A 55,961-nucleotide genomic window follows, 5' to 3' on the forward strand; every position below is an offset into this window, starting at 1 on the left:
CTGAGTGACGAACACGCCGAGTTGGTTCGAGAAGTCGAGATAGGCCTGGGCGCCCACAGTATCGACGAATGAGAAGACGAGCACGGCGACCGCAGACAGCGTCCACACGACCGAGGAGTATTCGGCAATCTGAATGGCCTTCGTCCACAGCGGGTCGAGAGGCACGTCATCGTCCGTGGCCTTGTGCCGGCGGGCGCGACCGCCAGCCGTGCGCGGGAGGATGAGGACGGCGAACATGAGGGCGCCGACGGTCAGCGACATCGCAATATTGAAGACGAACTTCGCTGCGGGAAGACCGAAACGAACGACAGAGCCGGGGTCGTTGAGCAGAGTCGGGTTGGCTGCTCCGGTGAAGAAGAGTGCGGCCAGACCGGCGATCACCCCGAGGAAGACGACGATGGGCACCGTGGCACGTTGCACGAACCGTGTGATCGGCTCGAAACCTGTAGAACTCACTGCGTGCGGACCGCCCCTTCTGACATGACCCAAGGATATCGTTCGGCGTCGCCGCACTGCCAACCGGGAGATCTCTTCGTGGTCGAGATCTCGGGGAGCCGCCTCGGCGAGGATGTATTCAGTCGTACGGGACGACGATCGTCCCTGTTCGAAGGCGGTCTGAGACGCTTGAAGACGCTCAGAGACAGCAAACGGCCCGGATCATACGATCCGGGCCATTCGACGCTGCTGCGTTGATCAGTTCGGGCTGCCAGCGGCACCCTTCAGCTTCGAACCAGCGGACAGCTTCACGGAGTAGCCGGCCTTGATCTGGATCTCTTCACCGGTCTGCGGGTTGCGACCCTTGCGAGCGGCACGCTCGGTGCGCTCAACGGAGAGCCAGCCGGGGATGGTGAGCTTTTCGCCCTTGGCCACGACGTCGGAGAAGACATCGAAGACACCATCGAGCACGTCCGAGACCTGCTTCTGGGTCAGGCCGGACTTCTCGGCAACTTCTGCAACGAGCTCACTGCGGTTCTTAGCCATAAAAGTGTCCTCCTTAGGACAAGTCGGTAGGTCACCGGTCCGTTTTTCCGATGACGAACTTCCTCGAGATTACCAGCTCGACTTGGTAACGCCGGGCAACTCGCCGTTGTGTGCCATTTCGCGGAAGCGAACTCGCGAGAGTCCGAACTTCCGGAGGTAGCCACGCGGACGACCATCCACCTGGTCGCGGTTGCGAACGCGAACCGGCGAAGCATCGCGGGGAAGCTTCTGCAGTGCGAGGCGTGCTTCCTCGCGCTGCTCATCGGTGGAATCGGGGTGGGTCAGCTGACGCTTGAGAGTCGCGCGGCGCTCTGCATAGCGTTCAACGATGACGCGACGCTGCTTGTCTTTTGCGATCTTTGACTTCTTAGCCATGTGCGCTCAGCGCTCCTCTCGGAAATCGACGTGCTTGCGGACTACGGGATCGTACTTCTTGAGCACGATGCGGTCCGGGGTGTTGCGGCGGTTCTTGCGGGTCACGTAGGTGAACCCGGTGCCGGCCGTCGACTTGAGCTTGATGATGGGACGAACATCCTGTGCCTTAGCCATCAGAGCTTCACTCCCTTGGCGATGAGTTCGTTGACCACAGCGTCGATTCCGCGAGCGTCAATGACCTTGATGCCCTTAGCGGACAGGGTCAGCGTGACGTTGCGGCGCAGCGACGGAACGTAGTAGCGCTTTTTCTGAATGTTCGGGTTGAAGCGGCGCTTCGTGCGGCGCTTCGAGTGGGACACGTTGTGTCCGAAACCGGGGACTGCCCCGGTTACCTGGCAGGTTGCTGCCATGTCTCTCCTCCAGTTCACAAGTTACCGACTCTCGAAACAAGCCCCTGCGGGATTGCACTTGCGTGCCCTCTCCGCTTGCTTGCGCCGATGTCGGAAGACATCAACAAATTTTCTCGACTGTTACCGTGAAAATTGTGTACGCCAAAACAGGTCTGCCCGTTCGGGCGAGATGTCTCACCAGCGCTGAAGCCGTAGCCTGTGAGAGATGGCCGAAGCTGGAGTGCAGCGGTGGGTGAGCACCATGTGTGTCCTAGCAGATCGATCGGTGACCTGCCCGCTACGACACAACAAGAATCAATCTTACTGAGATGCCGGGCCGGAGGGCAAATTCATCCTGGTTTCTGCGGTGGGGCCTTCGTCACTGAAATCGCCCGCGTGGAAGGGCTTGTACGGTCGTCATCGATGCCCGGAGGGACCTTTGTCGACGCCCGGAGGGACTTTCACAGCTGGGGCCAAGCCAACTCGGTGATTTCCGCAGTAGGCTTTCGTCGGCAACGCGTCCTGTCGGCGATCCTGTTGAACGACTGCTCGACTCGTGCCAAGGTAAGTAGATGATTGCCACCACATCTGGCATTCAGGAGGACTGATGAGCGACGTTCCACAGAGGCCGCGCATTCGTCCGGCGACTAGCGACGACTGGCACAAGGGTTCAGGTGAATCTGCTGGTCAGACCCCGTCGTACGGGAATGACGCGGAACGTTCGTCTGCCGATTTCGACAACTCGACCTACTACGAGTACCTCGAACGGCACACGGGGGAACAGTCGATCTCGAAAGCTCGCAGCGGCAATGTCTTCGCCCCTGCCGGACGCTCACCCTTCGATGACGCTCACTCTGCCGGTTCCCACCAGTATGTGAATTCTCAGCAGTCTCAGCAGCCTGCCGGCGGTGGTGCCGGCAATGGCGTCGGCGGCTCGACACAGAATGGAGCCCAGACTCCTCCTTCCCCACAGTTTCCGCCCACCGTCCAAGACGATTCTTCCTCGCGCAATGGTCTGAAGATCGCTGTCGTCATCATCGCCATACTCATGGTTCTGGCCTTGGTGGGATTCTTCGGTATCCGGTGGCTCGCGCCGTCCTCGGGAACCGTCCCTGTGGATGTCGGATCCAGCGAGCCGGCCAGCTCGTCGCCCAGCCCTTCGGATGACCTTGTCCAACCGACGAAGAGCCCGGAAGACCAGCTCGACGCCTATACCGAAGAAGGCACCGAGAAAGCCGCTGACCTCGAAGGTGAGTGGGTGACTCAGGTGAGCGCGAAGAACGTCGGCCTCAAGGCCGACGGCAAGACCTGGTCAGCGCAGGACATCCTCAACGAGTACGAGGCCAACAAGGTCAAGTACCCGGGCGCAATCCTCATCCACAGCGGCGACTGGGCCTCGTACAAGGACGGCAGCTACTGGGTCACGGTCGTCGACACCGGCTACAGCAATCCGGAGCAGGCCCTCGACCAGTGCCGCTCGTGGGGTCTCGACCGCAACCACTGCATCGCCAAGCGACTCGTCAAAGACGGCAGCCCCAAGGACAACAGCGCCTACCTCGACGGGTAGACCGCACCGTCGGACCGGCCCTGGCGTTTGAGAATCGGCTCCGCCCGTGCGCAGGGCGATCGTCACCGTCCTACTAACCGCTCACGGCCCCGTCTGAGTCAGATAGCCCAGATTTGAACATATGCTGTCTGCCTCGGACTGGGCCGCGACCATCCAAGAGAACAGAACGCCCCAGCCTCGCACTATGCGAAGCCGGGGCGCTCAAGTTCCCAGAGTCGGCTAGGAGCCGACGCCAAAACGAGAATCAGGCCAACATCAGAGTCGGGTCCTCCAGACCCCGGCCGACGTCGGCGAGGAACTTCGAGATGATCTCGCCGTCGACGACTCGATGATCGGCGCTGACCGACAGCGTGGTGACCTCACGCGGAACGATCTCGTCGCCCACCACCCACGGCTTCTTCCGGACCTGCCCGAATGCGAGGATCGCGGCCTCACCCGGATTGATGATCGGCGTACCGGCATCGACTCCGAAGACGCCGACATTCGTGATCGTGATCGTGCCCCCGGCCTGATCGGCCGGCGGTGTCTTGCCCGACCGCGCCAGAGCGGTGAGATCCTGTATGCCCTGCGCCAGTTCGCCCAGACCCATGGCCTGCGCGTTCTTGATGTTCGGCACGATCAGCCCGCGCGGAGTGGCGGCCGCGATGCCGAGGTTGACGTACTTCTTCACGACGATCTCGTCGCCGGAGAGGCACGAGTTGATCCGCGGGTTGCGTCCCACGGCCCACGCCACTGCCTTGGCGACGATGAGCAGCGGCGAGACCTTGACGTCCTCGCCCAGGAACTTCGTCGACTTCAGCCGGCGGACCATCGCCATCGTCTCGGTGACGTCGACGTCGAGGAACTCGGTGACGTGCGGCATCGTGAATGCCGAATCGACCATGGCCTTCGCCATCATCTTCGTCACGCCCTTGAACGGGATACGCTCTTCCAGCGCTCCCTGATCACTCGCCGAGGCGGCCGCCGGTGCCGTCGCACCCGACGTGGGAGCGGCGGTCCGGTTGGCGGCGGCGTGCACATCGTCGCGCGTGACGTCCCCGCGGGGCCCGGTCGGTGTCACCTGGGAGAGGTCGACCCCCAGATCCTTCGCGAGCTTCCGCACGGGCGGCTTCGCCAGCGGCTTGCTCGGTGAAGCGGGAGCCGAAGCGGACTGCGACTGCGCTGCCGGAGCAGGTGCCGACGCCGACTGTGCCTGGGCAGCTGAGGCAACCGGGGCAGCTGACGCTGCGGGAGCGGCGCCAGCGGCGGGAGCGGGGACGGAAGCGCCCTTCCGCGGACGCCGCTTCGACGACGTCTCCTTCGCTCCATAACCGACGAGAGTGGCTCCGCCGTCGGCATCACCGGAGGCATCGACCGACTTCTCAGCCGAACCGGAAGCCGGCGCATCAGCGGAGGCGGGGGCCGCCTCGGTGTTGGCATCATCTCCGCCGAACCGGATGATCGGGGTGCCGACCTCGATGGTCTGGCCCTCCTCGACAAGGAGCGCACCGACGGTGCCGGCCTGCGGACTGGGCAGCTCGACGAGCGATTTCGCGGTCTCGATCTCAACGAGAATCTGGTTGACGGTGACAGTGTCGCCGGGGGCGACCTTCCACGCGACGATGTCGGCCTCGGTCAGGCCCTCACCGACGTCGGGAAGAGGAAATTCGAATGACATTCTTGACTCTCCTCGAAATCAGTAGGACAGGGCCCGATCGACACCATCGAAGATGCGATCGAGGTCGGGCAGGTAGTGCTCTTCCATCCGCGAACCGGGGTACGGGGTGTGGTAGCCGCCGACCCGGATGACCGGGGCTTCGAGGTTGAAGAAGCAGCGTTCGGTGATGCGCGCGGCGATCTCCGAACCCAGCCCCAGGAAGGTCGGTGCCTCATGGGCGACGACCAGTCGGCCGGTCTTCGTCACGGACTTCTCGATCGCGGTGAAGTCGATCGGGTTGAGGCTGCGCAGGTCGATGAGTTCGACGCTCTTGCCTTCCTCGGCGGCCGCGGTGACCACGTCCTGCGCGGTCGGCACCAGCGGGCCGTAGGCGACGAGGGTGACGTCGGTGCCTTCGGACACGACGCGGGCGTCATGCATGCCCAGCTCGCCTCGGGCCGACGTGTCGACGTCCCCGCGCATCCAGTAGCGGCGCTTGGGTTCGAAGAACATCACCGGATCCTCGCTCTTGATTGCGTCCTGGATCATCCAGTACGCGTCATGAGCGTTCGACGGGGATATGAGCCGCAGTCCCGCATGGTGGGCGAACACGGTCTCGGGGCTCTCCGAATGGTGCTCGGGTGAGCCGATGCCGCCGCCGTAGGGCACGCGGATGACCAACGGGATGTTCTCTTTGCCCAGGGTGCGGTTGTACAGCTTCGCCACCTGGGTGACGATCTGGTCATAGGCCGGGAAGATGAACGCGTCGAACTGGATCTCGATGACGGGACGGTAGCCGCGGATGGCCATGCCGATCGAGGTGCCGACGATGCCGGATTCGGCCAGCGGGGCATCGATGACACGCTGCGGACCGAAGTCCTTCTGCAGACCCTCGGTGACGCGGAAGACGCCGCCGAGTTTGCCGATGTCCTCGCCGATGAGGACGACCTTCGGGTCGTCCTCCATGGCCTTGCGCATTCCGGCGGTGATCGCCTTCGAGAGGGGAAGTTTCTCCATCAGGCCTCACCCGCATCGGCGAACGAGGCCTGGTATGCCAGGAATTCGGCACGTTCCTCGTCGACGAGGGAGTGGGGTTCCGCGGTGACATGGGCGAACATCTCGACGCCGTCGGGGTTCTCCATGGTCATGCAGTTGTGGCGGATGCGGGCGGCGAGTGTGTCGGCCTCGGCGTCCACCTCGGCGAAGAATTCGTCGCTGGTCTCGGTGTGCTTGTCCAGGTAGGCCTTGAGGCGGGTGATCGGGTCGCGGTCCTCCCAGATCTCCTCTTCGGCCTTGTCGCGGTACTTCGTCGGATCATCGGCCGTGGTGTGGGCGCCGCGACGATAGGTGAAGGCTTCGATGAGCATCGGGCCGTGGCCGGCGCGCACGGAGTCGAGGCTGGCGCGGGCCACGGAGTACATCGCGATGATGTCGTTGCCGTCGACGCGGATGCCGGGGACTCCGAATCCTTCGCCGCGGGTCGACAGCGGGGCTGCGGACTGGACGTGAGTGGGTTCGGAGATGGCCCACTGGTTGTTCTGGCAGAAGAACAGAACTGGGGCGTGGAAGGCTCCGGCGAAGGTCAGTGCTTCGGAGACGTCGCCCTGCGAGGTCGCACCATCGCCGAAGCAGGCGATGGAGACAGTGTCGCGTTCGATGTCGCCGGTGCCGACGTCGCCGTCCATGGAGATGCCCATGGCGTAGCCGGTGGCGTGCAGGGCCTGCGAGCCGATGACGATGGTGTAGGTGTGGAAGCGGTGCTCCTGCGGATCCCAGCCGCCGTGGTTCTGACCGCGGAAGATGCTGAGCAGGGTTTCGGGTTCGACACCGCGGGTGTAGGCGAGGCCGTGTTCGCGGTAGGTGGGGAAGACGAAGTCTTGGGGGCGAGCGGCCCGTCCCATGCCGATCTGGGCTGCTTCCTGTCCGAACAGAGGTGCCCACAGGCCCAACTGTCCCTGACGCTGCAGAGCAGCTCCTTCGGCGTCGATGCGGCGGACCAGGACCATATCCCGGTAGAAGCCGCGCAGATCCTCATCGGTGAGTTCTGCGGCGAAGGCATCGTACTCACCGGATTCGACGCGGTTTCCGTCTTCGGTGAGCATCTGGATCATTCTGGGCTCCGAGGACTGACTGTGGGCAGCGCCGGTTCCCACTGAAATGTTGGAGGTCATTTCAGTTCTCCTTTGTTCGAGGTCCATCTTCACCGGAGGTGACCAGCGGTGGACCGTGTCCGTCGGGCAGGCCCTCGGATGTGAGAACTCGCCCTCGAGTGATCTGATTCACAGGTGATATCACAATACCGAATCCACTCACTGCTTGCCACTCTCCCCATGCGGTTCGAGTATCAAAAGTGCAGGTCAGGAACAGACTATGGCCCGAGCTCGACACATGTGGCCGAGTTCCAAAGCGTTCCGTGGACAATTGTCGATCACGGCAGAGATGCTCCATCGTCCGACCAATGCACATCCGAGCACCGAGGCGGCCCTTCTTCGGGAAGACGTGTGCAGGATTCGCACGATCCCATCGCTCGCCGGGGCGGCCCATCCTCGGGAGATCGAGTGCAGGTCCCATGAGCTCCGTTGGTACACCGGGGTGTCCCATCGTTTCGATGCCGAGTGCCGTTCCGCGAAACCGAGTTCAATGACGTCTGCGCTTGCCCTGGTAGTCGCGCGTCTTCGCAAGGTCTCCGGTGAAGAAGCCTGAGTTCTTCGAGGTGAAGCGGTCGATTGCGGAATTCCCGCCCTTCAGCAGCAGTCCGATCGAGGCCGCGTAGGCGACGGAGGAGTGCGCTGCCCCGGCCGAGGCGAACATCGCATCGAGTTCGGCATCGGTCTTGTCCGCCAGTTCGGGGACCTTGCGCAGTTCGTCGGGGTCGTAGTCGACGGCGATCGTCGACCAGTTCTTCGTCGCCGGGTTCTCATTGCCGTCGAGATCGGGGACGAGGTCCTGTTCGTGCTCGATCGAAAGCACGTCGATTCCCGAATCAATGGCGAAATCGGAGACCGGAGCACCGACCGTCATCAGGGCAGTGACGTTGACATCGTCGAGGAACGCGGGGTCCGCGGCCAGAGAGCCTGCGGTGATTCCTCCCTGCGAATAGCCGACGAGCATGACCTCGGCGCCGCGGCCGATCCCGGCATCGGCGATCGCCTGGCGCACCATTTCGCGCATCACGGTGTCGTTGCCGGCCATGCCCTGCACGTTGGTCGTCAGGTCCGTCGTATTGTCACCCGACTTCGGAGACCAGTCGGTGGTGGCGGGGACGTAGACGATATAGCGGGTCGTCCCATCGGGTCCGACGACCTCCTCGATGCGGACCTGTCCGGAATCGGCTCCGCGGTGGCAGTTCGCTTCGCGGGAGAAGAGGTCTTCGACGTCACGCGGCGGTTCTTTGTGCGGAGCAGTCAGCCCTTTCGCCCTCCATACCTCGACATCCGAAGGCAGCAGCAGTCCGAACGCGTTCGCACCTGCCAGGACCCAGATCGTCATCGACGTCGAGTCGTGCGGCCAGAACGCGTGATCGCCTTCGGAGTCGAGGATGAAGGGAGGCAGCCCGAAGAATCCGACGACGAAGCCCGGCAGCACATGCTCGATGACGGCCCCGGTGACGTCGGACTGTTCGAACGCGAACGTGATCAGCGCCTCCTTCGCTTTCGCCTTCGTCTTGCCCAGGTCGATGCCGAACTGCTTGGTGATGACATCGTCGAGTCCGGTGACGTCGAGGATCTTCGTGACCACGACGACCTGGGCGCCGACGACGAGCGCGACGGGAATGATGACGGGCAGGCTGAGCGCGATGATGCGACCGGTCGCGTACCCGAGAGCGTCGAGCAGTCCGCCGAAGACTTCGCTGATGCCCTTCTCCGCCTGCCGGTAGGCGAAGGCAGCGGCTCGAACGGCGAGCAGTGTGGCCTCGAGTTCGAGCACCGAGGCGGTCAGCTGGGCGTGGAACCGGATCCGGCAGGCATCGAGGTTGAGCGCCGTCGCCGGGGCGGGGACCTGGGTGAGCAGGGTCGCGAGGTCGAAGTCTCCGACAGCGGCGTCGATGGACAGATCGCCGATATCGGCGATGACGCTCTGCAGTGCGTCTCCGCTGCCGTCGGCGCGTTCGTCGACGGTGATCCGCCCGCCTCCGCGGGTCGTCGAGTCGATCATCGCGGGTCTCCTCTCATGCCCCGGTCGCTGCCGCCCTCATGCCCCGGTCTCTGCCGGTCGCTGGTGCCACGAGCCCACGGGGCCGCGAACTCCCGGTCGTCAGCCGCTGCCGCCGTCAGTGCTGACTTCGTCAACTCGGAGCTCCTGCCGTCAGCGTCCGCGTGAGCACGGCGCTCAGCAGCTTTCGCACCGCTGATTCGCCGGCGTCGACGTCATCGTCGACGGTGACGGAGTGGCCGGCGCGCTCGATGACCGGCCGGAACCATGCCCCGCCCTCTCGGCGGAGGAATTCCAGTCCTGTCGCACCCCGTCCGGACGCCCAGCTGAGCGTGAGCACACAGTCCTGGTCGACGAGCTCGGTGAGATCCTCGACGACGTGCCCGATCCGTCCCGGCTCGATCCGGCGCAGCAGCTGGTGCCGCGCGAAGTCTTCGAGTCCCTCCCCCTGCAACGCGAGGATCGCATGCGCGATCCCCGGCCCCAGGCACAGTGCCAGGTGGAGGGTTTCGACTCCCGATGACACGACGACGCTGATGCGCGTGCGCACCCGGTTGAGTTCGGAGGCGAAGCCGCGCAGCCATGCGGTGAGCACATCGAGGTCCCGTTTCGCGCCCCCACTGCCCTCGCCCATTCCCGAGGGCGCGGCGCCAGTCCCCGAACCTGCGGCCGCAGTCCCTGCGGCTGCATTGGATCTTTCCTCCTCCGCCGAGGCGGCTCGGGAGTCCCGGTCGACCCGGCGAGGGAGCAGATCGGGCGGCCAAAGACGACGCAGCCGTTCGGGCAGTCTGCTGATCCGGTCGAGGTCGACGACGATCCAACTGTCGATGTCGGCGCCCTCACGTTCGGTGGGGTGAGTGTTCACAGCTGGATCCGCCCGCCCACCGACACGACCTGCAGGTGGAGGTCATACGCCTCGGCGAGCTTCTCCGCCCTCTCCCCCAACTCGTCGATCGATTCTGCGCACGAGGCCACTCGGTCATCGAGCAGCGCTCCCGCCGGGGAATCCCATCCGTCGATCTGGCGGCAGCTCTGCGCCAGGGAGTGCAGCACCTCCGCTCGCCGCCTCCACTGCTCACGATTGCGCTCCAATTCGTCAGTGATCATGACTCTGCCCTCCCGCCTGCCTGTTCGGCATCCGTGCCCGAATCACTCGACCGTAGGCGGCAGCGGCTCGAGCAGAGAAGCCTCGATTCCAAGGCTGGGGAAGAGCCTTGAGCATCCACAGGGCACAGGCGTCGAAGTCGCCACCGAATCCACAAGGGGCGATGCTCGAGTCTCGTGGTCCCGCCGGCGCCTGGCGATCGGTCGGCGCGGACGGGTGCCGCTCCGATTCGCCGCTCATGAGAAAATGAGGGCATGCCGACTGTTTCCCTTGCCGAAATCTCGCCCGCCATCGCTCTCGGACCGCTTGATGGTCGCTACCGCAAAGACACCGCTGACCTCGTCGATCACCTCTCCGAGGCGGCGCTCAACCGCAACCGCATCATCGTTGAGATCGAATGGTTCATCCACCTCGCACAGAACTCGGTGATCGAGGGCGTTCGCACCCTCACCCCCGATGAGATCGACGGACTGCGTGCCTTCGCCGCCGACTTCGACGCCGACACCATCGCCACGCTGGCCGCTCATGAAGCCGTCACCGTCCATGACGTCAAGGCCGTCGAATACACAATCAAAGAAGCCCTAGTGACGATCGGCGCCGAGGACCTCGGCGAGCTCGTCCACTTCTGCTGCACGTCCGAAGACATCAACAACCTGTCCTGGGCGCTCGGCATCAAGGGTGCCACCGAACAGGTGTGGCTGCCGAGAGCGAAGGCCCTCATCGACGCTCTCGCCGAGTCCGCCGCGGAAGTGGCCGAAGTTCCGATGCTCGCCCACACCCACGGTCAGCCGGCCACTCCGACGACGATGGGCAAGGAGCTCGCGGTCTTCATCCACCGCCTGCGTCGTCAGTACGAACGCATCGCCGCCACAGAGTTCCTCGGCAAGATCAACGGCGCCACGGGCACCTATTCGGCCCATCTGGCCGCTGTGCCGGGAGCGGATTGGCCGCAGATCGCCCGCACCTTCGTCGAAGACCGTCTCGGGCTGACCTTCAACTCGCTGACCACGCAGATCGAGTCCCACGACTGGAACTCCGAGCTGTTCGCCGATATCGCTCGGTTCAACCGGATCGCACACAACCTGGCCACCGATATGTGGACCTACATCTCGATGAACTACTTCAAACAGATCCCCGTCGCCGGTGCGACCGGTTCGTCGACGATGCCGCACAAGGTCAACCCGATCCGCTTCGAGAACGCCGAAGCGAACCTCGAACTCTCCTGCGCCCTGCTCGACTCCCTCGGCTCAACGCTGATCACCTCGCGGATGCAGCGCGACCTCACCGACTCGACCTCGCAGCGCAATATCGGCGTCGCCTACGGCCACTCGGTCCTCGCGCTCAACAACCTGGTCAAGGGCCTCGGTGCGCTCACCATCAACGAGGAGGCTCTGGCCGCCGACCTCGACGGCAACTGGGAGGTCCTCGGTGAAGCCGTCCAGTCGGTCATGCGTGCCGCCGGACTGCAGGGCGTGCCGGGAATGGACAACCCGTACGAAACGCTCAAGGAACTCACTCGCGGCAAGCGCATCAACCAAGCTGATCTGCAGACGTTCGTCGACGGTCTCGGACTGCCCGAGGAGCGTGCCGAACTGCTCAAGGCCCTCACGCCCGCCACCTACACCGGTGTCGCGGCTCAGCTCGCCGAGTCCGAGGTCTCGGACTGGAAGGCCTTCAGCGAAGGCTGATCTCAGGGCCTGACAACGCCTCGAGGCCGGTCTCCGAATTCGGAGACCGGCCTCGATGTGCATTTCCCTGGTCGGCCGACGCCGCCCTGACTCAGGCTTGGCGGGTCGCAGCCACATGACTCACGGTTCGCAGCCGCCCTCGCGAGTCAGCCTCGAGAGTCAGACGGAGGGGATGTCGAAGGTCGTCGTGAACTCCGGGACCTTCTCGTCGGTTCCCAGCACCTTGCCGGGTCCGCGTTCATAGCGGATCGTGTAGGCGTCCTGCTTCTCGTTCGGAACATAGGCGAGCCAGCCCTGGTGGGTTCCGCCGTCTCGGCGTCTGACGTCTTCGAAGGGCTCGTAGCCAGCAGCTCGCATTTCGGCTTCGAGGCCGTCGGTCTGGTCGTATCGGTAGTCCGCCCCGCCGTCTTCGGAGATCTTGAATGCTCCGGACTGGATGAGTCCGCTGTATTTCTGCCCTGGGGTGATTTTGACTTCGAGGAGGACGACTTCGCCCCCGAGTTCGATCGCCGATGCCCTCTTGGACGACTCGAAGTTCCGCACCGCAGAGAGCACCTCGATCTTGTCCTGCATCTCCGGATCCTCGAAGCTTTCGCCGATGCTGACCTGCCCCTGGCTGCCGGACGACGCTCCCGAGTCCGAACCCGTGGACCCGGCAGCCGACGAGGTCGACGACGAGGAGCCCGAGGTCGACTGATCGGAACTCGTGTCCTGACCGCCGGTCTGGTCCTGTCCGGCCTGTTCCTGGCCGTTCTGGTCGGCACTCGACTCCTGACCGTTCTGGTCGCCCTGACCCTGAGCGTTCTGATCCTGGTCGCCCTGATCCTGAGCGTCGGCATTCGACTGCTCTCCGCTCTGGCTCTGTTCGGGCTGGACGGCCTGGCTGATGAGCGAGCAGCCCGAGAAGGCGAGTGTGCAGCTGAGCAGGGCCGCAGCGGTGAAGGTGGCACGCTTCATGCGTTTCATGATGACTCCTTGATCGGTCTCTCGCACCCGGGAGTCGTTCGCCCGAATGCGTGTTCTGAAACCAACCTATGAGTTCATCGAGCGCGAGATGTGCGCAGAGTGTGGCAGAACGGCAACGTCCGTCACCGATCCGCCGCAGCCCCCGAAGAGTCTCACTCCGCGAGGCGTCGGTGTGCCGCTTTGAGCGGGTCGCACGAATTCCCCGGCCACATTCTCAAGCGGGCACGAGATGCTTGTCCGCGTCCACCTCGGCGAGGGTCTTCTTGCCCATGCTGCGGGCGAGGATGAGAGTCGGGACTCCAGCGACGACGATGACGACGGTGGCGTAGATCGCCGGTGCCAGAGTGATGCCGGTCGACGACATGAGTGCCGTGGCGATGAGCGGCGAGAGACCGCCGAAGAGGACGGTGGCGACGTTGTAGCCGATCGCCATGCCGGAGAAACGGCTCGTGCCGGTGAACTGCTCGGGCACCATAGCGGCGGCCACCGCGCTCCACCCGGCGGCGGGAATTGCGAGGAACGCAACACCGAACACCGCCCCACTCGAGGAGCTGCCGCCCAGCAGAGCGTATGCGGGAATGATCGTGAACACGAAGACAGCCATGAGAACGGCCAGGGCGGGTTTGCGCCCGAACTTGTCGGAGGCCAGGCCGAAGAACGGAGTGACGACGATGGCGACGACGGCCGCGACCGTGCCCAGGGCCAGGGAGCCGGAGTTCGGAACCTTCGCCACCTCTTCGATGTACGTGGGCACATAGGTGATGTTGAGGAAGTAGCTGACCGAGCCGATCGAGGAGATGAGGAAGGCCACGAGGATCGCCCGCGGCTGTTCGAGGATCGCAGTGATGAGCGGGGAGCGCTCGAGGGCCGTGTCCTTCGTGCCCTTCTTCTCCTTCTCTGCCTGCTGCAGCCGTTTGAAGGTCTCGGTCTCCTCCATCATCGACCGCAGCGGAACCATGAGGATGGCGAGCACAGCACCGAGGACGAACAGCAGCCGCCAACCCCAGGAGTCCATTGCCTCGGGGCTGAGCGTATTCGCCAGCAGCGCACCGGACCCCACCGCCAAGAGGGCGCCGACCTCGCTGTTGGCCGCAGCCCAGCTGGCCGCCAATCCGCGCTTTCCCGGTCCCGCCGATTCCATGAGGAAGACCATGATTCCCGTGTATTCCGCGCCGACGGAGAATCCGGACAGGCAGCGCAGGGCGACCATGAGCACGCCTGCCCAGATGCCGATCGTGTCGTAGTTCGGGATCACCGCGATCCCGAGCATGGAGATCGCCATGAGGACCGCGGAGATGATGAGCGTCGATCGTCGCCCGATCCGATCACCGAGGTGGCCGAAGACCATCGCGCCCAAGGGCCGGAAGAGGAATCCCGCCGCGCCGACCCCGAGGGTCAGCAGCAGAGAATCCGTCTGATCGCCGAAGAACTCCTTGGTCAGGGTCGTGGCGACATAGAAGAAGATCGAGAAGTCGTACCATTCGACGACGGTGCCGAATGCGGCGACGAACATCGACCTGCGCCGGCCTCTCTCCCGCTCGCGGCTGGTCGCCTGAGTGGGTGATGCGGGATGGTTCCGATCCGACGCGGTCATTCCCCGATCGTACCAGCACGCTCGGACATGGGAACCCGCAAAGGACTTCGGCGAAATCCTGCCGAGGATTACGGCGGGGACGGGCCGGGGGCTGCAGCGGGAGGGCGCCGAACACGCCGGCACGGAGGGCAACGACCAGAATTATATTACCGACTAGTAGCATCCTGGCGTCGTGGTGATTACGCTGAAGCATATGGACTCACTTCTCAAACAGGACGTACGCATCCCGGTGCCGAGCCGGTACGGATCCAACGACCTCGAGGGACATCTCTTCCTCCCCACGGCCGACCCCCGTGCGGTGCTGACGATCCACCCGGCGACCGCGACTCCGGAGCGCTTCTACTTCTCCTTCGCCGAGGCGGCCGCCGCGAGAGGGTTCGCCGTGATCACCTACGGCTTCCGCGGCGTCGGCGATCGAACGGAAGCTCGCGCACATCGGCACATCCGCATGCGCGACTGGATCTCCGAAGATGTGGCGGCAGCGGGTGCCTGGGCGGAGGAGAGATTTACTGATCTGCCGCATACGGCGTTGGGCCACAGCGTCGGCGGGCACGCTCTGCTCCTGGGATACGGCGGTCAGCGCCTGAGTGGAATCGCCACGGTCGCCACAGCGATGGTGGCGGCGCGCCAAATCGCACCCCGCAGCGAGCGATTTCGGGTGGAAGTCGGCCTCGGCGTCTTCGGCAGAGCGATCACTCGGGTGTTCGGGTACATGCCAGGCAGCCGAGTGGGACTCGGTGAGGACATTCCCGCTGCCGCTCTCTACGAGTGGACGAAATGGCTGCGCCGCCCCCACTTCTTCTTCGACGACCCGAGCTTCGATGCCGAGGCGCGAGCCTCCCGACTGCGCACACCTGTGCTCGCCATCGGCACCTCAGACGATCCTTGGGCGACGCAGGCGTTCATCGATGCGATCACCGACCGGCTGCGACTGGCCCCGGTGACTCGTCGCACCTTCGCCCCGGAGGAGCTCGGGGTGAAGAGCATCGGACATCACGGCCTGATGCGCAGATCGACCGCCGAGGCCGCCTGGCCGGAGATCCTCGACTGGCTCGACGCGCGAGCAGCCGAAGAATAGGTCACTACCGGAGCTCTTCCGCGCCCAGAAATATCCGATTGCGACCACTTCTCGACCGCCAGTATCCGTTTGCGACCACTTCTCGGCTGACCGGCTTTCAACTGCGGGCGACGCCGAACACTCTCAGCCGCGGATGACGTCGAACGACCTCAGCCGCGGGCGACGCCGAACAGCGAGTCGGTGAAGCGATTGCCGAACATGGCCTCCGGATCCAGTCGAGCCCGCAGATCGCAGAAGTCCGCGAATCGCGGATAGAGCTCGGGCAGGTCAGCGGCCGTACGAGTGTGGATCTTGCCCCAGTGAGGTCGTCCGCCGTGCCGGCACAGGATCTCCTCGACGACGCGGAAGTACTCGGCGAAGTCCTCTTTGATGAAGCGGTGGACGGCGATGTACATCGTCTCCCGCCCCGATGCCGTCGACAGGGGCACATCGTCGGCGGCGGCGCACCGAACCTCGAGGGGGAATGAGATCGCCCACCCCTTGGCCTCGATGACGTCTCTGATCTCCCGAATCGCCTCGGACCCAGCGTCGAAGGGCAGCGCGTATTCCATCTCGTTGAACCGCACCCGCCGTGGGGTGACGAACACATCGTGACCAGGCGCCCGATACGTCCGGTCTGCCACGACGGACTGAGCGATCCGATTGATCGAGGGCACCACGGCCGGGACCTTGGCACCGAGCTCGACGGCCAGCCGCAGCGCCCCGTTCTCCACCACCTCTTTGTCGAGGAGGTTGAGCCACCGGTTGCGCACCCCCGCCTCGGCGAGGTGAACCGGCCCGGCCTGCCCAGGTTCGACCCGGGTGTTCGTCTTCGTCAGCACCGAATCGGTGTGCGGGAACCAGTAGAACTCGAAATGGTCTGCCCCGCGCATCCGCTCGGTGAGCCCATCGAGGAGCTCGTCGAATCCGGCGACCTTCTCCTCGGCGATGAGGTCGAAGGCAGGCACGCACTGGAGTTCGACCTCGGTGATGACTCCGAGGACGCCGAGGCTGACCCGTGCGAGGTCGAAGATCTCCGGTTCCGCCTCGGCCGACAGTTCCCGTACTTCGCCGTCGGGGCCCATGAGGCTCAGTCCGGTGACGGTCCCGGCGAACCCGGTGAACCCGATCCCGGTGCCGTGTGTGCTCGTCGAGATCGCACCGGCAAGGGCTTGCGGATTGACGTCACCCTGGTTCTCCAGGGCCAGGCCGAAGGGTGCGAGGAGGGCGGGAATGTCCCGCAGCCGGGTGCCGGCGTGGAAGCGGACCCGGCCGGCCGCCTCGTCGGCGGCGACGATCCCCGACAGTGCGTCGAGGCTGACCATGACGTCATTGCCGGCGGCCACGGGAGTGAACGAATGCCCGGCCCCGACGACCCGCAGACGGTCCCCGGCCGCTGCAGCGGCCGTGACGATTCCCGATAGCTCCTCCGCCGAGGCGGGACCCGAGAATGTGTGCGGATGTGCGTGGACGTGCCCGGCCCAGTTCCGGAACGCTCGTCGCTGCGCGGTCCGAGCGCGCGCTTGAGTGCTTCGGCCTCTGTTCATCGTGCTCACAGCACCAGTCCCTCTCCCCTGTATGTCGACCAGGTGTCGATGATCGTCGATCCCGAGACGACGAGGAATTCGTTGAAATGTTCGGCCAGTTCGCCTGCTTTCGCATGCCTGAACCACACGAGATCCCCGATGCGCAGCGATTCCGTGCCGGGCCCGGTCAGCGGAGTCTGCACCTCGCCGGGACCCTCGAGACCGGAGTACTCGAGGCCCGGCGGCCAGGCGATGGTCGGCAGCCGGTCGGAACCAGGAACCCCCGACGCGATGAATCCGCCTTTGAAGACCGTCACCCAGCCAGGGCCGGGTCTGCGCACGACGGGCGTGACGAAGTACGCGGCCGGCCGATGCCGAAAGTGCGTATAGCCGTCGAAGAGTCCCGGGGAGAAGAGGCCGGATCCGGCGGCGAGTTCGGTCAGAGTGCCCTCGACGGAGCTGGATTCGAACGAACCGGTCCCGCCGCCGTTGACGAATTCGAGGTCGGCAACCTCGCGGACTGCGGCGATGACGGCTGCTCGCCGTTCGGCGAGTTCGGTGATCGAGGCCTTCTGCATGGCGCGCACGATCGTCTGCCGCACCGAGCGACCGGCATCGGCGGTGCCGGCGATCTGCCCCTCGTAGAACATCATCCCGACGAGGTCGAAACCGGGCCGCGCCGCGACCTGCCGGGCAAGCGCGATGGCCGCTCGCCCGTCACGGATCGGCGAGCGCCTGGCCCCGATATGGACGCGGTCGCCCAACCAGGATTCGGCCGGTCGATAGGAGGAGTCGACGTCGATGCACACCCGCACCGAGGCGGCTCCCGCCTCGGTGAGGTTCTTCCCCTCCCCTGCCGGACCGGTCCCGTCCGAGGAGGACTTCCGCCCCGCCTCGGCGAGGTTCTCTCGGACGTCGTCGATGATGTCGAGGTGGTCCACGGAATCGATCATCAGGGTGATGTTCGTGCACGCTCCCGACTCGGCGAACATCCGACTCAGGGAAGCTCGGTCGAGGCTGGGATAGCCGATCACGATATCGCGGATGCCGCGGGCGTGGAGGAACAGCGCCTCGGGGACGGAATAGGCGAGCACCCCGGAAAATGCGGGATGGGCGAGCGCCCGGTCGATGGCGGCGGGCACGCGCAGCGACTTCGTGGCCAGGCGGATCGGCAGTCCGCGAGCCCGCTCGGCAAGGGCGTCGAGGTTCGCGTCGAAGGCGTCGAGATCAAGGACGGCGGTGGGTGCGCCGGTCCCCTTCAGCGCCCTCCGCAGATCACTCGAAACCATATTCGGTAGTCTAGCCTGCGATGACCTACGTCACAGAAAGAGGAAGCCGATGAGTACAGAGACCACCGCACGCACCTCCGAAGCAGACGCTGCCGGGACCCCTTCCGCGCATGTCACCGCGGCGCTGCGGGACTTCCTCGACACCGATCCGTACGCTGACGCCTCCGGCTCGGGCGAGGTAATGCGCGGAGTCGAGCCGTTCACCGGCCAGGAGGTCGACAGGTTCGCCCGGAACACTCCCGATGACATCGAAGCCGCTTACGCCACCGCGCGCATTGCCGGCGAGGCATGGGCCGCTCAGTCGGTCGAGCACCGAGCGAAGGTGCTCACCCGACTGCATTCCGCACTGGTCCGGAATGAGGATCTGCTCCTCGACATCATCCAGTACGAGACCGGCAAGGCCCGCATCCACGCCTATGACGAGATCCTCGATACCTTCAATGTGCTCCGCCACTACGGGGTGATGGCCGCCCGCTATCTGCGCCCCGAACGACGGCGCGGAGCCATCCCCGTGCTCACCCGCACCGAGGTCACCCGCGCCCCGCTGGGCGTGATCGGCTTCATCACACCATGGAACTACCCGCTGACCCTGGGGGCGACCGACCTGTTCGCCGCCCTGACCGCCGGCAATGCCGTCGTTCACAAACCCGACTCGACGACGACGCTGACCTCGGTGTTCATGCGCAGACTGGCGATCGCCGCCGGCCTGCCTGCCGAGGTCTGGCAGCTCGTACCCGGGCCCTCCGCCGAGGTCGGACCCGCGCTCATGGCCGGCGCCGACGGAATCTCGTTCACCGGGTCGACGGCCGCTGGGCGGTCGATCGCCGCCGAGGCGGGGCAGCGTCTGCTCCCCGCCGCGCTCGAGCTCGGAGGCAAGAATCCCCTGATCGTGGCCGCCGATGCGGATCTGGAGAAGGCCGTCGAGGGTGCCGTGCGCGGATCGTTCTCGTCGGCCGGGCAGCTGTGCATCTCCATCGAGCGCATCTACGTCCACGAGGACCTCTATGAGACCTTCTGCGCCCATTTCGCCGAGGCGGCCCGTGCCTACCGTCTCAGCGCCGCGTTCGAGTACGGCCCGGACATGGGCACCTTGGCGGGACCGAAGCAGCTCGAGACGATCACCAACCATGTCGAGCAGGCGCGCAGCGCCGGTGCCACGGTTCTCGCCGGTGGACACCCGGTGCCCGATCTCGGCCCCTACTTCTACGCCCCGACCGTGCTCACGGATGTTCCTCCTGAGGCGGAGCTGCATCGCGAGGAGACCTTCGGTCCCGTCGTCTCCGTCTATTCGGTGCCGTCGGATGCCGCGGCGATCGCTGCGGCCAATGACAGCGACTACGGACTCTCGGCATCGGTGTACTCACGCTCCCACGGGCGTGAGATCGCGCGGCAGGTCGAGGCCGGAATGGTCAACATCAACGAGGTCTACCCGGCCAGCTGGGGATCCATCGACGCACCAGCCGGCGGAGTCAAGGCCTCGGGAATGGGCCACCGGCACGGCCCTGAGGGCCTCTTTCAGTTCATGCACTCGCACACGATCGCGCAGCAGCGCCTCCACCCGATCGCACCGGCCGGCCCCCTCGACCAGGCGAAGTTCGCGAAGGCCATGACCGGGGCGCTGCAGGCCATGCGGTCCCTGCGCATGAAGTAGGCCGGCGAATATAGGTGGGGGTCAGTTGACGTTGTCGAAGAATTCGTGCACCACCGGCACGGCCGCCTCGGCGCCGAATCCGCCGTCTTCGACGAGCACGGCCACGGCCAGGTCGCCCTGGAATCCGGCGAACCACGAATGGGTGCGCGGCGGGGAGTCATTGCCGTATTCGGCTGTTCCGGTTTTGCCGTGGACGGGATCGCCGGGAACGTCCTTGAGATCGGTGGCGGTGCCCTCGGTGACGACCGCTCGCATCATCTTCGAGATCTCCTTCGCCGCTTGGCCATCAAGGGCCGGAGGATCGTCAGCCCCTTCCGCACCCGACTCGTCGACGCCGGCATCGTCGAGGGCATCACCGAGCACGAGCTGCGGGTCCACGGTCTCCCCGGCCTGCACCGAGGCGGCCATCGTCGCCACGGACAGCGGGCTCGCCTGCACCTTGCCCTGACCGATCATCTGCGCAGCATGCGTGACCTCATCGTCGTCGGCCGGCACCGAGGCGGTCTTCGCTCCGATGCCCAATGTCGCAGCCGTCATGCCCAGCTGCTCGGCTGCTGCGGTCAGGTCGTCGCCGGTGACCTCGTCCCCGGAGGAGACGAAAGCGGTGTTGCACGAGTGTGCGAAGTCGCTGGCGAAGCTGACGTCGCCGAGCACTTCATCTTCGGCGTTCTTGAACCTCTTGCCACCGACCGTCGCTGTCTGCGGGCAGTCGATCGTGTCGTCCGGCTTCACTCCGGATTCGAGGAGCGCGAGGCCCGAAGCGATCTTGAACACCGAGCCGGGAGCGTACTGGCCGCTCAGCGCTCGGTCCCAGGCCGCTCCTTCCGGGTCGTGGTTGGCCACGGCGAGGACGTGACCGTCGCTCGGTCGGATGGCGACGAGAGCTGTCGGTTTCCTGCCGGTCGCAGCCGCCTTGTCCGCGGCTTCTTGGATCCGCACATCGAGGGTGGTCTCGAGATTCTCGCCGTCTTCGGCTGTGAAGGCATGGAGACTCGTCAGCTTCGTCGTTCCGCCCGTGTCATCGCTCGCATCGCCTTTCGCGAAGACTTCGACGCCGCCGGGTCCGCTCAGCCGATTGTTGAATGTCTTCTGCAGACCCGTGCGGCCGATGATCTCGCCGGGGATGATCGTGGCCTGGGATTTCTCGATGTCGTCGGCGCTGGCCTGCCCCACGGAACCGAGGGTGGCCTGGGCGAACCCGCGGGACCGGGTCAGGGTCTGGGTATCCTCGGTGAACAGCACTCCCGGCAGATCGTGGATGGCGTCCTTGACCGACTTGTAGTCGCCTTCGCGCAGCGTCACGACGGGGACGAGCTGGTTGCCTTCGGCGTCATCGACGGACTTCTCGAGATCATCGGCGTCGAGGTCGAGGGAGTCGACACCGTCGTTGAGTCCGCTGACGAGTCGGCCGATGGTGTCGGGTTCGAGTCGATTCGGGTGGACGCCGATGTCGACGACCTTCTCCTCCTCCATGAGCACTTCATCATCGGCACCGAGGATGTTCCCCCTCCTTCCCTGGTTCGCGCGCAGTTCGAAGCGACCGCCCTTGCCGAGCTTCGGGTGGATGGCCTTCTCCGTGAGATCCGCCCACCAGAAGAGCCCGTTCTTCTCCAGGGGCAGCTGTGAACTGTATTCCCAGGACTCTCCGTCGTTGTTCGCCCACGTCCAATCGAGTGTGGCCAGGGTCCGACCGTCGGCCTCGGTGATGTCGTCGACGGTGACCGACCGCAGGTCGACTCTCGTGCCCAATGCCTTCGTGACGCGGTCGAACAGGCCCTGGGCGAGGTCCTTCTCATGCCAGATGTCCGAGCTCAGCTGCTCTTCGGCGAGGTCGTGGGCGGCCGCCTCGGCGGCGGAGGACTTCGTCATCGGCAGCCGGAAGAGAGCGAAGACTCCGGCTCCGGCGAGCAGCACGAGGACGAGGGCGACGGCCAGCCAGACCCGGGACTTCTTCGACATGGAACCATCCTCTACCGGGGTTCGCCCGATGTCCATTGCCCTGCGGCGAGACCGGCGCAACGTCGGCCCCACGACCGATTGTTGGGGCGATCCACGGCGGTTTCGGCGTTCAGAACGCCGTGGATCGACCCAACAATGCTTGCGGCGTCGGTCACGGGCGCGGTGACAGAGCGATCAGCCCGCGGCGTCGGTCACGGTCGGCTGCTCGCGCACGTACTCCGCGGTCAGCCTGCGTCGGGGACGACGGTGTATTCGAGGACGGGACGACCGGCCGAACCGTATCGGGGACGGCGTTCGAGCATGCCGGCGTCGGCCATGGATTCGAGGTAGCGGCGAGCGGTGACTCGGGAGACCCCGAGCCCTTCGGCCAGCTCTGCTGCGGACTGGCCGGGATTCTCATCGAGCAGGCACTTCACCTCGGCCTGGACCGCATCGGGCACTCCCTTCGCGGTCGCCGCCACGGTGTGCGTGCGCAGGGCCGAGATCGCTTTGTCGACCTCGGTCTGGGTGACCTCGCCGTCGTTCGAATCCCCGCCGAGGCGGTTGCGGAAGGACGAATACGCCTCGAGCTTGGATTTGAAGACGGGGAAGGTGAAGGGCTTGATGATGTACTGGGCGACGCCGTAGGACAGAGCCTCCTGCACGATCTGCATATCCCTGGCAGCGGTGACCGCGATGATGTCGACGTCGACGCGTTGGCCGCGGATAGCGCGGCAGACCTGCAGCCCGTGCCCGTCGGGCAGGTTCATATCGAGGAGGACGAGATGGACGCCGGAGGGATCGAGGCCGTAGATCTGACCTGTGAGAGCAGCCATCGCCTGAGTGGCATTCTTCGCCACTCCGGCGACGTGATAGCCGTCGATGCGGTCGATGTACTTCGCGTGAGCACGGGCGGCGACCACCTCATCCTCGACGACGAGCACACCGATGCTCGATTCAGGCGCAGTTGTGTCCGACATGCCGCCAGTCTATCTTCACCCGTTTGACAGCGTCCCGGATCGTGTTGCAGTCCCGTCACATCCGGTTCCGGTCCACCTGGGCGGTGCCGGCATCACCGGCGATCACCCGCCCCTATCCGACCTGCCCGTCGCCGGACTGTCCGGAACCCGACCTGCCTGCCGCGGTCTGACCCGCCCCGATCTGACCCACATTCCCCGGGTCGGGCAGCCACACCGTGAGCACTGCGCCCTTGAATCGGTCGCAGTCCTCCCCGTGGCCCTGCACGTCGACGGCTCCCCCGAGGCGGCGGATCGCCTGCACGACCAGGGACAGCCCGACCCCGCGGGTGCCCGTCTGCTGGCGACCCTGTCCCTGGTCGGTCTCGACGCCATCGTGCTTCGTCGACCAGCCGCGCTCGAAGATCGCGTCGAGGTATTCCTCGTCGATTCCCGGGCCGTCATCGCTGACCTCGATCGTGAATCCGCCGGGACCGCCGGAGCCGGAGAGTTCGACATGGACTCTCTTGTCCTCGGGCAGTACGTCCTGCCTGCTCAGGGCGTCGAAGGCATTGTCGACGAGGTTGCCGAGGATCGTTGCGAGGTCGCGATCGTCCCCGCCGAGGTTGCCCGTGAGGTCCGCGGTGTCCACCGTCATCTCGATGCCCGCCTCGGCGGCTTGGGCGATCTTCGACAGCAGCAGCGCCGAGAGGACGGGATGGTCGAAGGTCATCGACCCGTCACCGTTGACCCTGTTGAGATCGTCGATGTCCTTGGCCGCGAAGTCGATGGCCTCGTCGACGTGCCCGGTCTCGAGCAGGGACACGACCATGTGCAGCCGGTTCGCGTATTCATGGGTCTGCGCGCGCAGGGAATCGGAGAAGGAGCGCACGGAGACGAGTTCGCCGGAGAGCTCGGCCAGCTCCGTGTGATCGCGCATGGTCACGACCCACGTGTCGCTGGCCGCCTCGGTGGGCTGCTGATTGACGACGAGGACACGGTCGTCGGTGTAGTGGATCTCGTCACGAGCCCACCGTCCGGAAGCGAGCAGATCGTGCAGCGCCTCGGGCAGGTCGAGTTCGCGCAGCGGCATCTCCTCCGCCGAGGTGGGGCCCGAGTCCGCATCGTCGCCGGCGGGCGGCATGCCCAGCAGTTCCCGGGCCTCGGTGTTGATGAGCACGATCCCGCGGGCTCGGTCGACGAGCAGCAGTCCTTCGGAGACGGCCGTGAGCACGGAGGAGTAGAAGTCGAGCATGCTGCGCAGCTCGTCGGCACCGTAGTCACCGGTGACCCTGCGCAGTCCCCGCGATGTCACCCAGGACGAACCGATGCCGAGGACGAGGGTGAGGACGGCGATGCCGATGAGCCATTTGCCCTGCGCCAGGAAGCCTTCGCGGACCGAATCTGCGGAGCTGCCGACGATGACGGCGCCGACCACGGTGTCCGATCTCAGTCCGTCGACGCCGACGTGCTCGGCGTAGACGGGGGTGACGACGTACATGGTGCCGTCGGCCGGGCCGCCGTCGTTGATGAAGCGCACGGTCGACCTGCCATTCTGCAGGGCCTGTCCGTCGACGGCCTGGGCCAGCTGGTCGATGGAGTCCTCGGGGATCTTCCCGGAATCCGCCGAGGCGGTCTTCGCTTCCAGCGCCTGCTGGCGTCCGGGTGAGCCCAGGGTCGGCGGCGTGAGGAGGAAGTCGATGGGCACGACCGCGGCGATGTCGAAGCCGTATTGGCTGATGACGTTGTCCAGCAGCGTCTGAACGTCGTCGCGGGATTCGGAATCGAGGTAGTCGTCCTGGCCGACGTCACCGGTTCCGACGAGGCCCAGTGACATCGAGATGTTGTCCGCGGCCGACCGCAGCAGGTCCTGTTCGCGCTTCGTGTTGAGTTGGGAGAGCTGGAGGTAGAGCAGACTCGTCGTGAGCACCATGATGCCCACGAGCATGATCGAGTTAGCGAACATGATCCGCCCGGCCGCGGAGAGGCGGACCCACCGACTCAGGCGACCCACCGGTCCGGCGGGCCCCTTCGACAGCACGGTGCGCTTCTTCTTCGGCATGGAATCCATTGTGCCACCCGCCCAGCCGCCGTCTGCCTGATCGGGCCGGAAGGTCATTCGGCGGGTTCAGAGGGCCGGCTGGTTCAGTCCGCCTGGTCAGTCAGCTGTGTCGGCCTGCCGGGTTCAGAGCGCCAGGCTGGTCGGTCAGCCGCGCCATTCCGGCCGGTCGGCCTGCCGGGTTCAGAGGGCCAGACTGATGGGCCCGGCGGGAACCGCGGAGCACACGAGCACCTCGTCGCTCTCGACGCGGGCGGCGGGTTCGATCGGATAGAGCACGGACCCGGCGGCCAGGGACACCGAACAGGTTCCGCAGGATCCGCCTCGGCAGGAGCTCGGCGAGCGGAATCCGCGCGCTTCCAAGGATTCGAGCAGGGTGCCTTCCTGCGGCTGCCAGACAAAGCTCGTGCCCGATTCCTCCAGTGTCACCTCGGCGGGCGAGCATGCGGCGATAGCCTCGCTCATCCCCGTGTTCGGAGAGGCGAAGGTCTCCTGGTGGACGGCGGGAACGCCGGCCTCGTCAGCGGCGGCGAGCACGGCCGCCGTGAAGTCGCGGGGTCCGCAGACCATGACGTTGTCGCAGCCGGCCACCCAATCCACGAGCTCCCGGTGGCCGGGTCGACCGGCCGTCGCGGTGTCGCGGTGGTGGGCCTCGACGGGCACGGCACCCGAGTGGGCACGGTCCTGCAGCCGGTTCCACAGGCAGGCGGTGCGGTGGTCGCGGTCGACGTGGACGAGGCGGATCCGGTCGGTGGCGGGCAGGCCGGCCAGCCCATCGCTGCGCAGCAGTCCGAGGCTCGGGGTGATGCCGATTCCCGCGGTGATCAGGGCCGTTGTGCCGCCGAAGACGCGGGAGGCGGTCATGGTTCCGTGCGGGCCGGAGGTGAGGATCCGCTGCCCCTCGTCCAGCGACGCCACGGCGCGGGAGCCCTTGCCTTGGGTGCGCACGGCGATGCGGACGATGTCGTCGTCGACGTCGGTGATCGTATAGGTTCGCCAGAACGGTGCGCCGAGGTCGAGATGGACGCGCAGGTTCGTGCCCGGTTCGTCGAATTCGCGGATCCAGCCGAGGTCGTCGCGCAGGGCCACCTCGACGATGTCGTTGCAGATCTGCCGGCGGCCGACGACGGTCATGAACCGCGGAGTCCGTGCGACCTTGACCAGTTCCCGCGGGGCCGGGCCTTCGACCGTGATCTCGTCGCCGGCCGCGACATCGCCGGTCTCGAGGATCTGCCCGTAGATACCGCAGTGCAGATGCCCGCAGGCGGAGTTGAGCAGACGTGGGACGTTGACGTCGACCTCGGTGGTCGTCGGGTTGACGGTCGTCGCCGGGCAGCGTTCGATCGTCGAACGGATCGCCAGGCGCACGCCGCCGAGGCGGATGATCGAACCGATGAGCGCGAACTCCTCGAACGGGGCGAGTCCGTCGACGAGGATGTTGCCGCGGAACCGCAGCGGGTCGAGCTCGGCTGTGGGAGTGACCGGGTCGTCCGTGTCCGCCGGGTCGACCGCCGTACGACCGGCAGCTTCCGCGCTCAGCCCGAGGGCCGCGCGGCCCTCGTCGGTATCGGCGATCGCGGCGACCGTGGCGGGGTTGATGAGCGAGATTCCCGAGCGCTGCGAGTCGAACATCCCCTGATCCGCGACGGCCAGGCAGCGCGGAAATGTACCCTGAGGGGGTATCCGCTCGGAGAGGAACATCGCCGAGGCGGCCCTGCCCTCTTCGTCATCCGTGGAGAAAGTCGTCGACTCCCCCGTCGGGGCCGTGAGGGTCACGGTCGCGGGAATATCGTCGACCGCCTCGGCGGTGGCACTCCGGCCATCCGGATCAGGTCCGGGCACGGATTCGGCGCCGACCGCCTCGGGGAGGGTCGTTGCGACCTGCCATTTCTGCAGGTCGGTGTCGTTCTTGAGCACGGTGAAGGCGGAGTACGAGTGCCAGGCGTCGCCGGGGACGTCGAGGCTGCCGTTCGTGAACGCCGCGATCCGGTCGCCGCGGATTCCGCGGTCCTTGACCACACGAGCCTCGGTGAGCTCTTCGGCGGGGAATCCCTTGACCGGGAACCGGAACAGTCTGGCAGCACGCATGATTCGATTGTAGGAGCCGGAGAACACGTCAGGGTCAGGGTGAGAGCAAACGCACAGCCGCTTCGGCGAGGATCGACCTTGATTTATACCCTATAGGGGTATACGGTGTGATTATGACTGAGCAACATGGATACACCCCGCAGAAGGACGCTCTCGCACGGAGGATGAAGCGGATCGAAGGTCAGGTCCGCGGAATCGGGAAGATGATCGATGAGGACAAGTACTGCATCGACATCCTCACCCAGGTCTCCGCCGCGACAGCCGCGCTGCACGCGGTCTCCATCAACCTCCTCGAAGAGCACATAGCTCACTGCGTCGTCGACGCCGCCTCATCGGGCGACGACGAAGAAGCGCGGAAGAAGGTCGAAGAGGCATCAGCCGCCATCTCCCGACTCATCAAGAGCTGAGCGGAGGGCCGCGTCCGCCCGACTGGGGTGCGACGACGCCTGAGGCTCTGACATCGGGAAGCACTCACAGCTGATAGGAGAGCACAATGACGACCACCACCATCACCGTTTCGGGAATGACCTGCGGACACTGCGAAGCCGCTGTCAAGGAAGAGCTCGGCGCACTTGCGGGCGTCTCGGACGTCGCCGTCGACCTCAACGCCGGGGGCGATTCCCCGGTCACGATCACCTCGTCGGACGCACTCGACGATGCGGCGATCCGTGCCGCCGTCGATGAGGCCGGCTACGAGGTGAAGTGATGCCTCGCGAGCTCGAGCTCGACATCACGGGCATGACCTGCGCGTCGTGCTCGGCGCGGATCGAGAAGAAGCTCACCCGCCTCGACGGGGTCACGGCGGAGGTCAACCTGCCGCTGGAGACCGCGCATGTGGTCATCGACTCCGAACTCAGCGACGACGACATCACCGCCGCCGTCGAGAAGGCCGGCTACGGTGCCACGGTGCGCAGCCCCGGCGCGGGCGGTGCCGGTCCGGAGATCGTCGACTACGATCCCCGCCACCTGCGACCGCGCTTCGCAGGCGCCCTCATCCTGGCCGTGCCGATCGTCGCGATCTCGATGGTCATGAGCTGGCACTTCACCGGGTGGCAGTGGATCGTCGCGATCCTCGCCCTGCCCGTCGTCACCTGGGGTGCGTGGCCGTTCCACTCGGCGGCGTACAAGGCTGCCCGCGGTGGATCGACGACCATGGACACCCTGGTCAGCGTCGGCATCACCGTCGCGAGCCTGTACTCGTACTTCACGCTGGGCCGGGCCGTCGCCGACGGTCACGGCTGGGCGATTCCCGCCGAGTACCACGTGTGGTTCGAGGCGGCCGCGGCGATCACGGTGTTCCTGCTCATCGGCAAGCTCACCGAGGACCGGGCGAAGAGCCGGGCGACGGCAGCGCTCAAGGCGCTGCTCGACCTCGGCGCGAAGTCCGCGACCGTGCTGCGGGAGGGAGCCACCGCGGACAGTGGGGCCGCTTCGGGCGGGGCTGCTGCGAATGGCGGCCGTGTCGAAGTGCAGGTGCCGATCGACGAGCTGACCGTCGACGATGTCTTCCTCGTCCGTCCCGGCGAGAAGATCGCCACCGACGGCGAGGTGCTGACCGGTCATTCGGCCATCGACGAGGCGATGCTCACCGGCGAATCCGTGCCGGTCGAGGTCGGCCCCGGAGATTCCGTCACCGGAGCCACGATCAACACCTCCGGTGTGCTCGAGGTCCGCGCCGCCCGAGTGGGTGCGGATACGACGCTGGCGGCCATGGCCGATCTCGTCTCCCGTGCGCAGAACGGGAAGCCTGCCGTGCAGCGGCTGGCCGATCGGATCTCGGCGGTGTTCGTGCCGATCGCCTTCGGCATCGCCATCCTCACCCTGCTCATCTGGGGCTTCGTCACCGGGGACTGGGCGGCGGGGCTGCATGCGGCGCTCACCGTGCTCATCATCGCCTGCCCCTGTGCCCTGGGTCTGGCCACGCCGACGGCTCTCGCGGTCTCGTCTGGACGCGGATCCCAACTGGGCATCCTCGTCTCCGGGCCCGAGGCGCTGGAGTCGACGCGGTCGATCGATACGGTCGTCCTCGACAAGACCGGCACCCTGACCACCGGCGTGATGCGCCTGACCGGAACCGAGCTCTCGCCCGCGGACTTCGATGTCCTGGCCCGATTGGAATCGCGCAGCGAACATCCGATCGCCCGCGCCATCGTCGACGCCGCGCCCGAGATCGTCGGGACGGGTTCAGCGGGAGCCGCCGCGACCGAGTCTGTCTCGACCGGGGCTGCCTCGACTGAGCCGGATTCAATGGGATCGGCCGAGGATTCGGCCAGGGCCGCCTCGGCGAGGTCGGTCGAAACCGCGACCGGGTCATCGGTCACGGATTTCGAGAACATCGCCGGCGGCGGACTGCGGGCCACGATCGACGGCGCCGAGGTGCTCGCCGGTCGCCCTGATCTGCTCCGGGAACGCGGAATAGCGGTCGACTACCCGACCGATTCGATTCCGCGTGGGGCCACGATCGTCGCACTGGCGATCGACGGTCAGTTCCGCGGGTTGAGCTTCGTCTCCGATGAAGCCAAACCGACGGCCAAGGCGGCGATCGACGAACTGCATTCGCTGGGACTGAGCACCGTGCTCCTGACCGGGGACAATGCTCAAGCCGCCGAGGTGGTCGCCGAGGCTCTCGGGATCACCGAGGTCCGCGCGGATGTCCGCCCGGAAGGCAAGGTCTCCGTGGTCAGCGAACTGCAGGGGCAGGGCCGGGCCGTGGCCATGGTGGGCGACGGGGTCAATGACGCCGCCGCTCTGGCCGGTGCCGATCTCGGCATCGCGATGGGGTCGGGCACGGACGCGGCGATGGCGGCTTCGGATGTCACCATGGTCAAGTCCGATCCACAGCAGATCCCGCAGGCGATCCGACTCTCGCGCCGAACCTTGGGGCTCATCAAGGGCAACCTGTTCTGGGCCTTCGCCTACAACACGGCAGCGATCCCGATCGCGGCGTTCGGTCTGCTCGACCCGATGATCGCCGGTGCAGCGATGGCGTTCTCGTCGGTGTTCGTCATCCTCAACAGCCTCCGCCTGCTGCGCTTCAGGTAAGCGCGGCGGGGCGGACCGCGACGGAGCTGCGGCGGGGCCCTCCGGCGACGGAGCTGCGGCGGGCACACGTCGGCCGCACAGCGGTAACCGACAAGCTGCCTCTTCCCGGACTGCGAGCATCCCCCACTGAAAGCGCCATAACACCCTGCAGGAGCAGGGCGTTATGGCGCTTTCGGTGTCTGATGCCTCAGCAGCTGTAGGAAGTGACAGTCACGCGAGGTGGTGCCGCGAGAGGGAAGTCGATGCCGGTGGCGCAGAAGACGAAGACGGCGTCCGGCGTCCGGCGTCTCGGCGCAGGACTGGGACGTCTTACCGCATGACCGGGTAGGACTGGTTCTGGTTCTGCGTATCCTTGCGCATCACCCAGTTGAGGTAGCTCGTGAAGCCCGACACCAGCACAAATGCGGCTCCGGCGTAGATGAACGCGTAGCCGAAGGCGCGGCCGTCCTGCCAAGCTCGAGTGACGATGATCGCGAGGACGAGAGTGACGATTCCGCAGACGGCGCCGACTTTGATCGCGTCCTTGTAGGACACCGTGCTGGTGGGCTTGCCGCCTGTGGACTTCTTCTTCGGGGTGTTCGTGGGCGCCATGCCTCTCATTCTACCGGTCCGACCTGAGAGCAGTCCCATCCTGTGGGCGAGATCAAATCTCGGTCGACCCCAACTGGAACTTCGATTCCACCGGCACCGAGGTGGGCCCCGCCAACCGTCCATCCCAAGCACCGAGGCGGCCACAAGACGCCTTGAAACCGGCGGACGACACGACGGCAGGTGGATCCGACGACGGCGCTGAGCCCTCTGCGCCGATGATCAGGTGGACTACAGGCTCGGAACAGGCAAAAATGAGGATGTGCCCGTCACTGTCAGACGCGCCTCCGGGGAGGAGCTGCGCTCATTTCACTCCAGCCAGGCCCCGCCTGGCTGTGAATCATGCGCGGACACCACTGCACCGACGACCACCGCCGCAGGCGTCGCAGCCGTCGGCCCCGGCCCCCTCGACATACCCCACTCGGCATCCCCCCGTCGCACCCTCCGTACCTTCACCGCGCTCATCCTCGCGGCGGTCATGACTCTCACCGTCACAGCGTGCGGACCCGATCGCGGGCTCAAGGTCTCCCCCGAGGGCAACCCCTCCCCCTCACTCTTCGCCCCCAACACCGAGGCAGCCGGCCAGGCGAACGAACCGTTCTCGCTCGACGAGGTCCGCAAGGCCATCGAATCGTCCTCGGGAATCGCCGTCACCGGCAGCGCCACGGAGACCGCCAAAGTCGTTGCCGACTGCGAGGATTGTCTGAAGTTCGCGTCGCCGTTCCTCAGCGGTGAACAGAAGTTCCAGCTGGTCACGGTGGCCAACCCCAAACAGCGGAATGAGATCATCGCCGGCGCTGTCATCAGCGAACAGAGGGGCAAGCCCCGCCTCGAGCTCATCGCCACAGGCAATCAGCTCAAGGTCAGTCCCGGCAGAAATGGGACACTGGTGGTGCAGGAGGCCATGTTCGCTGACGGGGACAAAGCATGCTGCCCGTCCGGCTGGTCGGTGCAGGTGTTCCGCCTGCACGACGGTAGGTTTGAACCAGGTCAACGCTTCACGCGGCTTAATGGAGAAACGTAATGCACATAGTTCTGGTCGAGGATGACGAGGTCATCCGCGAAACGACGCAGATCGGACTCGAACGCTTCGATTACACGGTCTCGGCCTTTGCCGACGGCCGCGAGGGGTACGAGTTCGTCTCCGCCAACGGCGCCGACGTCCTGCTTCTGGATCTCATGCTGCCGACGATGAACGGCGCGTCCATCTGCCGTGCCGTGCGCGAACGTTCGACGATCCCGATCATCATCATCTCCGCCCGCTCCGATGCCATCGACATCGTCCAGGCTCTCGAGGCGGGAGCCGATGACTACCTCACCAAGCCCTTCGACATGCAGGTGCTCAACGCCCGCATCCGCGCGGTCGTCCGCCGCTTCATCACCACCGGCACCGATCGGTTCGGCTACTCCCCCGCCCCCGAGGCGGATGAGCATCACGAAACCGTCATCGGTCCCGGCGGCATGGTCACCGGCGACGGCATCCCCGAGGTCCTCGGCGCCAGCCCCGGAATGGACACCCGGGATCGACTGCGAGCGCAGCTCGAATCCGATGACACCTACCTCGGTGCCGGTGGGAAATTCACCACCGCCCCCGAGACGGATGACGACGAAGAGGCGATCGGCGGCACCGGGGTTCCACCCCGCCCGAGCGGCACGCCCACTGTGGCCCAGGACCCGTCCGGCTCCGACGGCGGGCTGGGTCCGTTCCGCACACGACTGGGATCCCTCGTCCTCGACACCGGCCGGCTGACCGTCGAGGTCGACGGAGAGGAAGTCCACCTCACCCCGACCGAGCTGCGCGTCCTCCTGCTGCTGACCGAGCAGCCCGAACATGTGTACTCCCGGGAGAAGATCGCGTTCACGGTATGGGGATACGAATGGGCCGGTGACTCCCGCGTCGTCGACGTTCACATCCAGCGCCTGCGGAAGAAGATCGGGGCGAACATGATCGAAACCGTTCGCGGATTCGGTTACCGCTTCGCAGGCTGATCGCATGTCGCTGCGCTGGAAGATCTCTCTGCTCATCGTCGCCTCGGTGATCATCGCCGTGCTGTCGTGCTCGATCGTGTTGCGCCAATCCGCCGCACGAGCCGAGGACGACCGGATGCGTTCGACCGTGACGGAGCAGCTGACGAATGCGACGGCCATCTTCTCCGAAACCGGAGTGCTCACCCTCAATGCCCGCATCGACGATCCGGAGCTGCCCAAGGAAGCGCGCAAGTCCGCGCTCAAGGGCCAGAGTGTGACGATCCGGTCCGAGGTCGACGGTGAGGAGATCGTGTGGGCCGCCGCCCCGATCGAGGTCGGTTCGCACACCCAGGTGATCTCCGTGCGCGCCTCGACGAAGGACAGCCAAGAGCTCATCGGCCGCATCGACCAAGCACTGCTGGTGGGCATGATCGGCTCCGCCCTCGTTGTCGGCGGTGTGGGATCGATCGTCGCCGGCCGCATCTCCCGCAGGCTCACCCTCGGCGCTCAGGCTGCCAGGAAGATCGCCGCCGGGGACACGACGACGCGCATCGCCGATGTCATCGACGAATCCGATCAGGAGGTGTGGGCCTTCGCCACGGCCGTCGATACCGCGGTAGCCCGACTGACCGAACGCATCGACTCCGAGCAGCGCTTCACCGCCGACCTTGCGCACGAGATGCGCACCCCGCTGACCGGTCTGGTCAACGCCGCCAACCTGCTCGAAGAGGATTCCCGCCCGGCCGAACTCGTCAAGGACCGGGTCGTGCGCATGCAGGTCCTCGTCGAAGATCTCCTCGAGGTCTCCCGCCTCGACGCCGGCCGCGCCAACCCGGAGTTCACCCGCGTCGACGTCGATCAGGCGATCCGGTCCCTGCTGGGCACGATGGAAGCCTCGGGTGCCCTCGCCGGTCATCAGATCGACACCCATCTGGCGGCGCTGAATTCGACGCTGGTCACCGATGTCCGCCGTTTCGAGCGCATCGTCTCGAACCTGCTCGTCAACGCGATCAAACACGGTGGAGATCCCATCCGCCTGGAGACGAGCACGCGCAGCATCGTCGTCACCGACTCCGGCTCCGGCTACCCACCGGACATCGTCAACACCGGCCCGACCCGCTTCGTCTCCGCCGGCGGCGGCGGAATGGGCCTCGGTCTCGTCATCGCTCAGGGGCAGGCTCGGCTGCTCGGCATCACGCTGATCTTCAGTAACGACCCCGTAACGGGAGGCGCGCGAACCGAGGTGATCTTCCCTGACGAGGAGGCCCAGGATCGCGCGCTCCGGGAGTACATCGAGAGCCGATCCGAATGATTTCGCCGAGGCGGCCCCTCAACTCCATTCAGGGTGCTGACCTGGTCTGATGCCCGGACTCCGAGGTTTCGCTGGACCCAGCCTGGACAACAGCTGACCGACCGCGAGTGCAACTCGTCACCAAAATATGACAGGTTCTATATATTCCCGTTACACTTTTGTGATGTTGTATTGAAGTCGTCGAAACCTCGGCGGTCTTCGACGAGTCACAGTCACACGGAGAGTTATGTCAGAGTCATCATCGACCACAGAACCAACGGTGCGTCGACGGGATCTGCACAGGCGTCGCTCATCGTCCCCGTTCTCACGCGCACGCACCTCGTCGCGCAGCACCGGGGCACCGACCGCGCCTGCATCCACTGACTCTTCTGCCGAGTCCCTGTCGCCCAGGCGCGCAGCAATGGCCGACGAGGCGCGGGCCGCTCAGGCGTCTCCGCGTCGTGCCGCAATGGCGCGTGAAGCAGCCGCGGTCCCCACGACCTTCGGCTCACCGTCTGCCTCGTCTGCCCGTCGGGTCAGCGCAGGAGCCGCCGAGAGCCGCGGGTCCGATGGTGCGCTGCTCAAGTCCGTGCGAAAGAAGAAAGTGCGGACCGTCTCGACTCTGGCAGCCGTCTCAGTGGCGGGTGCCGCCACTGCCGTGACCATGCTGGTCAACAACCTCAGCGGAGGTGCCGAGGTCAAGACCGACCCGACCGCCGCCGGTGAGCCCGCCGCCATCAATGCTGAGAAGGTCAACGCCGACGTCCCGGAAGTCAAGGGAAAGTCATCGATGGAGATCGGCGTGCCGAGCGCCAAGCAGAAGAAGGTCGAAGCCGCGTCCCGCGCTGTTGAGAAGAGCGCCCTGCCCGGCTGCGATGCGAAGCAGAACTTCGACCAGTCCGCCGGCAACGGCGAACTGCCCGACGAGTGGCTGTGCGACCTCGGCAAGGAAGACCACCGACTCCGCGCCGACGCCGCTGTCTCCTTCGCGAAGATGAATGCCGCGTACAAGAAGGACACCGGCAAGGAGCTCGAGATCACGGACTCCTACCGCGACATGGCCGGACAGCTCTCGGTCGCCGGCCGGAAGCCGGGGCTGGCCGCCAAGCCGGGCACCTCACTGCATGGTTGGGGAATCGCACTCGACCTCGGCGGCGGAGTCGCCAACAAGACCGGAGCCTGGAACTGGCTCGTCGAGCACGGAGACGAATACGGCTGGGAGAACCCCGACTGGGCCAAGGCGAGCATGTACGAGCCGTGGCACTGGGAATACACCCCCGCCCGCGACTCGATTCCCGGCAAGTGATCGATCAGCGGCGCAAGGCTAGTCCGTAACGGCGGCGGTAGATGATCTGAGCGAGCCGGACGAACGGTTCGCCGAGTCTCCAGATGCCCAGCCCCGCCCGCGAGACCGACCTCAGGACGAGGAAGACCCGGTCCTCGGCCGTGCGGATGAGGATGAATGACTCCTCTCCGGTGATCGGATGTCCCGGCTTCGTGCCATAGGTGAATCCGCATCGGTCCTCCGCTTCGAAGACGTCGATGACTCGTGAGGGCTCAGGCAGGCGGAAGGGCCCGAGGCGCACGCGGATCGTCGGCTCCTGCCCCGGCTCCACACGAGGCGGCCTACCAGGTCTCACTCCGTCCGCGCGAGCGTCGACATCGGCCGTCGACTCCGCTCCAGCCGCTCGACTGACCGTGTCCGCACTTCCGACGAGGACGTCGCCGACGTCCACCTCGATGTCGAAGCCGCTGCGGATCTTGACCTCCCAGTGCAGTAGCTCCTCGGCGCAGCGCTCGAACGTGTCTGTCCCGTGGCCGACGAAGTACGCGGATTCGAAGTGACGATAGCCGTCGGGACGTTCCAGCCACCTCGGCGAGAGGGGATGCGTCAGCGTCTCCGGGCGCTCCTGTGATTGTTCGGCCATGCCTCCAACCTAACGGACTTGAACCGTCAACCTAACGGACTCGGATTTTGGGACTCACAGTCCGGACGGCTGTGTGGCGTCGACCGGACGGCCACGTATGATGCCAAGAACAGCAGACTTCAATCGAATGTCCGCTCAGCATCTGAGCCAGGATCAAAGGAGAACCACGTGCGCACAATCAACGGCATCGACGAGATCGAATCGCTCATCGGCCAGGAGCTCGGCTCCTCCGAATGGATGACGATGGATCAGGACGCCATCAACACCTTCGCCGATGTCACCGGCGACCACCAGTGGATCCACGTGGACGAAGCTCGCGCGGCCGAAGGCCCCTACGGTGCGACGATCGTCCACGGATTCTTCACCCTCTCGCTCATTCCGAAGTTCTCCACGGAGGTCTTCACGATCGAAGGCGTGTCGATCCGCGTCAACTATGGCCTGAACAAGGTCCGCTTCCTCCAGCCCGTCGTCGTCGGCTCCCGACTGCGCGGAACCATCACCGTCAAGGACGTCATCCGCGGGGAGAAGGGCACGCAAGTCATCCTCGAACACACGATCGAGATCGACGGCCAGGATCGCCCCGCCTGCGTCGCCGAGGTGGTCACCCTCCTCGTCGAGTGAGCTGAGCGCGACAGGACAGCTGGCACCACTGAGCGTCCGCCGTCTGACGGCAGGATAAGTGTGCGCAGATTGCCCATTTCCAGCTCGGAGTTGGCAATCTGCGCACATTTATCGCGCGGACAGGGTCCGCCGCGGCAGGCAGCGTTGCCTCAGCTCGGGCGGTGGGCGTCGAGCTGTTGGACGACGCGGATGTAGCCGAGGTGTGAGTACGCCTGCGGGTGGTTGCCCAGGTGCATCTCGGCGACGGGGTCGTATTCCTCTGACAGCAGCCCGGTGGGCCCGAGCAAGTTGTCGACCTGCCGGAATAGATCCCAGGCGTCGTCGATGCGACCGACCTTGATGAAGGCTTCGATGAGCCAGGTCGTACAGATGTGGAATCCGCCCTCGAGCCCGGGCAGCCCGTCATCGTAGCGATAGCGGAACACCGTCGGGCCGACCCGCAGCTCGCGTTCGATCGCATCGACGGTGGACACGAAGCGCGGATCGTCGGCGGCGAGCAGTCCCGAGAGTCCGACGAACAGTGCGGCCGAGTCCAGGTCCGTCTCACCGTAGGCGACGGTGAATGCTCCGACTTCCTCGTTAAAGCCATGCGTGAGCACGTCGTGGGCGATCTCCTCGCGCAGTTGCCGCCACGCACCGGGCGGCTCACGATCGAACCGGTCCGCGATCCGCAGCGCCCGATCGACCGTCACCCAGCACATCACGCGCGTGTACACGTTGTGCTTCGGCGGACGCCTGGCTTCCCAGATCCCGTGATCGGCCTCGAACCACCGTTTGCCCACGGCCTCGACCATCTGACAGGTGAGCGTCCAATAATCCTCGGGCAACTCGCCGAGGTGGTCGCTGAGTTCGTCGAGGAGCTCCGTGACCGGGCCGAACACGTCGAGTTGGACCTGATGTTCGGCGGCGTTGCCGACCCGCACCGGCCGTGATCCGGCGTATCCGGGCAGGTGGTTGAGCACCGCCTCGGTGGTCAGGGCCGAGCCGTCGACGGCGTAGAGCGGATGCAGCTGTTCGGGTGAGACCGTGCGCTCGAGCACCCCCGACAGCCAGGAGAGGAATCCTTCGGCCTCACCGGTGGAACCGAGGGCGAGCAGGGCGCGGACGGTCATCGATCCGTCGCGCAGCCATGTATAGCGGTAGTCCCAGTTGCGGACGCCGCCGATGCCCTCGGGCAGGGAGGTCGTGGGGGCGGCGAGGACTCCGCCGGTGGGTTCGTGGCACAGAGCGCGCAGGGTGATCGCGGAGCGGACGACCTCTTCGCGGTGGTGACCGGGCAGAGTCAGTGATTCGACCCAGTTCGTCCAGAAGTTCAGGGCGCGTTCGCGCACATGATGCTCGCCGCCGGTGGCCATGTATCCGGCGTCGCCCGTGCCCGTCCCACAGGCGAGGACGAGGACGACGGATCCGCCGGGCTGCTGCGAGGGGACGACGGTCGCCTCGGCGGTGTGGGAGTCGCCGTTCTCGACGATGTCGAAGTCGATTCCGGGGGCGTGGAGTTCGATCGGCTCGGCGGTGCCGAGCACCGCCACACCATCATCGGACCGGGTCATGCGGGTGGGAACCGTGGCGTAGTCGAGCCTGGGTGCGAAGCGGATGCGGGTCGGGGTGTCGCCGGTGAGCACGCGGACGACGATCGTGTCATCGCTGTGCCCGTCGACGGGAGCGAGGTAGTCGACACAGCTCAGTCCGGCCCACCGGGTCTCGAGCAGGGTCGAGTTCCCGAGGTAGCGCTGGGTCAGCGGGGCGGCCCCGTTGGCCGGTGCCACGGCGAAGAATCCTGCCGCCTCGGAGCCGAGGATCTCGGAGAACATCGACGCCGAATGCGGCAGCGGGTGCGGCATCCAGCAGATGCTGCCGGTGGGGTCGATGAGCGCGGTCGACTGTCCGTTGCCGATGAGGCTGTGCCGCTGGATCGGGGTGGCGCGGCGGCCGAAGAGCCAGGACTTGCGCAGCTCGAACAGGGCACTGAGGACGGTGGAGACCTCGGCCGGTGAGTCCAGCCGGAAGTCGGCGTGAGTTGGTGCGGTCTGAGTTCCGACCTTGAGCCCGAGGTCATCGGCGCCGAGGGTTTCGAGAGCGAACTCGTCGGCGGTGTCATCGCCGATGAAGACGACGGCTTCCGCGCCTGTCTGGCTGCGCAGACGGGTCAGCGCGTCGGCCTTCGACGAAGGTACGACGGACAGGTCGATGACCTGCTTGCCGCGGGTGGGGTGGATCGGGTGGGCGTCGGCGAGCTTCTCGACGGCGGCTTCGATCTCCCGCCGGCCGGCCTCGTCGAGTCCGCGCAGGTGCACGGCCGCGCCGGTGGTCTTGTGCTCGATGACAGCGCGCGGCAGCGCGCGGGTGAGGTCGGCGCGGAAGTCGGCGAGGACCGCCCGCTGCTCTTCGGTGAGCGTGTCGATGGTGAATGTATCGGTCTCACCGCCGTGGGACCCGAAGAGGTGGACCTCCCGGGGCAGGCGCGACATCGCCGCGAGGTCACGCAGACTGCGACCGGAGATCACCCCCGCCGAGGTGGACGGCAGCAAGGCGAGCGCGCGCAGTGAGTCGACCGAGCTCTCCAAGGGAAAGGCTTGGCTGGGGATGTCGACGATGGGGGCAATCGTCCCGTCGTAGTCGGTGGCCACCAGCAGCGATGGGGAACGGGAAAGTTCGAAGAGGCGCCGGAAGAGGACCGGGTCGAGTGCTCGGCTGGCTTCGGCAAGGTCGCCCAATAACTCGGAGGACCTCACCGAGGCGGCGATGGTGGCCAATCGGGATTCGGTTGCGCTCTCGTGCTCGACAGTGCTCATCTCACCTCGGGTGTCTCGGTTGGCTCGGGTGCCGGTCAGGGCTCTTTCTTCACTGGGGTATCGGTGTCCGGATCGTCCGGATCTCCGGAATCGGCCGTGCGATCGGCTTCGCCGGCGGCATCGGCTGGGTTCGACGTGTCCGCGGCATCGGACGAGTTCGCATCGTCGGCGGCTTCAGCGGCACCCGAGGGGGAAGCGTCGGCGGGGTCGGCCGCCTCGGCGGGGGTGTCGATCTGTTCGGGCAGGGCACCGAGCTTGGCCAGTTGGCGGCCCTTGCTCAGGCGGGAGTAGCCGCCGATGATGAAGATCACGCCGGCGATGAGGGTCGCCGCTCCCGTGAAGCCGAGGATCGACAGGGCCTCCATGCCGTCGCCGAAGACGAGGATGATGCCGAGCAGGACGTGGACTCCGGAGGCGATGAGGAAATCCGAGGCCATGAGCTGGGACCGCAGCTGCCGGTAGGCCCAGAATTCGAGGGCGCCGTGCAGCAGGGCCCAGATGCTCAGGGCCGCGCGCAGTTCGGCGGGCTGGTCGGCGAGGAAGAGGAAGACGATGGCCGGGATCGCGATGACGGCCTGTCCGAAGATCGCGGTGCGCACGTTCAACGGCGAGCGCACGGCCTGGAAGACCAGGGCCAGGGCAAAGAGGATGAGGTAGCCGATCGCGAGGTGGTCGACAACGTCGGTCGGCAGGCTCAGCTGCAGCGGATTGCTCGAATCGCGGGGCCAGAAGACGGTGACGATGCCGAAGGCGACGCCGAGGATTCCGCGTACGACCATGGGCCAGCCGAGTCGACTCGCTGCGGCAATGGCCTGCGGGGCGGCTTCGTTACGCGGGGCTGTGGATTCGGTGCGCGGATCTTCGGTACTCATCACGGCACCAGTCTAGGTCGCCTGCCTGAGTCTGTCCGATCAGCGTCGGTTCAGGGTCGAGTGAGAGCCGCCCCTTCGCTCTGCATGCATTTACGTAATTACGTATTTCCTGTATTGTCCAAGCATGGAACCAACACCGTCGGCAGAAGATCGCCTCTCCGCTCTCGAACAGCGAGTCGCCGAGCTCGAGGCTGCAGCCGCAGAACCCTCTGCATCGCAGGAGCCCGGCGTGACTCAGCAGAAGGCGGACGGAACGTCGTCGATCAGAGCGGAATCACCGGCGCCATCCGGTTGCCCGGAATCGTCAGTCCAACCCGCCGCCGGGAACACAGCCCTGCCGGGCGACACCGAGACGTTCTGGGCGCTGCACGGGCTCGTCGACCACCTCGGCGAGGAGGGCGGAGTGACCTACACCGGGTACACGACTCCCCCGGGCGGCAGCGGTCCCGTGGCGTGGCAGATGGGTCTGAGCAGCGCAGGGCTGGCGCAGATCGATTTCGCCGAGGCGGCCGGATCCTTGGCAGCGCTCGGTCACCCGGTCCGCCTGCAGCTGCTCCAAGCGATCTATGAGGGCACGAGCACGGTGGCCGAACTGGGCAAGGACGAACGGTTCGGCACGTCCGGGCAGATCTATCACCATGTGCATGCCCTCGCCGGCGCCGGCTGGTTAGAGAGCGCCCGCCGCGGACACTGGCGCGTGCCCGCTCAGCGAGTCGTTCCGCTGCTCACCCTCGTCCTCATCGGAACGCACTGACAGAACCTCTCGCCGGCGGGCCGCTCGCCCACCGCGCGACCCGGACCCGACCACCACACATTCCACCCCTGCTGACCAGGAGGAACGATGACTGACTCCGATCTCAACCGCACATCTGCGGCTGCGGGACGGCCGCCTCGGCGAGTGTTGATTGCCGTGATCGCGGCAACCGTCACAGCCGCTGTGCTCGCGGCGATCACCCCGTGGCCGCGCGGCTTCCAGGGCACGCCGACAGGGGACGCCGAGCTCATGACCGAACTCGAGGACGCGCTCGGCAGCCAGCATTGGCAGCATGTGGCCGCGGCCCACATCGACGGCGACGGCGGCCGCTACGGCGACGGCGCGGTGACCTTCGCGGGCACCGGAGCCGAGGAGCACACCGAGTTCGAGATCGGCTCGATCACGAAGACATTCACGGCCGCGCTCTTCGCCGAGGCGATCGACCGGGGCGAGGTGAAGGCGGACACCCGCCTCGGCGAGGTGTGGCCGGAACTGGAGGGGAAGGTCGCCGAGGTGACGCTCGAGTCGATTGCGATGCAGCGGTCGGGGCTGCCCTCCCAGGAACCCGCTCCGAGCTTCGGCGACGGGGTGATGAGCGTGATGTCGAACTACCTGCACACCGACCCCTACCGCGGGGACACTGGGGACATCGTGGCGAGCCTCAACGACGTGGAGGTAGGCGAGCCGGAGCCCGAGTATTCGAACTACGGGTTCGCCGTCCTCGGCCAGGCCCTCGCCGAGGTGGCCGGGCAGGACTATTCCGAGCTCGTTCGCGGCCGCCTCACCGAACCCTTGGGGATGAAGGAGACATTCGTCCCGGAGTCCGCTGACGGTCTGTCCCATGGGTTCACGGCATCGGGGTTGCCGGCCGCTCCGTGGACTCTCGGCGGCTCGGCGCCAGCCGGCGCGATTCGATCGACGACCCATGACCTGTCGATCTGGCTGCGAGCCGTGAGCGACGGAACCGCGCCCGGCGCCGAGGCGGCCGAACCTCGAGCCGACTTCGAGGACGACCGCATCGGCTGGGCGTGGTTCACGACGACGCACGACGGCTCGACCATCACCTGGCACAACGGCGGCACCGGCGGCTTTCGGTCTTTCCTCGGCTTCGACCCGAAGTCCGGGAAGGGCGTCATCGTGCTGAACGATTCAGCGAACAGTGTCGATGCTGCCGCAACGCTCATCGGTGCCGCTACCGGCGCGGATTCCGGCACCACGACCGAAACCGAAACCGCGTCCGAAACCGCGACAGCATCCCCGGTCGTAGGCTCGACGAAAGGAGAACGCTCATGAGTCCCGAACTCGTCTCAGCAGTCATCGGGGCCCTCATCGTGGCCTGGGGTGCGTTCACAGCGTGGCGGGCGCCCCGCGCGACGTCCCGAATCGGACTGCTCTCGGGGATGGTCACGGCGGTCGTATTCGTGCTGCTCATCCGCCTCATCACACCATTCGGAGGCTGGGAGAGCTGGTTCATCTACGTCTGGCTGACCGGAATGCTCGTCATCGTCGTCTCCGTCTTCCGGGCCGCGCTCGTCTGGGCGGACCTGCCGTGGCGATCCGACGATCCGAAGGCACGCCGGAACGAAGCGAGCGGGCTCGGCTTCTCCGCCCTGCTCGCGCTCCTCATCGCCGGCGCCCTCGTCCTCCCCGGGCTCTTCCTCTGACGGAGAGTGCCCGGCTCCGCGAACGGCCGACCACGGCGGCCCGCGTCGGCCCGAGTCGGTCTCTATGTGCCCTACTGCCCCTTGACGGTCAACGTGCCGCCGCTTTCGGAGACCTCGTACTTCGGCAGCGGTTCCTCGGCCGGACCGGAGATCACCTCTCCGGTTGTCACCGAGAAGTTCGAGGAATGGCACGGGCAGATGATGGCCTCCTCGGTGATGCGAGCGACCTGGCAGCCCTGGTGGGTGCACACCGATGAGAACGCGAAGAACTCGCCTTCCTTCGGCTGAGTGATCACGTAGGTGTCCTCGATGACGGTGCCGGAACCGACAGGAACGTCGGATGCCGGCAGGCTCGAGTCCTTCGTCGGCTCCGCATCCTCGTCGGACGAACACGCCGAGGTGGCCGCCACGGAACCGCCGATGACCGCCACCGTTCCGGCCACGCCCGCTGTCTTCATCACACGACGTCGGGTCGGATCCGCTGGTGCGGTCGGGTCGGTGTCGGCGGGGCTGTTCGGGGTCGTCGTCATCGGAATCTGCTCCTTCTCGCGGGTGCGCACAATCCGCCATGTGCTCACGCAGGCATGGGCTTTTCAGTTCCAGCGTACAATCGCAGTCGGTTCACCGCCTGCAGACAGCTGTCAGGATCGAAGGGCACCGGATCGGTCCTCGGACGATCGGGGCAACGGGTGCGGTGGGCCGCCTCGGCGAGCGACGATTGCGGACGTAAAAGGGGTGCGGCAGTGGCCGACGAAACGGCGACGGCACACCGGCGGCACCCGAAAGCGCGCGTCGCGACGGGATGGGGATTGGCCGCCTCGGTGTACGTGTTCACTGTCGTCATGATGGGCACCACCCTGCCCACGCCCCTCTACCCGCTCTATGAGGAGCGGTTCGGGTTCGGCACCGCATTCACCACTCAGCTCTTCGCGATCTACGCGGTCGGTGTCATCGGCGCGCTCGTCGTCTTCGGTCGCCTCTCCGACGGACTGGGGCGTCGGCCGGTGCTCAGCCTCGGGGTGATCTTCTCGATCGGCTCGGCGGCGCTCTTCCTCATCGGCTCCCACATCGGCCTGCTGTTGGCCGGCCGGGTCCTGTCCGGGCTGGCCGCGGGGATCTTCACGTCGACCGCCACCGTCACCGTGCTCGAGAACGCGCCGGCCGGTCGCGAACGACTCGCCGGATCCTTGGCGACGGCGGCGAATATGGGCGGGCTGGGACTCGGGATCCTGTCCTCCGGACTGCTCGCCCGATTCGCTCCCGCTCCCCTGCTCACGCCGTTCCTCGTCAATGCGATCATGCTCATCATCGCCGGGGTGGCGCTCATCCTCGTGCGGGACCGGACGCGCGGCGGGGCGACGGCTGTGCGGTTGCAGCTGCCGGGGGTTCCCGCCTCGGCGAAGCGCATGTTCCTGGCCGCCTCACCTGGGGCGATCACCGGCTTCGCGGTGTGCGGGCTGTATTCGGCGATCGCGCCGAGCTTCATCGGTCAGACCCTGCACGTGACGTCGACCGCGGTCACCGGCGCTGTTGTGTTCCTCCTCTTCGGCGCCTCGGCGACCGCGCAGGTGCTGTTGCGCGGGTTCAGCGACCGCCTGCTCATCGTCGGCGGGACCGTGACCATGATCGTGAGCATGGGTGCACTCGTCTTCGCACTCATGGCGGGGTCGCTGCCGGTGCTCATCGTCTCCGCAGCGTTGGCAGGAGCCGGGCAGGGGCTCGTCTTCATGACCGGTATGCGCGCGATCACCGCGGTGACTGCGCCCGAGCACCGCACCGAGGCGACCACCTCGTACTTCATCCTCGCCTATGTGTTCATGTCGGTTCCGGCGATCGGTGCCGGATTCCTCGCCGCCGAGGTGGGACTGGCGAATGCGACCGTCGTCTTCGCCGTCGCTGTGGCCGTGGTGTGCGTGTTGGGCCTCGTGGCGGCACGGAGGTTCGCGGGCCGTTAAATATGGGATTGCCGGGTGCTGTGGGCTGTCTCCGGTGGAGGTTCGGGTCAGTGACGTGAACTAGGGTGGGAGCCATGACCTCCGCAGCCACGACCTCCGCCCTCGATGTCCTCCACGATGTCTTCGGCTATGAAGAGTTCCGGGGCCAGCAGGCGGCCATCGTCGACCAAGTCGTCGGCGGCGGGGATGCGGTCGTACTCATGCCCACCGGCGGCGGAAAATCCCTGTGCTATCAGATCCCGGCCCTGGTCAGGCACGGTACAGGTGTCGTCATCTCCCCGCTCATCGCACTCATGGCCGATCAGGTCGCGGCACTGGAGAATCTCGGCGTGCGGGCGGCCTATCTCAACTCATCCCTCGATTTCGAGACCGCCCAACAGGTCGAACAGCAGCTGCTCGCCGGAGAGATCGACCTGCTCTACCTCGCGCCCGAGCGTCTCGTCCTGCCGCGGACGATGCGACTGCTCGAGCAGGCACAGATCTCCCTGTTCGCCATCGACGAAGCCCACTGCGTGTCCCAATGGGGACATGACTTCCGCAGCGACTATCTGGGACTCGGCGTCCTGGCCGAACGATTCCCGGATGTCCCGCGCATCGCACTGACGGCCACGGCCACGCCGGCCACCCACGCCGAACTCACCGAACGACTCCACCTCCAGGACGCCGAGCACTTCGTCGCGAGCTTCGACCGACCCAACATCACCTACCGGATCGAGCCGAAGGCCTCGGCGAGATCGCAGCTGCTGAACTTCATCACCACCGAACACCCCGGGGATTCGGGCATCGTCTACTGTCTGTCCCGGCGCGGGGTCGATCAGCTGGCCGAAGCACTCGTCGCCCGCGGCCTCACAGCCCTGCCGTACCACGCAGGGCTGCCCTCCGAGGTGCGGGCGGAGAACCAGGCGAGATTCCTCCGCGAAGACGGCATCGTCATGGTCGCCACGATCGCCTTCGGCATGGGCATCGACAAACCCGATGTCCGCTTCGTCGCCCACCTCGATCTGCCCCGCTCGGTCGAGGGCTACTACCAGGAGACCGGTCGAGCCGGCCGTGACGGACTGCCCGCGGATGCGTGGATGGTCTACGGCCTCGGCGATGTCGTCTCCCAACGTCGACTCATCGAATCCGGCGAAGGCGACCAGGTGTTCAAACGCCGCCAGATGAGCCACCTCGATTCGATGCTCGCCCTCTGCGAGACCGTCGACTGCCGACGAGTGCAGCTGCTGCGGTACTTCGATGAGGAATCCGCACCGTGCGGCAACTGCGACACCTGCATGACACCCCCAGTGACCTGGGACGCGACCGTGGCCGTGCAGAAGCTTCTGTCGGCCGTCATCCGCCTCGACCGAGAACGCGGGCAGCGTTTCGGTTCGGGCCAAGTCATCGATGTGCTGCGCGGCAACGACAATGACCGGTCCCGGGCCTCGGACCATGAGAGCTTGAGCGTCTGGGGCGTCGGCGACGACCTGTCCGAGAGCCAGTGGAAGACCGTCATCCGGCAGGTGCTCGCCCGCGGCCTCCTCGAATCCCATGGTGACTACGGTGTGCTTGTGGTCGGCGAGAACGCCGGCCCCGTGCTGCGCGGAGAAGAGGAGATCTCACTGCGTGTCGACCCGGTGAAGAAAGCCGGAGCGAAGAAGGCCGGATCAAGTCGCCGAGGCGGCCCCGAGGTCGAGCTCGACCCCGCCGATGCCTCCCTGTTCGAGGCACTGCGCTCCTGGCGAGGAGAGCAGGCGAAGGAGCAGGGCGTGCCCGCCTACGTCGTGTTCCCCGATGCCACGCTCTACGGCATCGTCGAGGTCAAGCCGACGACGATCAGCGAACTCGGTCAGGTCAGCGGAGTGGGTCTGAAGAAGCTCGACCGCTACGGCGATTCCGTGCTCGAGGTGCTCGCCGCCCAAGCAGGCTAGACCGCCTCGGGCCCCTCAAACTCCCTATTTGCTACCTGACGGCGGCCCAGCAACCTCGCGCCGGGTTGCTGTGCCGCCATCGGGTAGTTCGACTTCCTAGCCGGCCCCGGATCGGTTTCGGGCTGATCATACTCAGTTCTGCTCGAAGGCCTCGGGACCCTGCTCGGCTGCCGCCGGGTCCATCCACATGAACTCGAGGATGTTGCCGTCGGGGTCGGTCATGCTGATGCCGTACATGAACCCGAGGTCCTGCGGTTCTTTGTTCTCCCCTCCGCCGGCGTCGAGGATCGAGGCGCGCATCGCATCGACCTCGTCGCGGGATTCGCGGCTCATCGCAGTCAGCGCCTGTGCCGCGGTGTGCGGGTCGACGATCGGTTTGTCCGTGAACGTGGCGAGGTAGTCCCGGGTGAGGATCATGAAGAAGATGTCATCGGTCCATTTGATGCACGACGCATTGTCATCGGTGAACTCGGGCACCACCTCGGCGCCGATGGCTTGGTAGAAGGTCTTGGCACGCTCGAGGTCGGTGGTCGGAAGGTTGACGAAGATCTGGGTCATGACTGCTCCCTTGCAGTGACGGCGGCGGATCGGGAGACGCGACACCGGACGGTCCACGACAGCCGGATGGCTGGACGGTGGGACTTCGATTCTTACCGCGCCCAGACCCCCTGTCAACACCCATTTGCTACCCGACGGCGGCCCAGCAACCTGGCGCGAGGTTGCTGTGCCGCCGTCGGGTAGTCCTGGGAGGTCAGTTGGTCTTCGTGACGGTGACGTCGATCGGGGTCGGGTTGGTGAAGATGTCGAAGACGGGGCAATGAGCGTCCACGGTCTCCTGCAGCTTCTGGTAGTCCTCGTTGCTGTCGGGTCCGGCGATGTTGACGCTCACGCGCACGGACGAGAATCCGGGGCGCACGGTCTCATCGGCGCCGAAGAGTCCCCGCACATCCAGGTCGCCTTCAGCGCTGACATCGAGTGCGTCGATGGTCAGTCCGAGGTTCTGGGCGTAGAGGCGGTAGACGACGACCTGGCAGGAGATCAATGCGCCGAGGGCGTACTCGACGGGATTCGGGGCGGCGTCGTCGCCGGCCAGCGGGGTCGGTTCGTCGACAGTGAAGGTGTGGCGGCCGGCGGTGATGACCGAGGACACCGAACCGCGGGCGGTGCCCGAGGCCGAGAACGTCAGCTGCCCGTTCTTCGCCGAGGCGGCCAGTCGTTCGTTCCATGCCTCTCCGGCCGTGGTCAGTCGCGTGGCGCGTTCTTCGTCGCTGATGGCGATGGTCGTGTCGAACTCGGTGGTGGCTGCAGTCATGAGGGTGGACTCCTGATCGAATGGTCGAGCGTGTGGTCGAGATCGTGCGGGTCAGTGCTGATCTCAGACTAGAAACGATCGCCCGGCGGCGTCCTCCCCACCGTCGGCTGCCGTCGTCTGGCGTCATGAGCAGAACACAATTCGTCATCAGCCGACGCACGGTAGCCTGGAAGGCAGACGAACCCACCGGTTCCCCCACCACGCGGAAGGCGACGATGACGACCTCTGACCGGACAGCCACCTCGGCGAACTCAACTGGCTCCCCGGGTTCAATCACCCGCGCGGACTGCGAACAACGCGATGCGAACGATCCTCTGCGTGATTGCCGCGAGGAGTTCCTGCTCCCGGAAGGCACGATCTATCTCGACGGGAACTCTCTCGGCCCGCGCACAAAGGGAGCCGCAGAACGCGCCCAGGAAGTCATCACCGACGAATGGGGCACCGGCCTCATCGGGTCATGGAACACCGCCGGCTGGTGGGATCTGCCGGCAAAGCTGGGTGAGAAGGTCGCCGGGCTCGTCGGCGGCGGGGCCGGGTCGACCGTCGTCACGGACACGACGTCGATCAATCTGTTCAAGGCCGCCTCGGCGGCGCTGAAGATGCAGGCCGAGGACTCCTCGGACCGGCGGGTCATCCTCACCCAGCGGGAGAACTTTCCCTCCGATATCTACATGCTCGAAGGATTGGCCGAGCAGCTCGGCGACGGATACGAGGTCCGCCTCGTCGACGATGAGGAAGTCACCGCAGGGTTCCCGACCACGATGTCCGACGAGGTGGCCCTCGTCGTCCTCACCCATGTGAACTACCGGACCGGTCGGCTCTTCGATATGGGCACGACCACCTCGGCGATCCATTCCGGCGGAGCCATGGTCATCTGGGACCTGTGCCATTCGGCCGGTGCTCTGCCCATCGATCTGGCCGGAACCGGGGCGGACATGGCGATCGGCTGCACGTACAAGTTCCTCAACGGCGGACCCGGGTCTCCCGCATTCATCTGGGTCGCCGAGGCGCTGCAGAACCGATTCAGCCAACCTCTGTCGGGGTGGTGGTCGCATGCGCAGCCCTTCGATATGGCCCCGGACTACCGGCCGGCCGACGGTATCCGCCGCTACCTCACCGGAACGCAGGGAATCCTGTCGATGTCCGTGGCAGAGCTCGGCCTCGACATCCACTCGCGGGTGGACATGGAACAGATCCGGGAGAAGTCCCTGGCCCTGTCGGACCTGTTCATCGACCTCGTCGATGAGCGATTGGCCGATCACCCGGTCGAGGTCGTCACCCCACGTGAACACGCCCATCGCGGATCCCAGGTCTCGATCACCCACCCCGAGGGATTCGCGGTGATGAGCGCGCTCATCGAACGCGGAATCATCGGCGACTACCGTGAGCCGGAGGTGCTGCGGTTCGGATTGACCCCGCTCTACATCGGGTTCACCGAGGTGTGGGACACCGTCGAGGCCCTGCGCGACATCCTCGACAACCGACTCTGGGACACCCCGGCGCACAAGGTCCGCGGCGCCGTCACCTAATTGCTACCCGACGGCGGCGCAGCAACCTGGCGCCAGGTATCTGGGCCGCCGTCACCTGCGTTGGGACGTGGCCGCTCCGGTGCCCGGGGCCTCAGAGGTGTCGATGATCTCGGCGTTGACGCCGAAGTACGGTTCACCCGCCTCATTTCGCGGGCGGCTGGCGGCAAGCGTCTTGAGCAGATTGCTGCCCCGCTCCCCAGTGATCGGGTCGAGATCGAGGATGGCACACCGCCCAATCGGATCCCCGATCCGCACACGCAGGGCGGCGGCGTTCGGCACGTTCACCGTCACATCCCGGCCTCGCCAGGTCTCTTCGATGAAGGGTTCGTCCGTGTCGAGGACGAGGGTGGCCCGGAATCGGGCGGCCTCATCAAGCAGCTCATGGTGACCCGACCGATCGGCGAGTTCCCTCATCGACGCGGTCGTGACGATCGACAGACCAGCTCCGTAGATCACGTCTCCACGACGTGCGCGGGCCAGCCGCACCGGCTTTCCCAGCCACTCGGAGGCGAGTGCCGAATGCGGGCCGTCAGTGAGTTCGAGGTCGACCGGTCGCTTCCAGTAATTGCAGGTCAGGCGCTCACCCGAGCCGGCTGGCACCCCGGTGGCAGAGCGCCCGTCGGGCAGGGTGATCGTCAAAATGTCGTCGACGAGTGAGGTGGTCATGCGGATGAGCCGAGGATTCTGCACGGTCTTGAGCACCTGTCGTCGTTCGACATCGACGAAGCAGAACTCACGATCGCCGACCGGACCGTGAACGTCGACGGCTGCGCTCGGTCGAGCCTCGTGTCGTGTGCCTTTGACGTGGGCGAACCCGAGCGATGGCACACCGAATTCCCGCGCAGAAGCAGGTGACGGCGGCCCAGATACCTGGCGCCAGGTTGCTGCGCCCCCGTCAGGTAGCAATTGGGGCATGGGGGTTGCGCCTTCCTGTGATGGCGTAGGTGCCGATGGCCACCGCTCCGATGGCCAGGACCGTGCCGCCGATGATAACGGCTCCGGGAATCGTGGCGATCGTGCCGAGCACTCCCACGGTGACTCCGGAGAAGGTCTGCATCCCCGGCCCGAATGTCGCATAGGAACCGATGACGCGGCCGCGGATCTCCGGCGGCGCTTCGAGTTGGATGATCGCCATCTCGGTCGACTCGGCGGTGATCTTCGAGACTCCGGCGATGACGAGCATGATGACGGCCAGCCACAGGTGCGAGGTCAGGGCGAAGAACAGAGAGCTGATGCCCATCGCCGCGGCGGCCAGTGCCGCGGCAGCCGGAACGGCCTTGATCCACCCGGTCGCCTCAAGCCCGAAGCCCCCGAGCACCCCTCCTGCACCCATGGCGAAGAGCAGCACGCCATAGGTGAAGTCACTGTCCCCGCCGACCGGATTGAGGATGTCGCCGAACACCGGCATCGCCGTCTGCAGCACCGCCCCGATCGTCGTCGAGGCGAGCGCGGCCAGCAACAGCATGCCGACGATCGCGCGATTGTGGCGGACGTCGATGAGCACCCGCAGCGACTGGATGAGAGTCGTCCGCGCGGTGCGCACTCCTCCGCTGCGCAGATGCCCGGTGAAGGGGGTGCGAATGAGGAAGATCGTCAGCGGCAGATAGAAGACGATGTTGATGAAGATGCCCCACGTGGCACCGACCCCGAGCAGCAGAGCGGAACCGACGACGGGACCGAAGAGGATGCCGAGGCTGCGGAACGTCGCATTGAGCCGGACAGCGCTCGGCAGCTCCTTCCGATCGACGAAGTCATGAAGCATCATCTGCTCGGCAGGACCCCACAGACATCCGGCCAGGCCATGGATGACGAGCAGCACGCAGGCCTGCCACAGCTGCAGAGAGTCCGTGACGAAGAGGATCCCCCAACACAGGGACACGACCATGAACATGATCTGTCCGATCTGGATGAGGCGGCGGCAGTCGAAGCGTTCGGCCAGAGACCCGGCATAGACGGACAGGAGCAGGAAGGGCAGCCAGTGGCTGATGAGCTGGAATCCGACGAGCGCCGGGGATTCGAACTTCTGCCACAGCACCCAATAGGTGATGACGTGCTCGATATTGTCGCCCATCATCGCCGTGCCCGATCCGATCAGATAGGGCGCAGTCTTCCAACTGCGCAGCACGCTGAAACGGCGCGGACCGGCGGCACCGCCGTTGTCCTCGGAGAAATCGCTCACTCCCCCATTCTCACACCGGCGGAACGGACCGACACCGACCTCTTGTCTGCTGGGATCGAGGCGAGGACAATAATCCTTGATCAAGGAGGATCTTATGTCCACAGCTCAACCGCCGACGTCCACCCGCCCGAACTCCGCCCTTGTCGTCATCGACGTCCAAAACGGCGTCATGCAAGCCAGTTGGAACTCCGAATCGGTCATTTTCACGATCTCCCATCTCGTCGACCGTGCCCGGAACACCGGCACCGAGGTGGTCTGGGTCCGGCACAGCTCCGGTGAGCTGCCGATCGATTCCCCGCAATGGCAGATCGTCGACACGCTCTCCCCCGCTGAGGGCGAAGCGATCATCGAGAAGACCCACGGCAATACATTCGAGGGCACGGACTTCGAGGAGGTGCTCGCCGGAAAGGACGTCGGCCACCTCGTCGTCACCGGTGCCCAATCTGATGCCTGCGTGCGCTCGACCATCCACGGCGGATTCGCCCGCGGCTACGACGTCACGCTGGTCTCCGACGCGCACACCACCGAGGATCTCACCGAATGGGGTGCTCCCCCACCGGAGCAGGTGGTCTCACACACGAACCTCTATTGGGGATTCGAATCGGGTCCGGGTCGCACCGCGAAGGTCGAGGAAGCCGACAAGGTCGACTTCGGTGCTCGCTGACGGTGTCGCCCGACCCGGCTCGTTGGCACTGCTCGATCGCGCCCGCGCCGAGATCGACCGGCTGACTCCACACGCCGCCTTCATCGAGCAGCAGCAAGGGGCGATCATCGTCGATGTCCGCACCGAGGTCCACCGCGAGTCTGCTCCGTCGATCCCCGGATCCCTCGCCATCGACCTGACCGTGCTGCCGTGGCGTCTCGACCCCGGCTTCGATTGGCGCATCCCCGAGGCCGATCGAACCGATCGGCGGTGGATCCTCATCTGCCGCCACGGCTATTCCTCATCGCTGGCCGCGTGGAACCTGCGACAGATGGGTCTGACGAGCACCGCCGATGTCATCGGCGGCTTTGAGGCGTGGCAGGCAGCGCATCTGCCGACGACCGATGAGGCTCCCGACCGCCGACCGTGACCATGGGCTCACCCGCCCGCCGACCGTGACCACAACGGCGGCCTCCGAAACCTGGCATCATGGCCCCATGAGTGAAGACATCCGCAGCATCGAACTGACCCGCATCGCCGAAAACCACTACCGCGCCACCGCCCCGAGCGGAGCAAGCATCGAATTCGGCCGCGGCGAAGGCCTCATGACCCCCGTCGAACTGCTGCTGGCCGCCGTTGCCGGCTGCTCGTCGATCGACGTCGACACCGTCACCAGCCGTCACACCGAACCCACGAAGTTCGACGTCTCCGCGACCGCGGACAAGATCGACGAAGACGGAGCCTCTCGTGTGGACAACGTCCACCTCGACTTCGACCTCGCGTTCCCCGACGACGAGGAGGGCCGAAAGGCCGATGCCCGCATCGAACGCCTCGTCGGGCTCTCCCATGACAAGTACTGCACTGTCTCCCGCACCGTCGAACACCCCACGAAGGTCGACTTCAGCATCCGTCGCGACTGACGTCGCGATTCGTCACGGCAGATCCTTCGCCGAGGCGGACCGCCGTTCCGTACGGACGTGACCCTCAGCTTTCGGCGAGGCGCTTCTTCTCGACCTCGACGTCGAAATCGGCGTCCGGCCACCGCGGGTCGATGTCCTTGAGGACGTCGAGCAGCAGCCGCTGCACGGCCAGCCGGGCGTACCATTTCCGGTTCGCGGGCACGACGAACCACGGGGTCGCCTCGGTGGAGGTGCGGTCGAAAACGACCTGATAGGCGTCCATGTAATCCGGCCACAGGAGTCGTTCGTCGACGTCACCCGGGTTGTACTTCCAGTACTTGTCCGGCCGTTCGAGGCGTTCGGCCAGGCGCGCCTTCTGCTCGTCCGGAGAGATGTGGAGCATGACCTTGACGATGCGCACTCCCGCCGCGACCAACTCGGCTTCGAAGTCGTTGATGGCGGTGTAGCGGCGCTCGATCTCGGTCTCGTCGGCGAGTTCACGGACGCGGCCGATGAGCACATCCTCGTAGTGTGAGCGGTCGAAGACTCCGATCATGCCGGGCCCAGGCACGCGCGGTCGGATGCGCCAGAGGAAGTCGTGGGCGAGTTCCTCCTCGGTGGGTTTCTTGAAGGCGGCGAGCTCGACTCCCTGCGGGTCGACGGCTCCGACGACGTGGCGGACGATTCCGCCTTTGCCCGCAGTGTCCATGGCTTGCAGGACGAGGAGGACAGCGGGGCCGGAGTCCTCGTCGTGGTGAGCAGCGAAGAGGCGCTCCTGCAGGTCGTTGAGTCCAGCGGACAGCGCCTCGAGATCCTTCTTCCCGCTCTTCTTGTCCCCGTCGTAGCCGGGAGTGGATTCGGGATCGACCTCGCCGAGGCGGAATCCCTCCCCGGCACGGAGAAGTGGGGCGGGATCGGTCGTCCAGTTGCTCGTCGGCTCGCTCATGCGTTCATCTTTCCAGGTGGGAACGGCCGCGTCTATACCGACAACTCACCGCCGAGGCGGCTGAGGTCCGTCGATGCCCGGCAGCGGGTTCTCGTTCGTCAGTCCACGCCGACGCCTGTCCTCCAGGTACCTCTGGTAGTCCGCTTCGCGTTCGGCGGCGGTCATCTGCGGCGTGGACTTGTCGATGACATTGCGCAGCATCGCCAGAACGGTCAGCACCGCCAGGCCGGTCAGCGTCACAGCCACCCAGATCATCGTGGTGAGCAGGCTCGGCGGATTGTCGAAGACTCTCACACCGGCGAAGCCGATGAGGAAGACGAATCCGAGATACGGCAGCAGGAGCCACAGCGCGGCCTTGAAGCCGCCGATCATCATCGGCATCACCACACACATACTCCACGCCATTCCGCCGATGAAGAAGAGCAGGACGAGGAAGAAGCTCGCCGGATCGCTGTTGAGTTCCGCCGCAACCGTTCCGGGAACGGCCCGCTCGCCGAGGAAGAACGGCCAGACCAGCGCCACCAACGTGACGATCACTGCGGAAGCGACGACGCTGAGCAGAATAAGCGGGACGAGACCCTCACGCCGGAACCCGTCGTCCTTGCGCTTGTGCTCCATGAACAGGAAGGGAAAGAGCAACGCAAATACACCAGCAATGATTCCTGCCCAGAGGCCATCTGCCTCAATTCTGTCGGTCATGTTCCGCTGGTACATCAGCCCCGTCGAGGCGAGCCAGATGAAGAAAGTGAAGAAGAGCGCACCGAAGAGGGTGAAGCCGAGGACGCGCAGAAAGTCGCGTGTCCACGTCGGGACCGGCTCCTCCTCGTGCAACGGAAGCGGCCCCGGTGGCGGTGGCCCGGGCGGTGTTTCACTCATGATTTCATCCTCGCACAAGCACGGGCGACTGATTCCGGTAGCGATGTTTCAGATCCGCCACCGCGAACGTCAACCGGTCAGAGACCGTCCCACAAGCCACACCCTCAGTCCGGTTTCCGGAACACCGACGGCAGCTTCTTCTTCACGCGCTGCCCGGTGTCCCGGTACGACCATTGCCGCATCGGCTGCGGCACCCGCCACTGCAGCTTCCAGGCGAGCATGCGGAACCCGAAGGCGGCGGCCGCGATGATGAGTGAGGCGATGGCACCCAACAGTCCGGTCACCTCGGCGATGATCGTCAGCCCCGAACCGAACAGGGCGGGGATGAGGTAGAGGTCGGTGCCGCGGAAGATCGCCGGATCCTCACTGGCCACGGCATCACGCATGAGCCCTCCGCCGCACGCGGTCAGCGCACCCATGAGCAGCGCCGCCGGATAGTTCGTCCCGGCGGCGAGCGCGATCGTCGTGCCGGTGACGCTGAAGAGGCCGAGGCCCATCGCGTCGAAGGCGACGATCCAGATCCGTGCGCGGGAGATGTGGGAGCCGATGATGTAGATGAGCAGGGTCGCTATCACCGGTGGGGCGAGGTAGATCGGTTGGCCGATGGCGTTGGGCACCCGGTCGAGGAGCACATCGCGGATCATGCCTCCGCCGATGCCCGTCATCGTGCCCAGCACCAAACCGCCGGTGATGTCGAAATTGCGTCGCGCGGCCAGCAGCACTCCGGAGACTGCGAAGACGAAAGTGCCGGTGAGGTCGAGGGCGAGGAACAGGAACTCCTGCAAGTTCATCTCCACCTCGGCTCCTCTCGTCGCTCCGTGCCCGGCCCGGTGCCGAGCGTCCTACCAGCCACTGTAATCCGCTTCGGCATCCCGTGAGCCATTTGTCTGGTGTTCCGTTCCCCATCGCCGAGGCGGCCGCTAGGCTGAGGAGATGACGCAGCCGACGCTCATCCTCGTCCACGGCGCTTTCGCCACTTGCTTCTCTTTCGCCCCGCTGCAGGCCGAACTCTCCTTCCACGGAGTGCGCTCGGCCGCGGTTGACCTGCCGGGTCACGGTTTCGCCGCCACCTTCCCGCTCGGGTATCAGGCGCCTCAGGATCTCGCCCGGTTCACCTCGGAGCCGGGATCGATCAGGGGTGTGACCGTCGACGACAATGTCCGGGCTCTCGC

At 65.9% G+C, this 55,961-nt stretch carries 53 protein-coding genes (2 of these 53 running past the window's edge); 22 read left to right on the forward strand and 31 right to left on the reverse strand.

The annotated features are described in order from the left end of the window. The 5 genes from KTJ89_RS16035 to rpmB all read right to left on the reverse strand — a co-directional run. Positions 1-456, reverse strand: partial view of a bifunctional copper resistance protein CopD/cytochrome c oxidase assembly protein gene (locus KTJ89_RS16035; protein ID WP_259358452.1) — the 5' portion only. Its footprint begins 1,602 nt before the window's first position; the window shows 456 of its 2,058 coding nt (coding positions 1-456); its start codon is at positions 454-456; its stop codon lies beyond the left edge, outside the window. Between the two features lie 237 nt (positions 457-693). After that, positions 694-981, reverse strand: coding sequence for an HU family DNA-binding protein (locus tag KTJ89_RS16040; protein ID WP_025779153.1), 288 nt, complete (start codon positions 979-981; stop codon positions 694-696). 69 nt (positions 982-1,050) lie between these two features. Further along, positions 1,051-1,356: a 30S ribosomal protein S14 gene (rpsN, locus tag KTJ89_RS16045; RefSeq protein ID WP_025779151.1), complete on the reverse strand. Its 306-nt coding sequence runs from the start codon at positions 1,354-1,356 to the stop codon at positions 1,051-1,053. A 6-nt stretch (positions 1,357-1,362) separates the two neighbouring features. Then, complete coding sequence (gene rpmG / locus KTJ89_RS16050; protein ID WP_039211931.1) at positions 1,363-1,530, reverse strand: 50S ribosomal protein L33; 168 nt, start codon at positions 1,528-1,530, stop codon at positions 1,363-1,365. Continuing rightward, positions 1,530-1,766, reverse strand: coding sequence for a 50S ribosomal protein L28 (gene rpmB, locus KTJ89_RS16055; RefSeq protein WP_025779147.1), 237 nt, complete (start codon positions 1,764-1,766; stop codon positions 1,530-1,532). The genes rpmG and rpmB overlap by 1 nt, the downstream gene beginning before the upstream one ends. Before the next feature lie 586 nt (positions 1,767-2,352). Here rpmB and KTJ89_RS16060 point away from each other — a divergent pair. Further along, on the forward strand, positions 2,353-3,312 hold the full coding sequence (locus tag KTJ89_RS16060; RefSeq protein ID WP_259358453.1) for a protein kinase: 960 nt from the start codon (positions 2,353-2,355) through the stop codon (positions 3,310-3,312). A gap of 244 nt (positions 3,313-3,556) precedes the next feature. On the opposite strand, the gene KTJ89_RS16065 is transcribed toward KTJ89_RS16060, so the two are convergent. The 6 genes from KTJ89_RS16065 to KTJ89_RS16090 form a co-directional block, all read right to left on the reverse strand. Next, positions 3,557-4,969 carry a dihydrolipoamide acetyltransferase family protein gene (locus KTJ89_RS16065; RefSeq protein WP_259358454.1) on the reverse strand — a complete coding sequence of 471 codons (1,413 nt, stop codon included), beginning with the start codon at positions 4,967-4,969 and terminating at the stop codon, positions 3,557-3,559. A gap of 18 nt (positions 4,970-4,987) precedes the next feature. Next, positions 4,988-5,965 carry an alpha-ketoacid dehydrogenase subunit beta gene (locus KTJ89_RS16070; RefSeq protein WP_139467455.1) on the reverse strand — a complete coding sequence of 326 codons (978 nt, stop codon included), beginning with the start codon at positions 5,963-5,965 and terminating at the stop codon, positions 4,988-4,990. Further along, entirely contained in the window at positions 5,965-7,119 is a 1,155-nt protein-coding gene (gene pdhA, locus KTJ89_RS16075) for a pyruvate dehydrogenase (acetyl-transferring) E1 component subunit alpha (RefSeq protein ID WP_169253557.1), read from the reverse strand. Before pdhA ends, KTJ89_RS16070 begins: the two co-directional genes overlap by 1 nt. A gap of 466 nt (positions 7,120-7,585) precedes the next feature. Further along, a complete protein-coding gene (locus tag KTJ89_RS16080) occupies positions 7,586-9,103 on the reverse strand; it encodes a hypothetical protein (RefSeq protein ID WP_259358455.1) in 1,518 nt (505 codons plus the stop codon). Positions 9,104-9,233: 130 nt separating this feature from the next. After that, positions 9,234-9,965 carry a hypothetical protein gene (locus tag KTJ89_RS16085; protein WP_259358456.1) on the reverse strand — a complete coding sequence of 244 codons (732 nt, stop codon included), beginning with the start codon at positions 9,963-9,965 and terminating at the stop codon, positions 9,234-9,236. Beyond that, positions 9,962-10,207, reverse strand: a complete 246-nt coding sequence (locus KTJ89_RS16090; protein ID WP_139909343.1) for a hypothetical protein — start codon at positions 10,205-10,207, stop codon at positions 9,962-9,964. The genes KTJ89_RS16085 and KTJ89_RS16090 overlap by 4 nt, the downstream gene beginning before the upstream one ends. Positions 10,208-10,459: 252 nt before the next feature. Between KTJ89_RS16090 and purB the strand changes: the two genes are divergently transcribed. Next, a complete protein-coding gene (gene purB, locus KTJ89_RS16095) occupies positions 10,460-11,893 on the forward strand; it encodes an adenylosuccinate lyase (RefSeq protein WP_139909344.1) in 1,434 nt (477 codons plus the stop codon). A gap of 159 nt (positions 11,894-12,052) precedes the next feature. Here purB and KTJ89_RS16100 read toward each other — a convergent pair whose 3' ends face one another. Both KTJ89_RS16100 and KTJ89_RS16105 read right to left on the reverse strand, forming a co-directional pair. After that, complete coding sequence (locus tag KTJ89_RS16100) at positions 12,053-12,859, reverse strand: transcriptional regulator (RefSeq protein WP_139909345.1); 807 nt, start codon at positions 12,857-12,859, stop codon at positions 12,053-12,055. A gap of 214 nt (positions 12,860-13,073) precedes the next feature. Then, positions 13,074-14,453, reverse strand: coding sequence for an MFS transporter (locus KTJ89_RS16105; RefSeq protein WP_259358457.1), 1,380 nt, complete (start codon positions 14,451-14,453; stop codon positions 13,074-13,076). 193 nt (positions 14,454-14,646) lie between these two features. Here KTJ89_RS16105 and KTJ89_RS16110 point away from each other — a divergent pair, with 193 nt between their 5' ends. Continuing rightward, positions 14,647-15,531: an alpha/beta hydrolase family protein gene (locus KTJ89_RS16110; protein ID WP_139467463.1), complete on the forward strand. Its 885-nt coding sequence runs from the start codon at positions 14,647-14,649 to the stop codon at positions 15,529-15,531. 149 nt (positions 15,532-15,680) lie between these two features. On the opposite strand, the gene KTJ89_RS16115 is transcribed toward KTJ89_RS16110, so the two are convergent. Both KTJ89_RS16115 and KTJ89_RS16120 read right to left on the reverse strand, forming a co-directional pair. Next, positions 15,681-17,057, reverse strand: a complete 1,377-nt coding sequence (locus tag KTJ89_RS16115; RefSeq protein WP_259358485.1) for a D-arabinono-1,4-lactone oxidase — start codon at positions 17,055-17,057, stop codon at positions 15,681-15,683. A gap of 5 nt (positions 17,058-17,062) precedes the next feature. Beyond that, positions 17,063-18,325 (reverse strand): amino acid deaminase/aldolase, encoded by a 1,263-nt coding sequence (locus KTJ89_RS16120; RefSeq protein WP_259358458.1) that lies wholly within the window; start codon positions 18,323-18,325, stop codon positions 17,063-17,065. 49 nt (positions 18,326-18,374) lie between these two features. Between KTJ89_RS16120 and KTJ89_RS16125 the strand changes: the two genes are divergently transcribed. Beyond that, positions 18,375-19,976, forward strand: coding sequence for a succinic semialdehyde dehydrogenase (locus KTJ89_RS16125; protein ID WP_259358459.1), 1,602 nt, complete (start codon positions 18,375-18,377; stop codon positions 19,974-19,976). A gap of 21 nt (positions 19,977-19,997) precedes the next feature. Here the strand turns inward: KTJ89_RS16125 and KTJ89_RS16130 are convergent, their stop codons facing one another. The 4 genes from KTJ89_RS16130 to KTJ89_RS16145 form a co-directional block, all read right to left on the reverse strand. Next, on the reverse strand, positions 19,998-21,935 hold the full coding sequence (locus KTJ89_RS16130) for a penicillin-binding transpeptidase domain-containing protein (RefSeq protein WP_259358460.1): 1,938 nt from the start codon (positions 21,933-21,935) through the stop codon (positions 19,998-20,000). 224 nt (positions 21,936-22,159) lie between these two features. Further along, a complete protein-coding gene (locus KTJ89_RS16135) occupies positions 22,160-22,894 on the reverse strand; it encodes a response regulator (RefSeq protein WP_259358461.1) in 735 nt (244 codons plus the stop codon). 112 nt (positions 22,895-23,006) lie between these two features. Then, a complete protein-coding gene (locus KTJ89_RS16140) occupies positions 23,007-24,932 on the reverse strand; it encodes a sensor histidine kinase (protein ID WP_139909350.1) in 1,926 nt (641 codons plus the stop codon). A 180-nt stretch (positions 24,933-25,112) separates the two neighbouring features. Beyond that, positions 25,113-27,017, reverse strand: a complete 1,905-nt coding sequence (locus KTJ89_RS16145) for an MOSC domain-containing protein (protein WP_259358462.1) — start codon at positions 27,015-27,017, stop codon at positions 25,113-25,115. 113 nt (positions 27,018-27,130) lie between these two features. Here KTJ89_RS16145 and KTJ89_RS16150 point away from each other — a divergent pair, with 113 nt between their 5' ends. The 3 genes from KTJ89_RS16150 (at position 27,131) to KTJ89_RS16160 (ending at position 30,059) form a co-directional block, all read left to right on the forward strand. Next, a complete protein-coding gene (locus KTJ89_RS16150; RefSeq protein ID WP_062862662.1) occupies positions 27,131-27,424 on the forward strand; it encodes a metal-sensitive transcriptional regulator in 294 nt (97 codons plus the stop codon). An 86-nt stretch (positions 27,425-27,510) separates the two neighbouring features. Beyond that, on the forward strand, positions 27,511-27,723 hold the full coding sequence (locus KTJ89_RS16155) for a heavy-metal-associated domain-containing protein (RefSeq protein ID WP_139909352.1): 213 nt from the start codon (positions 27,511-27,513) through the stop codon (positions 27,721-27,723). After that, on the forward strand, positions 27,723-30,059 hold the full coding sequence (locus tag KTJ89_RS16160) for a heavy metal translocating P-type ATPase (protein ID WP_259358463.1): 2,337 nt from the start codon (positions 27,723-27,725) through the stop codon (positions 30,057-30,059). Before KTJ89_RS16155 ends, KTJ89_RS16160 begins: the two co-directional genes overlap by 1 nt. Positions 30,060-30,368: 309 nt before the next feature. Here the strand turns inward: KTJ89_RS16160 and KTJ89_RS16165 are convergent, their stop codons facing one another. Further along, the gene (locus tag KTJ89_RS16165) at positions 30,369-30,650 is read right to left on the reverse strand and encodes a hypothetical protein (RefSeq protein WP_139467472.1); all 282 of its coding nucleotides are present in this window, start codon (positions 30,648-30,650) and stop codon (positions 30,369-30,371) included. Positions 30,651-31,125: 475 nt separating this feature from the next. Here KTJ89_RS16165 and KTJ89_RS16170 point away from each other — a divergent pair, with 475 nt between their 5' ends. The 4 genes from KTJ89_RS16170 (at position 31,126) to KTJ89_RS16185 (ending at position 35,212) form a co-directional block, all read left to right on the forward strand. Continuing rightward, positions 31,126-31,671 (forward strand): hypothetical protein, encoded by a 546-nt coding sequence (locus tag KTJ89_RS16170; protein ID WP_173157836.1) that lies wholly within the window; start codon positions 31,126-31,128, stop codon positions 31,669-31,671. Further along, positions 31,671-32,636 (forward strand): response regulator transcription factor, encoded by a 966-nt coding sequence (locus KTJ89_RS16175; protein ID WP_259358464.1) that lies wholly within the window; start codon positions 31,671-31,673, stop codon positions 32,634-32,636. Before KTJ89_RS16170 ends, KTJ89_RS16175 begins: the two co-directional genes overlap by 1 nt. Before the next feature lie 4 nt (positions 32,637-32,640). Beyond that, positions 32,641-33,927, forward strand: a complete 1,287-nt coding sequence (locus KTJ89_RS16180; RefSeq protein WP_139467474.1) for a sensor histidine kinase — start codon at positions 32,641-32,643, stop codon at positions 33,925-33,927. Between the two features lie 400 nt (positions 33,928-34,327). Further along, positions 34,328-35,212 carry a M15 family metallopeptidase gene (locus tag KTJ89_RS16185; RefSeq protein ID WP_259358465.1) on the forward strand — a complete coding sequence of 295 codons (885 nt, stop codon included), beginning with the start codon at positions 34,328-34,330 and terminating at the stop codon, positions 35,210-35,212. Positions 35,213-35,216: 4 nt separating this feature from the next. Here KTJ89_RS16185 and KTJ89_RS16190 read toward each other — a convergent pair whose 3' ends face one another. Then, a complete protein-coding gene (locus tag KTJ89_RS16190; RefSeq protein ID WP_259358466.1) occupies positions 35,217-35,834 on the reverse strand; it encodes a DUF1990 domain-containing protein in 618 nt (205 codons plus the stop codon). Positions 35,835-36,002: 168 nt separating this feature from the next. Here KTJ89_RS16190 and KTJ89_RS16195 point away from each other — a divergent pair, with 168 nt between their 5' ends. Then, positions 36,003-36,455: a MaoC family dehydratase gene (locus KTJ89_RS16195; protein WP_259358467.1), complete on the forward strand. Its 453-nt coding sequence runs from the start codon at positions 36,003-36,005 to the stop codon at positions 36,453-36,455. 149 nt (positions 36,456-36,604) lie between these two features. On the opposite strand, the gene otsB is transcribed toward KTJ89_RS16195, so the two are convergent. Together otsB and KTJ89_RS16205 are read right to left on the reverse strand one after the other, a co-directional pair. Next, positions 36,605-39,250, reverse strand: a complete 2,646-nt coding sequence (gene otsB / locus KTJ89_RS16200) for a trehalose-phosphatase (protein WP_259358468.1) — start codon at positions 39,248-39,250, stop codon at positions 36,605-36,607. A 35-nt stretch (positions 39,251-39,285) separates the two neighbouring features. Continuing rightward, a complete protein-coding gene (locus KTJ89_RS16205) occupies positions 39,286-40,122 on the reverse strand; it encodes an HdeD family acid-resistance protein (protein WP_259358469.1) in 837 nt (278 codons plus the stop codon). A gap of 124 nt (positions 40,123-40,246) precedes the next feature. On the opposite strand from KTJ89_RS16205, the gene KTJ89_RS16210 reads away from it, so the two are divergent. From KTJ89_RS16210 to KTJ89_RS16220, 3 genes are all read left to right on the forward strand, one after another. After that, the gene (locus KTJ89_RS16210) at positions 40,247-40,876 is read left to right on the forward strand and encodes an ArsR/SmtB family transcription factor (RefSeq protein WP_259358470.1); all 630 of its coding nucleotides are present in this window, start codon (positions 40,247-40,249) and stop codon (positions 40,874-40,876) included. Between the two features lie 87 nt (positions 40,877-40,963). Continuing rightward, positions 40,964-42,169, forward strand: a complete 1,206-nt coding sequence (locus KTJ89_RS16215; RefSeq protein ID WP_259358471.1) for a serine hydrolase domain-containing protein — start codon at positions 40,964-40,966, stop codon at positions 42,167-42,169. Then, positions 42,166-42,540, forward strand: coding sequence for a hypothetical protein (locus KTJ89_RS16220; protein ID WP_259358472.1), 375 nt, complete (start codon positions 42,166-42,168; stop codon positions 42,538-42,540). Before KTJ89_RS16215 ends, KTJ89_RS16220 begins: the two co-directional genes overlap by 4 nt. A 71-nt stretch (positions 42,541-42,611) precedes the next feature. On the opposite strand, the gene KTJ89_RS16225 is transcribed toward KTJ89_RS16220, so the two are convergent. Beyond that, positions 42,612-43,070, reverse strand: a complete 459-nt coding sequence (locus tag KTJ89_RS16225) for a Rieske (2Fe-2S) protein (protein ID WP_259358473.1) — start codon at positions 43,068-43,070, stop codon at positions 42,612-42,614. Between the two features lie 213 nt (positions 43,071-43,283). On the opposite strand from KTJ89_RS16225, the gene KTJ89_RS16230 reads away from it, so the two are divergent. Together KTJ89_RS16230 and recQ are read left to right on the forward strand one after the other, a co-directional pair. After that, positions 43,284-44,495 carry an MFS transporter gene (locus tag KTJ89_RS16230; protein WP_259358474.1) on the forward strand — a complete coding sequence of 404 codons (1,212 nt, stop codon included), beginning with the start codon at positions 43,284-43,286 and terminating at the stop codon, positions 44,493-44,495. Positions 44,496-44,569: 74 nt separating this feature from the next. Continuing rightward, positions 44,570-46,405 carry a DNA helicase RecQ gene (gene recQ, locus KTJ89_RS16235; protein ID WP_139467483.1) on the forward strand — a complete coding sequence of 612 codons (1,836 nt, stop codon included), beginning with the start codon at positions 44,570-44,572 and terminating at the stop codon, positions 46,403-46,405. Between the two features lie 132 nt (positions 46,406-46,537). Here recQ and KTJ89_RS16240 read toward each other — a convergent pair whose 3' ends face one another. Next, complete coding sequence (locus tag KTJ89_RS16240) at positions 46,538-46,963, reverse strand: VOC family protein (protein ID WP_139909362.1); 426 nt, start codon at positions 46,961-46,963, stop codon at positions 46,538-46,540. A 193-nt stretch (positions 46,964-47,156) separates the two neighbouring features. Then, the gene (locus KTJ89_RS16245) at positions 47,157-47,717 is read right to left on the reverse strand and encodes an OsmC family protein (protein WP_259358475.1); all 561 of its coding nucleotides are present in this window, start codon (positions 47,715-47,717) and stop codon (positions 47,157-47,159) included. A 125-nt stretch (positions 47,718-47,842) separates the two neighbouring features. Between KTJ89_RS16245 and kynU the strand changes: the two genes are divergently transcribed. Next, positions 47,843-49,246 (forward strand): kynureninase, encoded by a 1,404-nt coding sequence (gene kynU, locus KTJ89_RS16250; RefSeq protein WP_248283857.1) that lies wholly within the window; start codon positions 47,843-47,845, stop codon positions 49,244-49,246. A 51-nt stretch (positions 49,247-49,297) separates the two neighbouring features. Here kynU and KTJ89_RS16255 read toward each other — a convergent pair whose 3' ends face one another. Then, on the reverse strand, positions 49,298-50,074 hold the full coding sequence (locus tag KTJ89_RS16255) for an MOSC domain-containing protein (RefSeq protein WP_259358476.1): 777 nt from the start codon (positions 50,072-50,074) through the stop codon (positions 49,298-49,300). A 67-nt stretch (positions 50,075-50,141) separates the two neighbouring features. Continuing rightward, complete coding sequence (locus KTJ89_RS16260) at positions 50,142-51,425, reverse strand: MFS transporter (protein ID WP_259358477.1); 1,284 nt, start codon at positions 51,423-51,425, stop codon at positions 50,142-50,144. A 94-nt stretch (positions 51,426-51,519) separates the two neighbouring features. Between KTJ89_RS16260 and KTJ89_RS16265 the strand changes: the two genes are divergently transcribed. The 3 genes from KTJ89_RS16265 (at position 51,520) to KTJ89_RS16275 (ending at position 52,988) form a co-directional block, all read left to right on the forward strand. Then, complete coding sequence (locus tag KTJ89_RS16265; protein WP_259358478.1) at positions 51,520-52,089, forward strand: cysteine hydrolase family protein; 570 nt, start codon at positions 51,520-51,522, stop codon at positions 52,087-52,089. Next, a complete protein-coding gene (locus KTJ89_RS16270; protein ID WP_139467489.1) occupies positions 52,079-52,498 on the forward strand; it encodes a rhodanese-like domain-containing protein in 420 nt (139 codons plus the stop codon). The genes KTJ89_RS16265 and KTJ89_RS16270 overlap by 11 nt, the downstream gene beginning before the upstream one ends. 67 nt (positions 52,499-52,565) lie before the next feature. Next, entirely contained in the window at positions 52,566-52,988 is a 423-nt protein-coding gene (locus KTJ89_RS16275) for an OsmC family protein (RefSeq protein WP_101547144.1), read from the forward strand. A 64-nt stretch (positions 52,989-53,052) separates the two neighbouring features. Here KTJ89_RS16275 and KTJ89_RS16280 read toward each other — a convergent pair whose 3' ends face one another. The 3 genes from KTJ89_RS16280 to KTJ89_RS16290 all read right to left on the reverse strand — a co-directional run bounded on the left by KTJ89_RS16280 (position 53,053) and on the right by KTJ89_RS16290 (position 55,580). Beyond that, positions 53,053-53,913 carry a PPK2 family polyphosphate kinase gene (locus KTJ89_RS16280; RefSeq protein ID WP_259358479.1) on the reverse strand — a complete coding sequence of 287 codons (861 nt, stop codon included), beginning with the start codon at positions 53,911-53,913 and terminating at the stop codon, positions 53,053-53,055. 45 nt (positions 53,914-53,958) lie between these two features. After that, positions 53,959-54,789, reverse strand: coding sequence for a hypothetical protein (locus tag KTJ89_RS16285; RefSeq protein WP_259358480.1), 831 nt, complete (start codon positions 54,787-54,789; stop codon positions 53,959-53,961). A 104-nt stretch (positions 54,790-54,893) separates the two neighbouring features. Then, positions 54,894-55,580, reverse strand: a complete 687-nt coding sequence (locus KTJ89_RS16290; protein WP_062860326.1) for a trimeric intracellular cation channel family protein — start codon at positions 55,578-55,580, stop codon at positions 54,894-54,896. A gap of 142 nt (positions 55,581-55,722) precedes the next feature. Between KTJ89_RS16290 and KTJ89_RS16295 the strand changes: the two genes are divergently transcribed. After that, positions 55,723-55,961, forward strand: the beginning of a protein-coding gene (locus KTJ89_RS16295; RefSeq protein WP_259358481.1) for an alpha/beta fold hydrolase. Its footprint extends 634 nt past the window's final position; only the first 239 of its 873 coding nucleotides appear in the window; it begins with the start codon at positions 55,723-55,725; its stop codon lies off the right edge, out of view.

Origin of the sequence: Brevibacterium sediminis (genome assembly GCF_024895295.1) — a bacterium.
In the GTDB taxonomy this organism is placed as follows: domain Bacteria; phylum Actinomycetota; class Actinomycetes; order Actinomycetales; family Brevibacteriaceae; genus Brevibacterium; species Brevibacterium sediminis.

Bases quoted from the DNA above. Each gene is read 5' to 3' on its own strand.
- KTJ89_RS16225 (WP_259358473.1), bottom strand. From the start codon at position 43,070: ATGACGACGACCCCGAACAGCCCCGCCGACACCGACCCGACCGCACCA.
- KTJ89_RS16275 (WP_101547144.1), top strand. From the start codon at position 52,566: ATGAGTGAAGACATCCGCAGCATCGAACTGACCCGCATCGCCGAAAAC.
- KTJ89_RS16280 (WP_259358479.1), bottom strand. From the start codon at position 53,913: ATGAGCGAGCCGACGAGCAACTGGACGACCGATCCCGCCCCACTTCTC.
- rpmB (WP_025779147.1), bottom strand. From the start codon at position 1,766: ATGGCAGCAACCTGCCAGGTAACCGGGGCAGTCCCCGGTTTCGGACAC.
- rpmG (WP_039211931.1), bottom strand. From the start codon at position 1,530: ATGGCTAAGGCACAGGATGTTCGTCCCATCATCAAGCTCAAGTCGACG.
- KTJ89_RS16120 (WP_259358458.1), bottom strand. From the start codon at position 18,325: ATGGTTTCGAGTGATCTGCGGAGGGCGCTGAAGGGGACCGGCGCACCC.
- KTJ89_RS16100 (WP_139909345.1), bottom strand. From the start codon at position 12,859: ATGAAACGCATGAAGCGTGCCACCTTCACCGCTGCGGCCCTGCTCAGC.
- KTJ89_RS16080 (WP_259358455.1), bottom strand. From the start codon at position 9,103: ATGATCGACTCGACGACCCGCGGAGGCGGGCGGATCACCGTCGACGAA.
- pdhA (WP_169253557.1), bottom strand. From the start codon at position 7,119: ATGACCTCCAACATTTCAGTGGGAACCGGCGCTGCCCACAGTCAGTCC.
- KTJ89_RS16130 (WP_259358460.1), bottom strand. From the start codon at position 21,935: ATGTCGAAGAAGTCCCGGGTCTGGCTGGCCGTCGCCCTCGTCCTCGTG.
- KTJ89_RS16170 (WP_173157836.1), top strand. From the start codon at position 31,126: ATGACTCTCACCGTCACAGCGTGCGGACCCGATCGCGGGCTCAAGGTC.
- rpsN (WP_025779151.1), bottom strand. From the start codon at position 1,356: ATGGCTAAGAAGTCAAAGATCGCAAAAGACAAGCAGCGTCGCGTCATC.
- otsB (WP_259358468.1), bottom strand. From the start codon at position 39,250: ATGAGCACTGTCGAGCACGAGAGCGCAACCGAATCCCGATTGGCCACC.
- KTJ89_RS16215 (WP_259358471.1), top strand. From the start codon at position 40,964: ATGACTGACTCCGATCTCAACCGCACATCTGCGGCTGCGGGACGGCCG.
- kynU (WP_248283857.1), top strand. From the start codon at position 47,843: ATGAGCAGAACACAATTCGTCATCAGCCGACGCACGGTAGCCTGGAAG.
- KTJ89_RS16110 (WP_139467463.1), top strand. From the start codon at position 14,647: ATGGACTCACTTCTCAAACAGGACGTACGCATCCCGGTGCCGAGCCGG.
- KTJ89_RS16185 (WP_259358465.1), top strand. From the start codon at position 34,328: ATGGCCGACGAGGCGCGGGCCGCTCAGGCGTCTCCGCGTCGTGCCGCA.
- KTJ89_RS16240 (WP_139909362.1), bottom strand. From the start codon at position 46,963: ATGACCCAGATCTTCGTCAACCTTCCGACCACCGACCTCGAGCGTGCC.
- KTJ89_RS16060 (WP_259358453.1), top strand. From the start codon at position 2,353: ATGAGCGACGTTCCACAGAGGCCGCGCATTCGTCCGGCGACTAGCGAC.
- KTJ89_RS16210 (WP_259358470.1), top strand. From the start codon at position 40,247: ATGGAACCAACACCGTCGGCAGAAGATCGCCTCTCCGCTCTCGAACAG.
- KTJ89_RS16150 (WP_062862662.1), top strand. From the start codon at position 27,131: ATGACTGAGCAACATGGATACACCCCGCAGAAGGACGCTCTCGCACGG.
- KTJ89_RS16155 (WP_139909352.1), top strand. From the start codon at position 27,511: ATGACGACCACCACCATCACCGTTTCGGGAATGACCTGCGGACACTGC.
- KTJ89_RS16040 (WP_025779153.1), bottom strand. From the start codon at position 981: ATGGCTAAGAACCGCAGTGAGCTCGTTGCAGAAGTTGCCGAGAAGTCC.
- KTJ89_RS16180 (WP_139467474.1), top strand. From the start codon at position 32,641: ATGTCGCTGCGCTGGAAGATCTCTCTGCTCATCGTCGCCTCGGTGATC.
- KTJ89_RS16115 (WP_259358485.1), bottom strand. From the start codon at position 17,057: ATGAACAGAGGCCGAAGCACTCAAGCGCGCGCTCGGACCGCGCAGCGA.
- KTJ89_RS16135 (WP_259358461.1), bottom strand. From the start codon at position 22,894: ATGTCGGACACAACTGCGCCTGAATCGAGCATCGGTGTGCTCGTCGTC.
- KTJ89_RS16105 (WP_259358457.1), bottom strand. From the start codon at position 14,453: ATGACCGCGTCGGATCGGAACCATCCCGCATCACCCACTCAGGCGACC.
- KTJ89_RS16265 (WP_259358478.1), top strand. From the start codon at position 51,520: ATGTCCACAGCTCAACCGCCGACGTCCACCCGCCCGAACTCCGCCCTT.
- KTJ89_RS16125 (WP_259358459.1), top strand. From the start codon at position 18,375: ATGAGTACAGAGACCACCGCACGCACCTCCGAAGCAGACGCTGCCGGG.
- KTJ89_RS16070 (WP_139467455.1), bottom strand. From the start codon at position 5,965: ATGGAGAAACTTCCCCTCTCGAAGGCGATCACCGCCGGAATGCGCAAG.
- KTJ89_RS16205 (WP_259358469.1), bottom strand. From the start codon at position 40,122: ATGAGTACCGAAGATCCGCGCACCGAATCCACAGCCCCGCGTAACGAA.
- purB (WP_139909344.1), top strand. From the start codon at position 10,460: ATGCCGACTGTTTCCCTTGCCGAAATCTCGCCCGCCATCGCTCTCGGA.
- KTJ89_RS16165 (WP_139467472.1), bottom strand. From the start codon at position 30,650: ATGGCGCCCACGAACACCCCGAAGAAGAAGTCCACAGGCGGCAAGCCC.
- KTJ89_RS16175 (WP_259358464.1), top strand. From the start codon at position 31,671: ATGCACATAGTTCTGGTCGAGGATGACGAGGTCATCCGCGAAACGACG.
- KTJ89_RS16190 (WP_259358466.1), bottom strand. From the start codon at position 35,834: ATGGCCGAACAATCACAGGAGCGCCCGGAGACGCTGACGCATCCCCTC.
- KTJ89_RS16285 (WP_259358480.1), bottom strand. From the start codon at position 54,789: ATGAGTGAAACACCGCCCGGGCCACCGCCACCGGGGCCGCTTCCGTTG.
- recQ (WP_139467483.1), top strand. From the start codon at position 44,570: ATGACCTCCGCAGCCACGACCTCCGCCCTCGATGTCCTCCACGATGTC.
- KTJ89_RS16065 (WP_259358454.1), bottom strand. From the start codon at position 4,969: ATGTCATTCGAATTTCCTCTTCCCGACGTCGGTGAGGGCCTGACCGAG.
- KTJ89_RS16145 (WP_259358462.1), bottom strand. From the start codon at position 27,017: ATGCGTGCTGCCAGACTGTTCCGGTTCCCGGTCAAGGGATTCCCCGCC.
- KTJ89_RS16245 (WP_259358475.1), bottom strand. From the start codon at position 47,717: ATGACTGCAGCCACCACCGAGTTCGACACGACCATCGCCATCAGCGAC.
- KTJ89_RS16290 (WP_062860326.1), bottom strand. From the start codon at position 55,580: ATGAACTTGCAGGAGTTCCTGTTCCTCGCCCTCGACCTCACCGGCACT.
- KTJ89_RS16160 (WP_259358463.1), top strand. From the start codon at position 27,723: ATGCCTCGCGAGCTCGAGCTCGACATCACGGGCATGACCTGCGCGTCG.
- KTJ89_RS16140 (WP_139909350.1), bottom strand. From the start codon at position 24,932: ATGCCGAAGAAGAAGCGCACCGTGCTGTCGAAGGGGCCCGCCGGACCG.
- KTJ89_RS16220 (WP_259358472.1), top strand. From the start codon at position 42,166: ATGAGTCCCGAACTCGTCTCAGCAGTCATCGGGGCCCTCATCGTGGCC.
- KTJ89_RS16090 (WP_139909343.1), bottom strand. From the start codon at position 10,207: ATGATCACTGACGAATTGGAGCGCAATCGTGAGCAGTGGAGGCGGCGA.